This window comes from Proteus faecis (assembly GCF_030286765.1).
In the GTDB taxonomy this organism is placed as follows: domain Bacteria; phylum Pseudomonadota; class Gammaproteobacteria; order Enterobacterales; family Enterobacteriaceae; genus Proteus; species Proteus faecis.
Genome location: NZ_JASVWV010000001.1, coordinates 173,014 through 230,684 on the forward strand (window position 1 = coordinate 173,014; position 57,671 = coordinate 230,684).

Consider the following 57,671-nt stretch of genomic DNA (forward strand, 5'->3'; position numbering starts at 1 on the left):
TCCACAACATCATCAGGCATTGATGCACAATTTAATCCAAGAAATGGATACCTTAAACGGTTACTCAATAAATGACAGGCTTTTGCTAATAAATCCTTACCTGTGCCAGTTTCCCCCACTAACAACAATGGATCATCCATAATTGCCATTTTTTTTGCTCTAGCAATAACTTGCTTCATTTTGGGAGTAACTGCAATTATTTGATTAAAACCACTTTGATCATTAGCAACTAATTTAGGGTGATCATAAATAATAGTATGGTATTTCAATAAAACAAAAGCGCCAACACAATGATTATATTGATTATCATCAGTAAGTTTTATTGGGACTATTTCCATTTCAAAATCTTGTTTTTTCAGCGTAATTGGCACCATCTGAATAAAATGCTCTTTTTGCTCTAAAAAACGGTGGATATTAAAATTTGGAATCAATTGGTTAAACGTTTTCTCAGAATTATCATCTGGAGATATACCAAATAGTAACCTTGTTGCAGGATTTAATAATTTAACCTTACCTTTTGTATCTATAGAAAAAACAGGTACTGGTACAGATTCTAATAATGTCCAAATTGCACGATGCTCTTGCTCTGAAGGCATAAATGCAACTGTACGTACATCAATAACACCGTTTATTCTACGAATTTCTGCCATTAATGGTTGAAAAATATCAAAATCAATCTGTGAAAAATTCAGGTAAATCAAACCGATTGGAAATATTTCAATTCCACGTAAATCAATATTTTTTAATACCAGCAGATCTAATAATTCACGGGTTAACCCGATGCGATCTTTACAAGTGACCTCTAAACGCATTATGAACCTTCTTAATACTGAGTGACCCTGAACTAATTCTAGATATTATACATAAATATCAACGAAATAAAGAAGATTGTCAGTAAAGGTTGACACCATTAGCATTTATTTTTACACAATTAAACTAATAACTTGATTTTTAACCTAGATTATTTATGCCTTAAAAAAACCAAATAATGAAAAAGAAGAGGTTTTAATTATTTTTTTCAGTTCAAAATCTATAAGATATTCGATATCCTTCACCAAAGGAGTTAATTCCTGACTGATTACTTTTTTGATGGTTTTACATCCATTTTCAAAACAAAAAAGCAAAAACTCCAGTGCATTTATTGCCTTTTCTTTCTTATCTGATTCAGTCAAATATTCAAAAAATTGGGATATCTCTTTTATTTGAAATGGCTTAGATTGCTTTTGGTATTGTCTCTTCTTAATCTCACTCGTCGTTTCGCTAAGGATTGGAATTAAAATACTTAATTGACTATCAATATTTTCGATATTTAATGTAGATTTTAAATAAAGTTCACGTCTTTTTTTTGAAAGTTTCTTTATTACTGATATTTGTATTCCTTTCATTTTTTCACCTTATTGAAAATATTATTTATTTTCTCTATTTTTTAAAATAAAAATCATCACTATTTCTTGAATAGTAAATTAATTAAAAAGTAGATATATCAAATATACATGCTTATAATAATTACCTTTGAGTGATATTTAACGCCATTTATCACACTAAAATCAATACTATTTTCTGTCAAAAAAAGAATATTTTGATTATAATTACAAATATTTCACCAGGAATACACACATTAACCTTTATATACAATAAGTTATAGTGCCTTTTGTTTTATTACTAACTTACTCTTTTTAAGAAGTATATCAAAGTAGTTTTATTTTAAAATAATAACATCATTGGTAATAAAATTATAAAAATACTTTATAGCACTCAGTGCATTATTTTAATAATAATATCTTATTATCTTCGTCATTAGGGCTATTTTATATAAATAATACTTTATCAGGCTTTATATAAAAAACCGCAGAATAAACTCTGCGGTTTTTATTTGAAATAATTAAAAGATAATCATTTATTCTTTCTTCTTACTACCAATGGTATTTTTTAATTTTCCGATTAGCTCTTTTCTAAAATCACCTAATTTAGGCTTATTATCGTCTATCCAAGGCAAAGGACGACATAATTCCATTGCTTTTATTCCTAATCGCGCGGTTAATAACCCAGCACCAATACCTTGAGCTGCTCTTGTTGATAATCGTGCAGCAAGATCTTGTGAAAGCCAGTCCATTCCGACTTCTCTAACGAGTTCTGTCGCCCCAGCAAATGCAATATTGACGAGAACAAGTCGAAAGAGTTTTAAACGACTATAATAGCCTAATTCAATACCGTAAATTTCTGCAATACGATTAATTAAACGAATATTGCGCCAACCAATAAAGGCCATATCAACCATTGCCAGCGGACTGACTGCGATCATTAAGGTTGACTCTGCAGCAGAACGACTAATTTCAGCTCTTGCTTGTTTATCCAAAACAGGCTGAACAAGTTGGCTATAAAGTTCTAATACTTCTTTATCATTATGTGTGTCATGCAATGCACTTTGCCAACGAATTAATGCGGGATGTTGTGAACCAATACCCGCTTGTTTTGCAAGTTTTTCACAAAATGGTCGACCATTTCCCATCGCATGGCTATATAGTAATTCTTTGGCTTTATCTCTTTCATCTGCACGTTGGCGTAAACGATAAATACGGCGCCACTCTGTTATCACTGATCCAATACCAGCAACAACAATTAAGCCACCAGCACTAGCTGCCCCCAATGCAATCCAGTCAGAGTTTATCCATGAGTCATAAATCCATTGTCCAGTTTGGGCAATAACACTGATCCCTAAAAGGGTACTCGCAATCGTTAATAAACGTTTCCAGACACTTTTTTTAGGTTTTAAAATTGATTGAACATCACCTTCCAATTGTCCTTCATTCTCTTCATCCAACTGTGGATCAATCGGTAAAAACTGCTCATTTTCATTAAAGCCAATACCTTTTTTCAAGGTAACTTCTTCTTGAAGTATGGGCTCTTTAAAATCAATTCGCGATTTTAATGGCTCATTCATTTTAATTTATCCCCTAGCAAGAACTCCATTGCACTATCCATTCGAATATGAGGTACCGCACTATCTCTTGATATTTGTTGCGGTCTAAAAGATTCGAAACTAAACCCTTGTTTTTCCCAAAACTCTTTTTCAGGTAATCGCTTAGGAACCTCTCCAGGGAAATAGACTAATGGTGTGTTATCGCTTAAACGAAAGCCTTTTAAGGCTGGTATTTTTTCACCATGATGATCAACAATTCCACTTTCAGTTGCCGCAATAGAAGCAAGTCCCATGCAATCAATACTGATCCCTTCAAAAATAGCATTTTGTTTAGCATCTTGAATAAGCTGTTGAAGTAATGACACTAAATTTTCATGTTGATCAACCGTGATGTGATCAGCTTTTGTGGCTGCAAAAAGAAGCTTATCGATACAAGGTGAAAATAAGCGTCTAAGTAAGGTTCTTTTTCCATAATGAAAACTACGCATTAATTGTGTTAATGCTTGACGCATATCATTAAACACATCTGCACCTTGATTTAAAGGTTGTAAACAATCAACCAAAACAATTTGTCTATCAAACCCTTGGAAATGGTCACGATAAAAACCTTTTACTACATGCTGTCCATAATATTCATAGCGCTGTTTTAACATACCAATATTAGTACGTTTATCTGCGTTCTTTAATTTAACAATATCGTATTTTTGTAAATCAGCCCATGGGAAAAACTGCAAAACAGGCGCTCCAGCTAATTCACCGGGTAATACAAAACGTCCTGGCTGAATAAAATGAAGACCTTCATTTTTACATGCTAATAAATAGTCAGTGTAAGCAGAGGCAATATCAGCTAGTAATGTTTCATCAGCCTGTGCAAAAGGATCACATTTTTTAAGGAGTAATTGCCAATGTTGTTCTGGTAATGTTCTTTGGCGATTGACCTTATTCATTTGCTCTGACCATTCAAAATAGTCTTGCTCAAGCATAGGTAAATCTAATAGCCATTCGCCGGGGTAATCAACAATTTCTAAATAAAGAGAAGATGTTTCTTTTATAAAACGAGTTAAAGATTCATTAGAGCGATAACGTAGCTGCAAACGAATTTCGCTGACCCCTTTTGTAGGAACGGGCCAACTTGGCGGTGTATGATAAAGAGCGTCCATTCCTTCATCATAAGTAAAACGAGGAATATTTAAATTGTGTTGAGGAATACGTTTTACACCTAGTAATTGCTTATTTCGTGCTGCCGAAAATAACGGTAAACGCGCACCAGTATGCACATTAATAAGTTGATTAACTAAAGAGGTAATAAATGCTGTTTTACCGCTTCGACTTAATCCAGTGACGGCCAAACGAAGATGCCTATCAACACCACGATTAATAAAAGCTGTAAGTTCATTTTGTAGGCGTTTCATGTTTCTCCCAAGACATTTGACGCGATAGCTTATTCAAACCTACTTTGATAATAGGTTCAGCTATCAATAGAACCAGCCAACGTAACGGTTTGCTACTTACTCGTTTTAATATACCGCCGGTGATTGCTGCTGGCCCAAATAAAGTAAATAACATTAACCCAAATGTTACCCCTTTTTTGGCTAATTGGGCGAGTTTATTTGTTTTTAAAGAAACGAATACTTGATTGGAATTCACAATACACTCCTCAATCAGACATTTTACTCTCTCAATACAAATGTTGAAAAAGATATACGGGTTGAAAGAAAGACGCTCCTAAATGGAGCGTCTTATCAGATTAAATGACAAAAAATATTACAAATCTCGAAAGCGTTTATTTAACTGATAAGTAGAAGAGGTAATATAACGTTCCATTTGTTGTAAACGTTTTTCACCTTGCATCAATTGATTATCTACTCCGCTTAATATCTCTTTTAAGCTCTCTTGCTGATCTTCATCTTTCTGGTAATTAGCTGGAGCTGGCTCCATAAACAAACTTAAGACAAAATAAGCAACTATAGTTAAACCAAAAAAGCCAGCAAACAGCGCAATCACAGCAATAACCCTGATAAGCAAAACAGGAATATTAAAATAATGGGCTAGGCCTGCGCATACGCCACGGATCACGCCCTCTTGTGGCAAGCGATACAATTGTTTGCTCTGCATCGTCATTGTGATTGCCTCCAGTTAGGATGTTCTGCATCAAGTATTTGTTCTAATGCCTTAATGCGCTCCTGCATTTGCTGAGCTTTATCCACCAGCGCGCTCAGTCGCTGCATTTCTTGATGGGTTAACTGAACATTACCTCCACCTTTTTGACTGTTATAGTGCAACCACAACCAAATAGGGAGAATAAATAAAACGAAAATTGTCAGTGGTATTCCCAGAAATATATAGCCCATTACATATCCTTTATAAGATGGTTATTACGCTTGCTGTTACTCTTTGTTGATATTGATTTTAGCTTTTAATGCCGCTAATTGCGCGCTAATTTCATCATCAGCTTTTAATTCAGCAAACTGTTGGTCTAATGATTTCTCTTTACCTAACCCGTAACTTTGAGCTTCACCTTCCATATGATCAATACGGCGTTCAAACTGTTCAAAACGCGCCATTGCTGCATCCATTTTTCCACTATCCAATTGACGACGAACTTGGCGAGATGAGTTTGCAGCTTGATGACGCACAACTAAAGACTGCTGTTTTGCGCGTGTTTCAGTTAACTTATTTTCTAACTCGCTAATTTCGCCTTTTAAACGCGTTAGCGTTTCATCAATAATAATCAATTCGTGTTTCAATGTATCATTTACTGACGCTACACGTTGTTTTTCGATTAATGCTGCACGAGCTAAATCTTCTTTTTCCTTAATAAGAGCCAACTCTGCTTTATCCTGCCAATCTTTCATCTGTTTTTCAGCTTGTTCGATACGGCGCTCTAATCCTTTCTTTTCAGCTAAAGTGCGTGCAGAAGTTGTACGGATTTCAACTAACATATCTTCCATTTCTTGGATCATTAGGCGGATCATTTTTTCAGGATCTTCCGCTTTATCTAATAAAGAAGCGATGTTGGCATTAATAATGTCAGCAAAACGTGAAAATATACCCATGATGTTATCCTTAATAGCTATGCTAATTAGTAACGTGAAATTATCTCAATAATGGCGCACTGTCGTAACGCCCGCATAATCTAATTAATACAATTTGCGTGCCAACTTTTAAAATTCACTTAACTCATTAATAATAGGCGACTTATATTATTCGCCTATTTTTCGAACACCTGATAAACTGGTAAAAAATACCTTTAAATGGTGAGTTTGACCAATGAATGAGAATTTAGAGACAATAATCGGCGTTGATAACCAATTTATTGATGTATTGGAACAAACCTCAGCACTTGCTCAATTAAAAAAGCCTGTATTAATTATTGGTGAACGAGGTACAGGTAAAGAGTTAATTGCTCATCGATTACACTACCTTGCTCCCTGGTGGCAAGGGCCTTTTATTTCGATCAACTGTTCTGCGCTCAATGATAATTTACTTGATTCTGAGCTTTTTGGTCATGAAGCGGGCGCTTTTACTGGCGCTAAAAATCGTCATCAAGGGCGTTTTGAACGTGCAGATGGAGGTTCTCTTTTCCTTGATGAACTGGCGACTGCGCCCATGCTTGTGCAAGAAAAACTTCTACGTGTCATTGAGTACGGTCATTTAGAACGCGTTGGAGGCAGTCAATCTCTGCATGTTGATGTTAGGCTTATTTGCGCAACAAACGCAGATTTACCCGCAATGGCAGAAGAAGGTAAGTTTCGTGCCGATTTACTGGATAGATTAGCGTTTGATGTGATTAGGCTTCCACCATTAAGAGAGCGACGCGCAGATATTATGTTGCTTGCTGAAAATTTCGCTATCTCAATGTGCCAAGAATTAGGTTTGCCTTTTTTCCCTGGTTTTAGTCATAGTGCGTGCCAAGTGCTTTTAGATTACTCATGGCCAGGTAATATTCGTGAACTCAAAAACGTTGTGGAACGCTCAGTTTATCGTCATGGAACCAGTGACAACACACTCAATAATATTATTATTGACCCCTTCGCTGGTTTTCAGACATCAAAAACCCCTGCATTAAAGGCATCGTCTAAAGAAAATTTTTCACTACCTGCATTACCGTTGGATTTACGCCAATGGCAAAACGATGTAGAAAAAAAATTAGTGAATAATGCATTAAAAGAGAGCTTATATAACCAAAAAGAGGCCGCAGAAAAGTTATCACTAAGCTATGATCAATTTAGAGGGCTAATTAAAAAACATCAAATAGCGACTTAATGTATTGATAAATATAATTTTTAAAATATTAAGAAGAGAGTTATAGACAATAGGCAAAAAAAAAGCCAGCACCCGAGCTGGCTAGTAAAAAAATACTGGAAGCAATGTGAGCAATGTCGTGCCTTCCGCGGAAAACCTCTTACCGCTGAAGGACAATACGGATGATAATATTTATCATTAGCATTTGTAAAGCACTTTGTTGAGAATTTTTCTCACTTTGTTTTTTTGACTATTTGGGGATAGAAAGTTTTTTAAGTTACAATGGCAAAATCGTTTCTCTAAAAGACATTATTTATGCGCCCTATTTTATTTATTGGTACTTTGTTACTCACGGTTACAAGCGCAACTTGTATCGCGGATGTAGCACCAAAAACACAAGCACCATCTATAACGCTTGAACCAACTCCAATTAATCAAAATGGTTTTGTTTACTGTGTTGATGGCAGTGTAAATACTTTCAATCCACAGTTATCAAGTAGTGGATTAATTATTGATCCCCTAGCTGCACAGCTTTATGACCGTCTTTTAGATGTTGACCCTTACACTTATCGTCTGATCCCTGAAATCGCAGCTCGCTGGGAAACATTAGATAACGGTGCAACATACCGCTTTTATTTACGTAAAAATGTCTCTTTTCAACAAACATCTTGGTTTACACCAACACGTAAACTTACCGCTGATGATGTTATTTTTAGTTTTGAAAGGATGATTAATCCACAAAATCCTTTCAATCAAATTAATGGTGGAAAATATCCCTATTTTGACAGTTTAAGTTTTGCCAATAATATCCAATCGATAAAAAAACTCGGCCAATACACAGTAGAATTTAGCTTGAAAGAACCTGATGCCTCTTTTTTATGGCATCTAGCAACACATTACGCCCCTATTCTTTCTGCTGAATACGCTCAAAATTTAGAAAAAACAGGCGATCAAACACAACTTGATTGGAAACCAGTAGGAACAGGCCCTTTCTTTCTAGATGAATATCAGCCAGGACAATTTGTTCGTTTATTTAGAAATAATGATTACTGGAAAGGGCAACCAAAGATGCAACAGGTTGTTATTGATATGGGTGCAGGTGGTACCGGTCGTATATCTAAATTACTCACTGGTGAATGTGATGTTTTAGCCTACCCTGCCGCAAGCCAATTAAAAGTGTTACGTGACGATCCACGATTAAGATTAACATTACGTTCCGGTATGAATATCGCTTATTTAGCCTTTAACACCAGTAAACCACCATTAAATGATCTTAAAGTTCGTCAAGCTATTGCTTATGCCATTAACAATGAACGTTTAATGGAATCTATTTATTATGGTACAGCCGAAACGGCAGCTTCCGTGCTTCCTCGTGCATCTTGGGCTTATGATAACCGAGCAAAAATCACAGAATACAATCCTGAAAAATCGAAACACATTCTTAAAGAATTAGGCCTTGATGGGTTGAAATTAAATCTTTGGGTGCCTAGCGCCTCACAATCTTATAATCCAAGTCCATTAAAAATGGCAGAACTTATTCAAGCAGACTTAGCACAAGTGGGTATTCAAATGAATATTCGTCCTATCGAAGGGCGATATCAAGAGACAAGCATGATGGATCGCACTCATGATATGACCTTATCTGGTTGGTCAACTGACAGTAACGATCCTGATAGTTTTTTCCGCCCTCTCTTTAGTTGTGCAGCCATTAGTTCACAAACTAACTTAAGTCATTGGTGCTTACCTAACTTTGATGATATTTTAAAAAAAGCGCTTTATAGTCAGCAACTTGCTTCAAGAATGGATTATTATCATAAAGCGCAAGATATACTTGCTCAAGAGTTACCTGTGTTACCTTTGGCAAACTCTTTACGTATGCAAGCATATCGTTATGATATTAAAGGATTAGTGTTGAGTACCTTTGGTAATGCGTCTTTTGCTGGTGTTTATCGAGAGGCAGAAGTAGACGAACAAAATCACAAGAAAGAGGCTGTAAAATAATCCATGATTATTTATTCAATACGTCGATTACTTTTATTACTTGTGACACTGTTCTTTTTGTCGCTAGTAAGCTTTAGCCTAAGTTATTACACACCAAATGCGCCATTAAGTGGTGCATCACTCACCGATGCCTACTTTTTTTATGCCCATAATATGATCCATTTTGATTTTGGTATTTCCTCTATCAATGGTGAACCTATCAAATCGCAATTGGTAGAAGCACTTCCAGCAACCATGGAGCTTTGTATCTTAGCGTTTCTCTTTGCCCTTATTGTAGGTATTCCCGCTGGTATTATTGCGGGAGTTTGGCGTAATAAATCCGCCGATATTATTATCAGTAATTTCGCACTCTTAGGTTTCTCTGTGCCTGTATTTGGGCTTGCATTGCTGTTAACTCTTTTTTTCTCACTAAAATTGGGTTGGCTACCTGTTTCAGGCCGTATTGATTTGCTTTATAACTTACAACCTATTACAGGCATTGCATTAGTGGATGCATGGCTTTCTGATTCTCCTTATCGCCAGCAAATGATCATTAACGTATTACAGCATTTGATTTTACCCATAATAACTCTGGCGATTGCACCAACAACCGAAGTTATTCGATTAATGCGAAATAGTACGGAAGAAATCATGTCAGAGAACTACGTGAAAGCGGCTGCAACTCGAGGCCTCTCACGTTTTACAATTATTCGTCGCCATATTCTTCATAATGCTTTACCCCCTATCATTCCTAAATTAGGCTTACAGTTCTCCACCATGCTGACACTAACGATGGTGACAGAAATCGTGTTTAACTGGCCTGGGCTTGGTCGTTGGTTAGTTACAGCAATCCGCCAACAAGATTACTCTGCTATTTCAGCTGGTGTCATGTTAGTGGGTTCAATGGTCATTATTGTTAACGTCTTATCAGATATTGTGGGCGCAATGAGTAACCCAATGAAACACAAGGTGGGATATGCCTTTAGATAGCCAATTTTATAAAGAGAAAAAAACGCCCACACCCGCAGCGGTAATTTGGCAATGTTTTTCTAAAGACGTTATCTCAATGGTCGGCTTTTATGGCGTCCTTTTTCTCTTAGTGCTCAGTATAATAGGTCCTTATATTGCGCCTTATGCACTCGACCAACAATTTTTCGGTCATCAGCTGACTCCTCCATCTTGGTATCAAAACGGCAATGTCTCCTATTTCTTTGGTACAGATGATTTAGGGCGTGATGTGTTTAGCCGAATTTTAATTGGTACAAGCATGACCTTTGGTGGTGCATTTATTGTCACTTTTGCAGCGACATTAATGGGATTAATTATTGGCTGTTTTGCAGGTATGACCCACGGCTTAAAATCCGCCATTCTCAATCATATATTAGACACGCTGTTATCAATTCCATCCTTACTACTTGCTATTATTGTTGTGGCTTTCGTAGGAACAAGCCTTGGTCACGCGATGATAGCAATTTGGCTAGCACTATTACCTCGTTTAGTCAGAATGATTTACTCTGCTGTTAATGATGAATTAAACAAAGAGTATGTTATTGCTTCTCGACTTGATGGCGCATCGAACATCTCTATTTTATGGTACACCGTACTGCCTAATATTACGCCTGTATTAGTTTCTGAATTAACACGCGCTTTCTCAATTGCTATTCTTGATATTACAGCATTAGGTTTTCTCAATTTAGGAGCCCAACTTCCTTCACCAGAATGGGGAGCTATGTTAGGTGATTCTTTAGAGTTAATTTATGTTGCCCCTTGGACAGTCTTAATTCCGGGCGCCACTATTATGATAAGTGTTTTACTGGTAAACCTGTTAGGTGATGGTTTACAGCGTGCAATAAATGAGGGAGTGGAATAATGCCTTTATTAGATATACGCAATTTAACCATTGAATTTATGACACCTGATGGCCCAGTAAAAGCGGTAGATCGTGTTTCTATAACCTTAAATGAAGGTGAAGTGAGAGGCCTTGTTGGTGAATCAGGATCAGGTAAAAGCTTAATTGCAAAAGCGATTTGTGGCGTAACAAAAGATAATATCAGTGTGACAGCCGATCGTTTCCGTTTTGATGATATCGACTTACTTAAATTATCACCCAAAGCACGACGCCGTGTTATTGGTCATAATGTCTCAATGATTTTCCAAGAGCCACAATCTTGTCTTGATCCTGCTACAAAAATTGAGCAACAGCTTATACAGGCAATTCCCCGCTGGACTTTTAAAGGTCATTGGTGGCAGCGCTTTCATTGGCGAAAACGTCGCGCAATTGAACTATTGCATCGTGTAGGTATTAAAGATCATAAAGACATTATGCGCAGTTACCCATATGAATTAACTGAAGGTGAATGCCAAAAGGTGATGATTGCTATTGCTATTGCAAATCAGCCTCGATTACTGATTGCGGATGAACCTACTAACGCTATGGAGCCTGCAACACAAACCCAAATCTTTCGTTTGCTGACTCGACTCAATCAAAATAACAATATGACCATTTTGTTGATTAGTCATGATTTGCAATGGATGAGTAAATTAGCAAATAAAATTACGGTTATGTATTGTGGACAAACTGTCGAAACCGCATCCCCTGACGAGTTATTAGTGACACCTTATCATCCTTATACTCAAGCTTTAATCCGCTCTATTCCCGATTTTACCAACTCATTAGCACATAAAAGCCGTTTAAATACATTACCTGGCGCAATTCCCTCTCTTGAGCATTTACCTGTAGGTTGCCGGTTAGGGCCTCGCTGCCCTTATGCACAACGACAATGTATTGAGGCACCTCGGTTACGTTTATTTAAAAACCACGCCGTGGCTTGTCATTTTCCGTTAAATGTGGAGCCAACTGATGTTCGATAAACTGCTTGAGGTAAAAAATCTATCAAAAACATTTCGCTATCGTACTGGATTATTTCGGCGCCAGCAGTTAGAAGCGGTAAAACCAGTGAGTTTTACGCTAGAACCCAAGCAAACTTTAGCTATTATTGGCGCCAATGGTTCAGGAAAATCTACACTAGCAAGAATGTTATCAGGAGTAACTGAGCCTACAGGTGGCGATATTTTTATTGATGGGCATCAACTGACTTTTGGTGATTATTCTTATCGTAGTCAGCGAATTAGAATGATATTTCAAGATCCCACTAACTCATTAAACCCACGCCAGCGTATCGGTCAAACATTAGAGATCCCTTTACGCCTGAATACGGAGTTGAGCGCTATTGAGCGTGAGAAACGAATTTATCAAACATTACGTCAAGTGGGTCTTTTACCTGAACATGCAAATTATTATCCTCATATGTTTGCATCAGGCCAGCGCCAACGAATTGCGCTTGCACGAGCATTAATTTTACAACCTCAAGTGATTATTGCTGATGAGGCAATAGCTTCGCTGGATATGTCTTTACGATCACAAATTATAAACTTGATGCTAGAACTGCAAGAAACACATGATATTGCCTACATTTATGTGACACAAAATTTAGGTATGACAAAACATATTAGCGATAAAGTCATTGTGATGGATAATGGTGAAGTCGTTGAACGTGGTAATACAGCAGAAGTCCTTGCATCACCATTACATGAAGTCACTCGAAGATTGGTAGCAAGTCACTTTGGTGAAGCCTTAACAGCAGAAGCTTGGCGCCAAGATTTGACTTAAATGTAAACAATATAAGCATAATGTTGATTGCACATTATTTCGCCCTTTTCCCTTAACTCCTCGGAGGTGCTAGGGAAATTAAACAAATTTACAAATGTCGTGGTAGAATCAGCCACGTTTATTAACAATAAGCGTGATAACCTAACAGATAAATAAAACTGTGAATGATGTTATTATCGCGATTTACGAAAAAACAAGGATACAGCTATGGGCTTTATGACCGGCAAACGCATTCTTATTACTGGTGTTGCGAGTAAATTATCAATTGCTTATGGTATTGCCAAAGCTATGCGTGACCAAGGTGCAGAACTTGCATTTACTTACCAAAATGAAAAACTGAAACCACGCGTTGAAGAATTTGCAGCATCATTAGACTCAAATATCGTATTAGAGTGTGATGTGTCAAAAGATGAAAGCATCGATACTATGTACGCAGAACTTGCAAAAGTTTGGCCAAAGTATGATGGCTTTGTTCACTCTATCGGTTTTGCTCCTGCTGACCAATTAGATGGCGATTACGTTAATGCAGTAACTCGTGAAGGTTTTAAAATTGCTCACGACATCAGCGCATACAGCTTCGTTGCCATGGCAAAAGCAAGCCGTGAAATGCTAAATCCAAATTCAGCTCTATTAACTCTGACTTATTTAGGCGCTGAACGTGCAATCCCTAACTATAACGTTATGGGTCTGGCGAAAGCCTCTTTAGAAGCTAACGTTCGTTATATGGCAAATGCTATGGGTCCTGAAGGTATTCGTGTTAACGGTATCTCTGCTGGTCCAATCCGTACATTAGCGGCATCTGGTATCAAAGATTTCCGTAAAATGTTAAGCCATTGCGAGTCTGTAACCCCTCTGCGTCGCACTGTAACAACCGAAGATGTTGGTAATACAGCAGCATTCCTATGCTCTGACTTATCTGGTGGTATTACAGGTGAAATCGTTCATGTAGATGGTGGTTTCAGCATCGCTGCAATGAATGAATTAGAACTAAAATAATTCTATTTCAAAAAATAAAAGCCAGTCTTACTGTTAAGACCGGCTTTTATATATCATTACTACTATTTTTACTCTTAACGCTATTAACTATCGCGTTTTTATCTAGCATTTCTCTTTTTTCTTCTATTTTGAATATTATAGCTCGTTAGATCAATTTCATTTTTTTAGTTTATTCCTATAATCCTTTTTTTATATTAGCGATAAAATAATCACATATTAATAAAAGGATTTAATGTATGAAGAAATTTAGATTTCTGTTTTATATTTTTGCCCTTATTGGTGCGATTATTTTTATTGTAGCTTTATTTGTTATTAAGTCTGAATTAAATTTAGTAAGAAATGGAGTCGAAACAATAGGGGTTGTTATTGATCAAAGTATCAGTAAATCTTCTAATGGTAGCTATTTGTATCACCCTATAATTCAGTTCGATACAGAAGATAATAGAAAAATAGTGTTTCGCTCTCCAGAAGGTAGTAGTCAATCCCGATTTTATCTTGGTGAAAAGATTAATGTTATTTATCTTCCCAGTGATCCCCAAAGAGCAACAATAAACAACTTTTTAGGCTTATATGGTGCGGGTACTATATTAAGTATTTTTGGATTAGTATTTGCATCAACAGGGCTTATCCCTTTATATTTCATCAGAAGAAGATCCACAAGAGATCAACGACTAAAACGCGATGGAATGCCTATTAATGTAAAAATATCTGAAATTATTATTAATAATAATATTCGTTTTAATCACCGTTCTCCCTATCAAATTATTGCTGATTATCATGATACATTAAACAATCGATTAATTCGTTATAAAAGTAATTATATCTTCTTCGATCCTACGCCCTATATTAATAGAGAACTTGTTACAGTCTATATTGATAAAAGAAACCCGAAAATTTATTACCTTGATATTTCATTTTTACCTTCATTTGAAGAGTCGTAATAAAATACGCCTTATATATTATAAATATAAGACTCATTTACTTTCGAGTGTTTTCATCAATTAATCGTTTTGTTCACAAATTTACAAAAGCCTGTTTTATTAGCACCATTTGAGTTTGCTAATTTCTTAGAACCTCTTATCATCTTATATTAGTGAAGATATTCTAATATCTGTAAGTTAATTCACCACCTCATTGATAGGGAGCTATTCAATATGAAATTGTACTACACGCCCGGTAGTTGCTCGCTTTCCCCTCATATCGTTTTACGTGAGACCGGTTTAGATTTCTCAATAGAGCGAATCGACTTACGTGCTAAGAAAACAGAATCGGGAAAAGATTTTCTAACCATCAATCCAAAAGGCCAAGTTCCTGTTCTTCAATTAGATAATGGTGATATTTTGACTGAAGGCGTTGCAATTGTTCAATACCTTGCTGACTTAAAACCTGATAGAAATTTAATTGCATCGCCAAAATCGCTAGAACGTTATCATCAAATTGAATGGTTAAACTTTCTTGCAAGTGAAGTGCATAAAGGCTATGGCCCTCTATTTTCACCAGATACACCTGAAAGCTATGTACCTATTGTTAAAACTAAATTAAAAAGCAAATTCGCTTATATTAATGATGTATTGAGCAAACAAAAATGTGCATGTGGTGATCATTTTACGGTTATTGATGCCTATTTATTTACATTAAGCCAATGGGCACCGCATGTTGGTTTAGATTTAACAGATTTAACACACCTACAAAACTACCTAAAACGCATTGCACAACGACCTAATGTACATAGTGCACTGGTCACTGAAGGGTTAATTAAAGAGTAAATTAAAACTCAATAAAAAAGCGGATATCACATTAATATCCGCTTTTTCTTCTCTTAAAGTCGATTAATTTAATCTAGTTGTGTTGCGCAGAATCTGTGTGTTGGATGCACCATTTGATCTTGAGCTGCAACGAGTTGCAGTTCGTACTCATTCATCTCTTTTGTTTTTAGCATCACTTCATAAACTGCTGAGGCAACGTGCTCTAATGCGGTTTGTAATTCAACACCTTTGAGTAAATCCACCAGCATTAAACCACTTGTTAAATCACCCACCCCCACGGGTTGACGTTCACCAAAATCAACTAGTGGACGACTAACATGCCAACTATGTTCTGCGGTTACTAACAGCATTTCAAAACGATCATGTCGATATCCAGCACGTGATAAATGTTTTACTAATACAACCTTAGGACCTTGTTTACATAATTCACGAGCGGCATTTACGCACTCATCAACATTATGAAGGGCTTTACCACCACTTAATGTTTCAAGCTCTAATAAATTAGGTGCAATGATATCACTAATAGGTAATGCTTCTTCACATAGCACACCAGAAACAGCAGGAGGAACAATACATCCTTTTTCAGGATGCCCCATTACAGGATCACAAAAATACCATGCGTTAGGATTCGCTTGTTTTACTTTTTTAACGATATCAACAATACGCAAACCCTGCTCAGCCGATCCTAAATAACCACTTAGTACTGCATCACATTGTGAAAGTTTACCGATTGTGGCAATACCATCAACAATCTCCGTAATATGTTCTGCTGACATGACACAGCCAGTCCATTTTTCTGGATATTGAGTGTGATTTGAAAACTGCACTGTATTTAGAGGCCAAACATTCACCCCCATACGACGCATTGGAAACTCAGAGGCACTGTTACCGGCATGACCAAAAACAACATGTGACTGAATAGAGAGTATATTTTTCATGACATAAACCGATTATTGTGAATACACACAACACCCAAGCTTTATCATCATAGGCGAGGTATATACATTTATTTATTGTTATTAAGAAAAAGGGCAACTCACCGGCTGCCCTTTACTGTCAATTATTTCCAGATAACGAGGCAGTAATGTTTTTTACCACGACGTAAAATGGAGTAATGACCAAATAAGAAATCTTTTTCTTCAAAGATGTATTCAGGATTATCTTGTTTTTCGCCATTAATTGAAACTGCGTTAGAGCCAATCATTGTACGAGCCTGACCGCGAGAAGGAACTAATTCTGCGTTAACCAGCGCTTGTTGCAAATCACTGCCTTTTTCTAACTCAATTGTTGGCATACCATCTTGTGCTAATTGTTCAAGGTCAGCTTGTGTTAAGTCTGCAATTGCACCAGAGAATAAGCTTTCTGTAATACGTTTAGCGGCGATTAAACCTTCTTCACCATGAACCAAACCAGTAACAAGTTCTGCCAATACACGTTGAGCACGAGGCGCTTGACCGCTATTTTTATCTTCTTCTTCAAGTGCATTAATTTCTTCGATGCTCATAAATGTGAAGAATTTTAAGAAGCGATAAACGTCAGCATCTGCTGTATTGATCCAGAACTGGTAGAATTTGTATGGGCTTGTTTTCTTAGGATCTAACCAAACCGCACCACCTTCTGTCTTACCGAATTTAGTACCATCAGATTTAGTAATTAATGGTACAGTCATACCAAATACTTGTTTCTGGTTGAAACGACGGGTTAAATCGATACCTGAAGTAATATTACCCCACTGATCAGAGCCACCGATTTGCAATTCAACACCTAAATGCGTATTTAATGACGCAAAGTCATAAGCTTGTAATAGGTTATAGGCGAATTCAGTAAAAGAGATACCCACATCGTCACGGTTTAAACGTTGTTTAACCGCTTCTTTGTTGATCATTTGGTTCACAGAGAAGTGTTTACCGATATCACGCAGGAATGTCAGCACATCCATTTGACCGAACCAGTCATAGTTGTTTGCTAATTCCGCACTGTTTTCACCACTGTTGAAATCTAAAAAAGGTGACACTTGTTTACGAATTTTTTCTACCCATTCGTGAACAGTATCTTGGGTATTCAGTTTGCGCTCGGTGGCTTTAAAACTAGGATCACCAATTAGACCCGTTGCACCACCCACCAACGCCACAGGCTTATGCCCGGCTAGTTGGAATCGTTTTAAACACAGCAAAGGAACCAAATGCCCCAAATGCAGGCTATCAGCGGTAGGATCGAAGCCACAATAGAGAGCGATAGGACCTTGCTCCAAACGCTCTACTAAAGCTGCCTCATCCGTGACCTGAGCGATTAGCCCACGCTCCTGCAATTGTGTGATTAGGTTCTTGCTAGACATCAATGACTCCATCGGTTTATTGTTTTTTGTCTATTTAAAATATAAGTGAAACACGAGTGGTATAGCATAAAGCGCCACTACATTAAGTACCAGTAGAAAAAGACTTTTTGAGGTAAATTTATTAACACGCTATTAAGGTGCTAACCGCTCAATGTCCCATCCTTGTGGTGATTTTTGATAGATAAAGCGATCGTGTAGCCGATTTTCTCGTCCTTGCCAAAATTCAACAGAATCAAATATCACACGATATCCCCCCCAGAAACTCGGTAATGGCACTTCCCCATTTTGGAATTTCTGCTTTAATTCTAGAAACTTACTTTCTAACACGCCTCTTGCGGAAATGCGGGAAGACTGTCGAGAAGCCCACGCTGCAATTTGACTATCTTTAGGGCGACTATGGAAATATTTAATAACTTCAATAGGAGATAGTTTTTCGGCTTTCCCTAAAAAACAAACTTGTCTTTCTAATGGATACCAAGGGAATAATAAACTGACGCGTTGATTGTGCTCTAAATGACTCGCTTTGCGACTGCCTAAATTGGTATAAAAGACTAAGCCATGTTCATCGAAATGTTTTAATAACACAATGCGTTGGTAAGGTTGACCATTTTCATCAACAGTTGCAACACACATTGCAGTAGGATCACTCAAACGCGCTTCACAAGCCTGCTTTAACCATTTTTCAAACAAAACTAATGGCTGTTCAGTTAATTCATGACGTCGTAGCCCACCGTTCATATATTCGCGGCGTAAATCAGCAACATCAATAAAATCAAGTTGTGTCATTTTTCACTCTCTCTTTTGAGAAACTACATTCAGCATATCACGCTTAACGAGGATTTGTAGGGTAAATCGCCCCTAAAACGGTTTCTCTCGATGCCCCTGTTACAGAAGGTAAATTCCCTGATTCATTTGCAATAGTGCGCGCTGCTAACCAAGCAAATGCCAGTGCCTCCATATCATCACCACTTAAACCATATTTATCCGTTGTTGTGACTTCTGTGCCGGGTAATAATGAAGCTAAACGATGCATAATTTGCCCATTTCGCGCCCCCCCACCACAAACGAGTAAACGTTCACATCCACCGTTTAATTGTATCTGTTGCACAATACTTATCGCGGTTAATTCAACTAGCGTTGCTTGTACATCTTCAGGAAAAACATTAGGTACTCTTTCTAAATGGTAATTTAACCATTGTGTATTGAAATATTCTCGCCCTGTACTTTTAGGTGCTGAACGCGAAAAGTAAGGATCCGAAAGCATATCTTTTAATAAAGTTGGGTTTACAGTGCCAGTCGCAGCCCATTTGCCATTATCATCATATGGTGTTTGATTGTGGATCCAATTCCAGCTATCTAATAGCATATTTCCTGGTCCCGTATCGTAGCCTTTAACTGCAATACCGGGTAATAACAATGAGATATTGGCAATACCACCAATATTTAAAATAATACGTTTTTCAACAGGATGTCCTAATACAGCAAGATGAAAAGCCGGTACTAAAGGTGCGCCTTGTCCGCCGTAAGCGATATCTCTACGACGAAAATCACCGACTGTCGTAATTCCTGTTAGTGTAGCAACACGGTTATTGTCACCAATTTGCATAGTAAATGGCATATCACTTTCTGGCTCATGCCAAACAGTTTGCCCATGACACCCTATCGCCGTAATATCACTCGCGCTAAGTTTCGCTTTTGCAAGTAACTCTATGATCGCTTGCGCATAAAGCTCACCTAATTGAGCATCTAATAAGCCGATTTCATGCAAGGTAGTCGGTTGCCCTTGGCAAACAGCTAAAATTCGTTGGCGTAGATTTTGTGGATAAGGCAGAAAATGATTTTCTTGTTGTGCAACAAACTTATTATTGATTGCAGCTAATACAACATCAACACCATCTAAGCTTGTGCCAGACATCACGCCAATGTACCGCCCTGCTATCATGTTCTTTTCCTTATAATCAAGATGATGCAAATTTTTAACATATAATGTTATATTCTCTTTTTTCAGAAATCTCTTCTGTTTTTACTATCGGCCTTTACTATATAGTAAGCTATATATTATTAAAATCAGTCTCGACATACGCAAAAAACAAGCTATAACTGATAATAGATAACATTGGTATAATCTGAGCAATTTACCTCAGGTTTTCTTTAGGAGTGACTATGTTTAAGCATTTACTTATTGGCCTTTTCACAATGACTGTACTTACTGGTTGTGTGAATACAAATTCACTATCCGGTGACACTTATACTGCAAGCCAAGCCAAACAAGCTCAAAATATTACTTATGGTACAGTGGTTTCTGTACGTGCAGTGAATATTCAAGCGGGTAGCGATGAAAATATTTTAGGTGCTATCGGTGGTGCCGTTCTTGGCGGTATGTTAGGTAACACTGTTGGCGGAGGAACAGGTCGTAACTTAGCAACAGCCGCTGGTGCAATTGCAGGTGGTATGGCAGGACAACAAGCACAAGGTGCTTTAAATACGACTAAAGGTGTTCAAATTGAAGTTCGTTTAGATAGTGGTAAAACCGTCGCTATCGTTCAAAAAGCAGATAATACCGTGTATCGTCAAGGTCAACGTGTTGCAGTTATCGGTAACGGAAATAACTTAACTGTTTCTCCTCGCTAATTAGCAACAAAAAACAGGCAACATTAAAGTTGCCTGTTTTATTTTATGATCCAATAATAAGTAATCTAAAGAGAGAACGAATATATAATCTAGTTCCTATAATTAGGAATATATAATGATTTTTGTTATATACTCGTCAAACTTCAGTATTATTGATATCGTTTACTCGCACTAGTTACATATTTTGCTCCTAGTGACTCATTCACTTGTTATCTAGCTGAATATTGGATTATTGAGAGTATAGTTATCATCATATAATTAATATTATTTAAATAGAATATATATTAAACTTGAAATTGTTAGTCATGTAACCTATTTATATTTTTTTCTAGTTTTTGGATTGTACTTATTAGTCTTTCTATTTCCTCTAGTTGAATACCACCTAATATTTCTCGTCTCGTTTTTTCTATAACAGCATAAACCTCATTAATAAAAGGCTCAGATTCTTTTGTTAATTTTATACGTTTTGCTCTACGATCATTTGCACATGTATGCCGACATATCAGTTTTTTCTCTTCCAGTTGATCTAAGGTTCTTACTAAAGATGGTTGTTCGATTCCTATTGCTTTTGCCAATTGGATTTGTGACTGCTCTGGAGGTAATTGGCTGATATTGTACAAAGTAACCCAATGGGTTTGAGTTAATTTTAATGGTTTGAGACGATGATCAATTAAAGCACGCCATAATCGAACTAAACGCGCTAAATCAGCTCCTAATGTTGATTCCACTTATCTCTCCTTAATTAGCATTTTCAGTCAACTTATTACAAAGTTTAGATATTCATTTTTAATACAGTATTTACCTATTCTTTTTAATTAAAACATTACCTTTAATAACTAATGTAGTTATATATCCTATTTATTAGATAAGTAATTATTTTCCAGACATAATTAAACCATTTCTTTCTAGCCACGAAAGTTCATAAAGAATAACCTTGTTATAAAAACTAATCTATATTTTTTTACATAATAATAATTATTATTTTACAGACAACATCCGAAACAAAAAAAACACATTGATAATCAGCCAATTAAAAGTAGTGTGGTCTGGTAATAAGTTAAAATTGCAACCTTACATTAATAAAGAAAAAATAATAAACCACATGACTACAATAAATAACAATAATGAATTAAAAAGATAGTTAATTATTATTTTAATATTAAAAAATAAATAGAACATTTAAAATAAATTGAGTTGTTTATTTTCTTTTTCAATTGCAGAACCCACTTTTTTTAATGACCTTAAATAACGTTGCTGACAAAGCCGTAATATATTTCTTTTCTGTTGTTGATTCATTGTTGACCAATTAAACCGCTCTTGACGGCTGCGATAGCAGCCAACACAATATCCTTGCATATTCATTTCACAACGCCCAATACAAGGGCTAGGAATATCAAAAAATTCTAATTGTTCCTGCATTTGATTTTCCCTCCCTATTGTTTGTTACAATAGAGTATAGTTAATAGAGATATTAACTGCACAACATAGTTTATTGAACTGTTAAAGGCGTAGTAAAATTGAACTTTAGGGCTTTAACGCGTTATAGTACCCCGCCATCAGTTTATCTGTAGGGTTTAATCATTAAAAAACACAAGAGGTTTATATGCGAGTACTTCATACCATGATCCGTGTGGGCGACTTACAACGTTCTATCGACTTTTATACCAAGGTTTTAGGTATGCAACTTCTACGCACTAGCGAGAATGAGGAATATAAATACTCGTTAGCTTTTGTTGGTTATGGTGATGAAAGCACTGGTGCAGTTATCGAATTAACCTATAACTGGGGTGTAAATAGCTACGAAATGGGAACCGCTTTTGGGCATGTGGCATTAGGTGTAGATGATGTTGCCGCAACCTGTGAAGCCATTCGCCAAGCTGGCGGTAATGTTACCCGTGATGCAGGCCCAGTAAAAGGTGGCTCAACAATTATTGCTTTTGTTGAAGATCCTGATGGATATAAAATCGAGCTCATCGAAAATAAAAGTGCAAGTCACGCTCTAGGTAACTAATTTTATTAAAACCAGAAAGATACAGATGTTATCTTTCTGGCCTTACTGATTATCAATTTCCGATATTTTATTTTTATCGGATAAGTACAACTTAATGCCTGATATAAATAATCCCAATAAGCTTTGTAACCGTTTTCGGGGTTACTACCCTGTAGTTATTGATGTTGAAACAGGTGGATTTAATGCGAAAACAGATGGTTTGCTTGAAATCGCCGCTATTACATTAAAAATGGATGAACAAGGTTGGCTAAAACCTGATAACACATTACATTTTCATGTTGAACCTTTTGAAGGGGCTAACTTAGAGCCGGCAGCCTTAGAATTTACAGGTATTGATCCAACCAACCCTTTACGTGGCGCAGTCAGTGAATATGAAGCTTTTCATGCCATTTTTAAAATGGTGCGTAAAGGAATGAAGGATGCAGATTGTAATCGCGCCATTATTGTGGCTCATAATGCAAATTTTGATCACAGCTTTGTAATGGCAGCAGCTGAACGTGCTGGATTAAAACGTAACCCTTTTCACCCTTTTGCCACTTTTGATACTGCGGCTTTAAGTGGATTAGTATTAGGACAGACAATTTTAGCTAAAGCCTGTATCACTGCTGGTATTCCCTTTGATAGCAAATTAGCACATGGTGCGTTATATGATACTAATCGCACATCATTACTTTTTTGTGAATTAGTTAACCGCTGGAAAAAGCTTGGTGGATGGCCATTGCCTACACCTTGAAACCATAATTTTGCTGATACATATATGAATAATAGAAAAAGCCAGTTCACACTAATGAACTGGCTTTTTCTTGAAGAACTGATTATTTTTATACGTTTCAATAGCGAAACGATAAAAAATTAATTACTGTGCTTCTTCTTCACCACGATATTTATCAGCAGTCTCTTTTAGTAACTTCTGTAATTCACCGCGCTGATACATTTCTAAAATAATGTCACATCCACCGACTAATTCACCATCTACCCATAATTGTGGGAAGGTTGGCCAGTGTGCATACTTTGGTAATTCTGCACGAATATCTGGGTTTTGCAGGATATCAACATACGCAAAACGCTCACCACAAGCAGAGATAGCTTGAACTGCCTGAGCAGAAAAACCACAACTTGGTAATTTTGGTGAACCTTTCATGTATAAAATAATTGGGTTTTCGTTGATCTGGCGTTCAATTTTTTCAATAGTCGTCATTTGTAAGTCCTTACAGCCTTTTATATTCGATATGCTTTATAGGGGAAAACATGAAAGAAGAATACCACTTTATATTAGAAACCTCTATATAAGTTTAGTTATCGATATAAAACAATAAGTTGGTATTAAACTATGAAATTACTGATAAAAAAACACGCATGATACATAAAAAATAAATCAATACGTTACAGATGGTTATGACTGTGCTTCATCTTACCGCCGACATAATCACTAACTATCCTTTATATTAAAGAAGAAAAAAAGCAACTTTTACATCAAAACCAATACATTAGATTTCATAATTTATACATTAAGATAAAACGCTACCTTCTTAAAAGGATATAATGTATATAGATAGGTTTGTTATAAAACCTGATGAGTATTAACTATTATGGACATGATTTTGCTATTTCTTTTAGTAGGATGTATCACTGGCTTTTTTGCTGGGCTACTTGGCATAGGAGGCGGTGCAATCATTGTTCCGGTAGTAATGTATGTTGTGAGTCAACAAGCTATTCCAATAGATATGGTGATGAAAATTGCCTTATCTACCTCCTTCTCTGTCATTATATTTTCTACAGCATCTTCAGCGTATTCTCATAACAAACACAAAGCCATTTTATGGCAGCAATTTCCTCTATTATCTATCGGCACTATCATCGGTATGCTTGTTGGGACATTTCTGGTACAAAAAATGTCAAATACGATATTACAAATCGTGTTCTGTATTTTCATGGTATATACCATCTATGGATTATTAACTAAAAAGAAAGAAGCGGAACGTATTGAAAACGTGAAAGATCCTACTGTTTCAAAACCAGCGTTAACAAGTGGCGGCTCTTTGATTGGCTTTATATCCAGTTTTATTGGTATTGCAGGTGGTACGATCACCATTCCTCTTTTAAGTCATTGGGGATTTAATACCCGTAAATGCATTGCGACATCATCAATGATCGGCGTTATTATTGCCTCTATCGGGACTATAATGGGTATTATTTATGGGTGGGGTCAAACAAATATTAATGACTATTACTTAGGCTTTATCTATTTACCTGCCTTTATCGGAATAAGTATTACCAGCATTCTCTTCGCACCTATCGGTGTGAAAGTCGCTTATCGACTTCCTATCCCAAGAGTTCGCCAAATATTTGCATTATTTCTATTCTTAGTCGTGGTGAAAATGATATATACGCTTATTATGGAATAATAACTTGTTAATGAAATAAGCTTTTTGAGGATAATTTCTAGGAATTACAAACAAGGCCTATGCTAATTAAAATAAAGGTAATTCCTAGTTAAACCAACTCTTTTCAAAGGAGAAATCATAATTACAACATAATAACAGCCTAACATAACTATAAATATTTTATTTTAGTTACAATTTTTAGCTTTAAAAACCATGTCTTGTTGCCAATCCAGAACTGCCCCCCATTTTATTTGCCAGTCTAATAACCACATAACAGAATGAAATTTGTACTTTTTACTTCTCTCATTATAAATGCCATTTTGCTACTTTACGTGTAGGCAAGAGGGATATACTCTTATGAGTATAATTAATCTATATAGCTTATAATTATAGATAAAAGATATTTAGCTGTTATTTCAGCAGATTTTTGTTAAAATAATTAGCAAAATAGTAACAACTTAGTTATTCATTTGCCTCATTCTATCGATTCAAATAATTTTGATGGAATGATTTCAGGCACAAAACCCGAAATAGATAGTTTAAAGGAGTACGCAATGTCTTTCGAATTACCAAAATTACCTTATGCGTTAGATGCTCTTGAACCACACATCTCTAAAGAAACTTTAGAATATCACTACGGCAAACACCACCAAACCTATGTAACTAATTTAAATAACCTAGTTAAAGGTACTGATTTAGAAAGTAAATCTTTAGAAGAAATCATCAAGTCTACTGATGGTGGTGTTTTCAATAACGCTGCACAAGTATGGAACCACACTTTCTACTGGAACTGCTTAGCACCAAATGCAGGTGGCGCACCAACAGGTAAAATTGCTGAAGCTATCAACAAAGCATTTGGCTCTTTTGAAGAATTCAAAAAGCAATTTAATGATGCTGCAGCAAAAAACTTCGGTTCAGGTTGGACTTGGTTAGTTAAAAAAGCTGACGGTTCAGTTGCGATTGTTAACACATCAAATGCTGCAACACCTGTTTCAGGCACAGACAAACCTCTGTTAACTGTAGACGTATGGGAACATGCTTACTATATCGACTACCGCAATGCACGCGTTAAATATTTAGAAGAGTTCTGGGCATTGGTTAACTGGTCATTTGTTGAAGCTAACCTTGCTTAATTTAGTGTGATAATCAAAGGTGAATGAGTAAAATTCATTTTTGATGACATAATAACAAAGGGCCTTGAGCCCTTTGTTATATTCAGTATTCGATAATCTATTACTTAAATTAATCGAGTACTTATTAAAACATGATTAGAAAAGCAGAGTAGAAAAAATAACAATCATAACCAGCGCTGCTATTGCTGTACTCAAACCAAATTTCAGATCCGTATCCATCTATTCTCCCTCAAAATGATTATAATACACATAATTAACCATAACCTTGTCATGGTTAATTATTATTACATATCAGAATTTGTTAAAATAGCGACTAGTGCACAATTTATAACATTGATTAATACTTTCACTTTTGAGCTAGATCATACAAAATTCACAGCTAATCGCTAAATTATTGCCAGTGTTTGCCCTATGTATGACTATACTGGCAGTTAAACCATAAAATTAGATAAAAGAGACCAATGAAGGTCAGGAGTTTTCCACACCATGGCAACAATAAAAGACGTGGCAAAACGCGCAGGCGTATCAACCACGACTGTTTCTCATGTGATCAACAAAACCCGTTTTGTTGCTGAGAACACACGAGCAGCAGTTTGGGCCGCTATAAAAGAATTAAATTATTCGCCAAGTGCCGTTGCGCGTAGCTTAAAAGTCAATCACACAAAATCTATAGGCCTGTTAGCCACGTCCAGTGAAGCTCCTTACTTTGCTGAAGTGATTGAAGCAGTTGAAAATAGTTGTTATAGCAAAGGCTATACCCTGATTTTATGTAACTCACATAACAATCTTGATAAGCAAAAAGCGTATTTAGCCATGCTGGCACAAAAACGTGTTGATGGATTATTAGTCATGTGTTCTGAATATCCCGATCACCTTCTGACTCTTTTAGAAGGCTATCGTAATATTCCAATGGTTGTCATGGATTGGGGCAAAGCGCGTGGTGACTTTACAGATACCATTATCGATAACGCTTTACATGGTGGTTATATCGCAGGTCGTTACCTTATTGAGCGAGGTCATCGTGATATTGGTATTATCCCTGGTCCATTAGAACGGAATACAGGTGGTGGTCGCTTACAAGGTTTCTTAAAAGCCATGGAAGAAGCAAAAATCACAGTAAAAGATGAATGGATTGTACAAGGTGACTTTGAACCAGAATCTGGTTATAAAGCTATGTACCAAATGCTAAATCAAAAACATCGCCCTACTGCTGTTTTTTGTGGTGGTGATGTCATGGCAATGGGCGCAATTTGCGCTGCAGATGAACTTGGTCTGCGTGTTCCTTTAGATATTTCCATTGTGGGTTACGACAATATTCGTAATGCACGTTATTTTACACCAGCGCTAACAACCGTCCATCAGCCAAAAGAGCGTTTAGGTCAAATGGCATTATCAATGTTGCTTGATCGCATCGTCAATAAACGCGAAGACGCCCAAACAATCGAAGTTCATCCGCGATTAGTTGAGCGCCGTTCAGTTGCCGATGGTCCTTTTATCGACTACCGCCGTTAATTCTTATTTATCCAGTTATCTGATTTCTAGCGAAGCCATTCCTCATTTAAGGTTTGGCTATCTCCAAGATAATCTAACAACCATGTCAAAGCAGGCGATTCACTTTTATCGACCCACGTCAGGCAGCATGGGCTGTCTGGCAATGGCTGTGCCAGCTGTAAAGTAACCAGTGTACCTTGTTCAATTAAAGGTTCAGCACGGTGCCAAGGTACCATTCCTACGCATAATCCAGCTAATAAGCATTCAAGCCCCATATCCCATGTCGGTACAACCATTCTACGTTGATTATTTAGCGCCCATGTGTCACGCTTTGGTAAACTGCGTGATGTATCTTCTAAGCATAAACTTGGATAAGGTCGCATTTCATCATCCGTTAGTGGATGTTGTGCTTTCGCTAAAGGGTGATCAACATGACAAACACAACGCCAAGGCATAAATCCCATATCTCGAAAACTATAACGTTCACCAATGGGTGAAGCTCTTGTTGCACCAATAGCTAAATCGACACGACCATTAACTAAAGAATCCCATACGCCATTAAACACTTCAGGGTAGACATACAGTTCAATATCCGGAAAATGACGGTAGAAATCGAGAATAAGTTGTTGTGTTCTTTCAGGTTTAACAATGCCATCAACGGCTATACTGAATTGACCACGCCATCCATTAGAAACTTGTTGGCAAAGATGCCGAGTGTCATTCATTTTTTTGATAACAGATCGTGCTTCTTTGATGAAAATTTTACCTGCATCGGTTAATTCTACATCACGGTGACGACGCTCAAACAGAGGAACAGCAAGCCATTCCTCTAGTTGCCTAACAGTATAACTAACGGCGGATGGCACTCTGTGCAATTCTTGAGCAGCCGAGCTAAAACTTCCTGTTCTTGCGACTGCATCAACAACTTCTAAAGAGTATTCTGACCACATAGAGTTTATTCCTTTGAAAATTTTTCACAGCATTAACCAAATATTCCCGTTTCACAAGTAAAATAGGTCTTAGTTACAATACATAAAATGTTCTACATTACATAGCATAGAAAATAAAATGAATTCTAAAACTTCCACACAATCAAAAACACCTATGAGCTTTATGGTGTACCTAGCAGGTTTGAGTATGCTAGGTTACTTAGCTATTGATATGTACTTACCTGCGTTTGGTATGATGCAACGTGAACTCTCTATCAGCGAAGGTGCTATTAGTAATAGCTTAAGTATCTTTTTATTTGGCTTTGCTGTTGCTCAATTACTTTGGGGACCACTTTCAGACAAAATCGGTCGAAAACCTATTCTTCTAGTTGGTTTAAGTCTTTTCTCTTTAGGCTGTCTTGGTATGCTGTGGGTCGAAAGTGCAACTGGCTTACTTGCTATGCGCTTCCTACAAGCTTTCGGCGTCTGCTCTGCAGCTGTTATTTGGCAAGCTCTTGTCATCGACCGTTTTGATGAATCTCGCGCTCAGCGCGTTTTTGCGTTAATTATGCCACTGGTTGCATTATCACCAGCACTTGCGCCTTTAATCGGTGCATCATTATTAAACCACGGTGGCTGGCGTATGATTTTTATGCTGTTAATGGTAGTAACATTAGTTCTGATGTTACCGACGTTAATGCTAAAAAACATTAAACAAAAATCCGTCACAGATGCAAACCAATCTTCTGCTTCATTTATGACTTTATTAAAATCCCCGCTCTACACTGGTAACGTATTAGTTTACGCGTCTTGTAGTGCAGGTTTCTTTGCTTGGTTAGCTGGCTCCCCCATCATTCTTGAAAAGATGGGCTACTCTCCGCAGGATATCGGTTTAAGTTATATTCCACAGACTATTGCATTTATGGTGGGTGGTTATGGTTGTCGCATTTTACTGTCAAAAATGACAGGTAAAACGCTACTACCACTGTTATTAATTGGTTATGCTGTCAGTATGACTGCGTTATACCTTGTTGCTAAATTTACTGAACCGACATTAACAACTATTTTAATTCCGTTCTGTATTATGGCTGCAATGAATGGCGCATCGTATCCAATTGCAGTATCTAATGCTTTGTCTGCTTATCCTGAAATTAGCGGTAAAGCAGCTGCATTACAAAATGCACTTCAACTTGGCCTTTGTAGTTTAGCTAGCTTTATTGTATCTGCATTTATCAGCCAGCATCCCCTGATTAACACTACTGCAATTATGGCGTTAACAGCGATCCCAATGGCAGTTGGCTACTTTATTCAGCGTAATAAATCTGTTACCAAACACACAGTTCAAGCAACTGAATAATCCCCCCTCTATTTTAAGAGAATTCTCAAAACGGCTATTTTATAAAAAATGGCCGATTTATTTTATAGAGAAAAATAATTCACATATCTATACTTATCTAAACGCTTAACAGCGCTTTATCTATTTTCCTTTCGGATTTTGAGGCATTAAACAAATTATTAGCTGATTATGTGAGATTAGTTGTCTTATTAATTCTATCCGTTCAATTCATATTGAACACAATACTATTTTAATAATATCTATCTACGCACATTCTTTCTTAGTTTATGTCTCTAAACCCGCTTAGTTTACGCCGGAGAGTTTATGAGTACATCTTGTGTAGAAGAAGGCCGAAAGACCTCCAATGATCCTTATAAAAGGATTGCTATCGAACTATTAACCCATGCTGATATTCGCGTTAATGGTTCAGAACCTTATGATATTCAGGTTCATAATCAAAATTTTTATAAAAGAGTATTACAGCAAGGTTCGCTTGGACTCGGTGAAAGCTATATGGATGGCTGGTGGGATTGTGAACGACTGGATATATTTTTTCATAAAGTTTTACGTGCAGGCCTTGAAAACAAGCTTCCCAAAAATCTACATGATATTTTCAGAATTGCGACAGCACGCCTTTTCAATTTACAAACACAAAAACGAGCATGGATGGTAGGTAAAGAACATTACGATCTCGGTAATGATTTATTTATCGCCATGCTTGATCCTAATATGCAATATTCCTGTGGATACTGGAAACAGGCCGATAATCTTGCCCAAGCCCAAGAACATAAATTAGATTTAATTTGCCGAAAATTAGATCTAAAACCAGGAATGACCTTACTAGATATTGGCTGTGGTTGGGGAGGACTTTCTGCTTATGCGGCAAAACATTTTGGTGTTTCTGTCACTGGGGTTACCATTTCTATTGAACAGCAGAAATTGGCACAAGAACGATGCCAAGGACTTGATGTTAATATTATTTTAGAAGACTACCGCGATTTACATGAACAATTTGATCGTATCGTTTCAGTCGGTATGTTTGAGCATGTAGGACCTAAAAACTATGAAACCTATTTTGATGTAGCTCGCCGTAACTTAAAGGAAGAAGGCCTATTTTTATTACACACTATCGGCTCTAACCAAGATAAAGTGAATGTAGATAGTTGGATTAGTAAATATATATTTCCTAATGGTTGTTTACCCTCAATTCAAAAAATTGCAAATGCGATAGATGGTAAGTTCGTCATGGAAGATTGGCACAATTTCGGTGCTGATTACGATAAAACCTTAATGGCATGGTATCAACGATTTTTAGCCTGCTGGCCAGACATTGAGTCAAATTATACACCGCGTTTTAAACGCATGTTTAGCTATTATCTAAATGCGTGTGCAGGTGCATTTAGAGCTAGAGATATTCAATTATGGCAAATCATGTTAAGCCCTAAAGGACATATTGGTGGCTTACAAATTCCACGTTGATTTTTCTTAAAAAGAAAAAGCCAGTTTATTGATTAAACTGGCTTTTTTAGTGCCATTTTTAGCGCAACACATTAATAGTTAATTATGTGTTTCATTCCTTATTTTCATTTTGTTCGGTTGCCACTAATAAAGCTTTCTGCTGTGCCATAACTCGCTCTACCGTATCGACAATTGCCTGAGTTTGCGGATCAAGTTCAATATTGACCTTGTCACCAAGACGTTTACAACCTAATGTTGTTCTATCACGCGTTTCAGGAATTAAATGTACACAAAAACGGTTATTAACCACATCGCCAACAGTTAAGCTGATCCCATCAATACCGATAAAACCTTTGTGTAAAATATATTTCATTAATGCTTTATCAAAAATACGGAACCAGATTTGTAAGTTATTCTCTGACGTAATAATTTTGGCGACTTCAGCCGTTGTCACAATATGACCAGACATCACATGCCCACCAATTTCATCACCATATTTAGCCGCTCGCTCAATATTTACTTCAGAGCCGACTTTTAATTCACCAAGGTTAGTTAAACGTAATGTCTCTTTCACTAAATCAAAGCTAATATGTGTACCTTCAATTTTAGTAACCGTTAAACAGCAACCATTATTTGCAACAGAAGCACCTGTTTCTAAATTGCTGACTAACTCGTTGGGTAATTCAATGATATGGGTACGAAAATCGCCTTTATCTTCGATAGCAATAACCCGCCCTTTTCCCTGAACAATACCTGTAAACATCTTACATCTCCTTGGGTCGATAAACTGGTAAACTCAATTTAGGTTTTATGCTATTCAGGATAACATAGCTCGGATTAATCCAAAGGAACAATTACCGTATTTATTCCTTATTGATTATTACCGTTCAATATAGCGTAAAAACCCCTAATAAATTATCAAAATTCTGTGTTTAAAAAGCCTAACTTCTTTCGTTGCTAATTAAACTTTTATCATTAGAATAAGCGGTCTTGAGGATCTCTTTACGTCATTTTAACAACGCGACGTTTGTTCTCTCCCTTTCTCGTTTTCTTATAATAAATAAAGGTGTATGCGTGCAGAAGTATATAAAAGAAGCGCGTAGCTTACTTGCTCTCGGTATCCCCGTTATCATCGCGCAATTTTCCCAAACAGCAATGGGAGTGGTTGATACTGTCATGGCGGGTGCTGTAAATGCCACAGAGATGTCGGCAGTCGCAGTAGGTACGTCTATTTGGTTACCAACGATTTTATTAGGTCAAGGCATATTAATGGCTTTAACACCAATCGTTGCACAATTAAATGGTTCAGGACAACGAAAACACATTGCTAATCGTACACAGCAAGGTTTTTGGCTCGCCACTTTCTTATCAATCATGGTAATTGCTATTCTTTATAACTGTCGTTTTATTATTGAAGCGCAACATGATATCGAGCCCGAATTAGCCGAAAAGGCCATTGGATTTATACATGCCATTATGTGGGGTGCCCCTGGTTGCCTCTATTATCAGGTACTGAGAAGTCAATGTGAGGGATTATCGAAAACAAAACCTGGCATGATCATTGGTTTTATTGGATTATTGATTAATATCCCTGTTAACTATGCCTTTATTTACGGTAAGTTTGGTGCACCACAATTAGGGGGGATTGGTTGCGGTGTTGCAACAGCCTCTGTATTCTGGGCGATGTTCTTAATGATGCGTTATTACGTACGTCGAGCACCGACACAACGTGACGTTATGCCAAAGAAACGTTTAGTAAGCCCTGATTTCCACACGATAAAACGTATTACAATTTTAGGCTTACCCGTTGGCCTAGCCTTATTCTTTGAAGTAACACTATTTGCCGTTGTTGCATTATTAGTTTCACCTTTAGGTGTTACTGCAGTTGCAAGTCACCAGATAGCACTTAACTTTAGCTCCCTGATGTTTATGTTCCCGCTTTCATTGGGAATAGCAGCAACAATCCGTGTTGGTCATAACTTAGGTCAACGATCTACAGAACAAGCCCGTACTTCAGCGATTACAGCACTTGCTGTTGGGTTAATGTTGGCAAGTTGTACCGCAATTTTCTCTATCATCTTTAGAGAAAAAATTGCGTTAATGTATAACGATAATATTGAAGTGGTAACATTAGCGTCTCATCTTATGTTATTCGCTGCGCTTTATCAGTTATCAGACTCTGTGCAAGTCATTGGTTCTGGTGTATTACGTGGCTATAAAGATACCCGTTCTATCTTTTTCATTACTTTTATTGCCTACTGGGTAATTGGATTGCCTTCTGGTTATATATTAGGACGTACTAATTACTTTGTTGAAGCAATGGGGCCAGCTGGTTTCTGGATTGGCTTTATTCTAGGTTTAACTGCCTCAGCAATTATGATGGGTTCCCGTATTTGGTGGATCCAGCGTCAATCTGATGAAGTGGTGTTATTACGCTCAGAGCGTTAAAGAAAAACGGTTATTTAGGCAAAGGAACGACACAAATATCAACAAATAGCTTTAAATACGAGCAGTTGAATATAATTTTGTGTTTTTCCTCTTGCCAGAATCGAATCATCTCGTTAATATTCGTCCCCGTTGTCACCTAATAGATAATGCGTCCATAGCTCAGTTGGTTAGAGCACCACCTTGACATGGTGGGGGTCGGTGGTTCGAGTCCACTTGGACGCACCATTTATTTTTCGACAACATCTCAATACAGTGCGTCCATAGCTCAGTTGGTTAGAGCACCACCTTGACATGGTGGGGGTCGGTGGTTCGAGTCCACTTGGACGCACCATTTCTCTATATTCTTATTTTTACTTATCTTACTACCCTACAAAACCATTAATTTAGCTTGCAATATTTTATTGCGCAACAAAATGCTTAAAAAACAAGCAGTCAGCACTGTATTTTGATTATATCACTGAAATTTACCTTTTTTCGATTTTCTTCATAGAAATTAACCTCTATAATACGAAACATAAATTTGTTGAAAGGTTTCAGCGTGTTGATTTACGGGCATCTTTAGAAAACAGAACAAATGAATCATGATAGACTATAATGTAAGATGTCTGCCAACCTTTGATACAAAATAGTGACAAGATTTTTATGATGTTGCTGAATCATTAACATGTTGCGCAACTTATCTATTAGAGGTGAGTTTGTACATCCTGTTTTGCAACGCTGATACTGTTAATAGAAAACAGCGACATTAATCCTTATTCATCCATTACAATACAACCATTAAATAGACTGCCATGAAAAAGACAAAAATTGTTTGCACCATCGGGCCAAAAACCGAATCTGAAGAAAAACTGAATCAATTACTAGACGCAGGCATGAACGTAATGCGTCTAAACTTCTCTCACGGTGACTATGAAGAGCATGGCAACCGTATTAAAAACCTGCGTAACATTTGCGCTAAAACTGGCAAAAAAGCCGCTATCTTATTAGATACTAAAGGACCAGAAATCCGTACCATCAAATTAGAAGGTGGTAATGATGTGACTTTAGTTGCTGGTCAAACTTTCACTTTTACTACAGACAAAACTGTTGTTGGTAACAAAGACCGCGTTGCCGTCACTTATGAAGGTTTCGCTAAAGATTTAACTGTTGGTAACACCGTTTTAGTTGATGATGGTCTTATCGGCATGAAAGTAACTGCTGTAACTGATACAGAAGTTGTTTGTGAAGTTTTAAATAACGGTGATCTAGGTGAAAACAAAGGTGTTAACTTACCTGGCGTTTCTATCGGTTTACCTGCATTAGCTGAAAAAGATAAACAAGACCTCATCTTTGGTTGCGAACAAGGCGTTGATTTTGTTGCTGCATCATTTATTCGTAAGCGTTCTGACGTTGAAGAGATGCGTGCTCACTTAAAAGCACATGGTGGCGAAAACATTATGATCATCTCAAAAATTGAAAACCAAGAAGGTTTAAACAATTTTGATGAAATCTTAGAAGCCTCTGACGGTATCATGGTTGCTCGTGGTGACTTAGGTGTTGAGATCCCTGTTGAAGAAGTTATCTTCGCACAAAAAATGATGATCGAAAAATGTAACGCTGCGCGTAAAGTGGTTATCACTGCGACGCAAATGTTAGATTCCATGATCAAAAATCCACGCCCTACTCGTGCTGAAGCTGGTGACGTTGCAAATGCTATCTTAGATGGTACTGATGCTGTTATGTTGTCAGGTGAAAGTGCGAAAGGTAAATACCCGGTAGAAGCTGTGACTATCATGGCAACTATTTGTGATCGTACAGACCGTATCATGCAATCTCGTCTTGATTACAAACAAACAGCGGCGAAATTACGCGTAACTGAAGCAGTGTGTCGCGGTGCCGTAGAAATGGCTGAAAACTTAGATGCACCTCTAATTGTTGTTGCAACTTTCGGTGGTAAATCAGCTCGTTCTATCCGTAAATATTTCCCAACCGCACCAATTTTAGCATTAACAAACAACGAAGAAACAGCTCGTCAGTTACTACTAGTTAAAGGTGTAACAACGCAATTAGTTAACGAAATCGCTTCTACTGACGACTTCTACCGTATTGGTAAAGAAGCAGCATTAGCAAGTGGTTTAGCTCATGCTGGTGAGCGTGTTGTTATGGTTACTGGTGCCCTAGTTGATAGCGGTACAACAAATACTTCATCTGTTCACGTTCTGTAATTTAATAGTACGTCAATAGCTCAAACGCCACGGTTATCGTGGCGTTTTTTCTTCTCTTCCTATATTTTCTTCTATTCTGCTAATTTTTCCTCTCTTATTGTCCTCATTTCTTCTATGCTTTTAATAAACTATTTTATTAATGTAAGTGAAATAAGGATGTAAAATGTCTGATAACACAATAAATACCCATGCTTTTGCTTGTACTACCCTTGCTATTAAAGATAAGAAAAATCGCATTTATCATGGTAGAACAATGGAGTTTTCAGTCGATAAACCTGCCTCAATATTTGCATATTATCCTAAAGCTCATACCTTCCAACAAAATGCCCCCGATGGTACCCCCGGGTTAAAATATGCCGTTAAATATCCTTTTATCGCCATTACAGCGCCAATTAATTTAGAAGGAACAAAAGATGTACTTGAAGGAGTCAATACAGAAGGACTCTCTTTTAGCTTGAACATGCTTCCTGATTCAAAACTCGATGACATTAGCCCTGAAAACTACGCAACTTCAGTGCCTATAGCAGCAATTGGTGAATGGGCTTTAGCACAATACGCAACCGTTGAAGAATTAAAACAAAACATACCTAAAACGGCATTTTGGTCACAAAAGTTATTTCTATTACACAATTTACCCAGCCCTTTCCATTATGCTTTTTATGATAAGACGGGAGCCTGCATTGTTGTTGAAGTTTCAGAAGGGAAATTGCATATTTATGATAATCCAACTTATTGCATGACCAATGGTCCATTATTTCCATGGCATCTGACCAACTTAAATAATTATACTCATCTTTCTAATATTAATATTTCCACCAGCACACTGGGACATATTAAGGTAAAACAACCGGATAGTGGAATTGCGTTAGCAACATTGCCAAGCTCAGATACTTCTGTTGATAGATTTATTCGTGCTGTCTATTACACAACTTATTATCACCAAGTTTTTGATCAGGACACACAACTTGTTGAACTGGCTCATATTATGAACCGCTTTGATCGCCCTAAAAATTCTACAATCGATCCTTTACTGGGTCATAACACATTAAAAGCTCTTCATACCAGTGAGTTTTCAGTATGGACAACACTCACTGATTTAGAACGAGGAATACTCTTCTTTAGAGGGTATAATGATCTTAATTTCCAAAAATTTACACTTGAATCGTTTAAAAATGAGGTAGAACCTATTTTCATAAAAGTAAATTTAGGTGGCGCTTTATAGCGATAAAGATAAGTAACAATAAAACAATACAGATAAAATGTTTTTCTATCAGACTATTATGAATAAAAATCTTTTGTGAAATAACACGCATTTTTTGTACTGAAAATTTGCGTTTTAGGTGTTATTTTTCCTATTGTTCAACTAATGGGTTCAGTAGAATGCGGTAAATAAATCCAGCATTTTCCTATATATGTGCCATACTTATTAATGGTTTCATATAAATGCTACTTGTTCCTTTACACAAACTAATAATAGAGGTTGTAACTATGAAAGCGAAACTTGTACTAGGTGCGGTAATTCTGGCTTCAGGCTTATTAGCAGGTTGTTCTTCTAGTAATAATGCACAATTAGATCAAATCTCTTCTGATGTAAGCCGCCTGAATACTCAAGTTCAACAATTAAGTAGTGATGTACAATCTGCTCGTGCTGAAGCTAAATCAGCTTACGACGAAGCAGCTCGTGCAAATCAGCGTTTAGATAACCAAGTGACTACTTATAAAAAGTAATTTGACTCACTGATAAGCTGGAAACAGTTTTAGACCAGTACTAATAGCAAAGCCTCAATCATTGTAATTGAGGCTTTATTTTTAATAATTTAAGCTATAAATTAATATACTCTAAATTCTGCTATCTTCTCCTATTTCCTATAACTTAGAATTAATTTTATCGCTCGCATTTCCTTTTAATAATTCAATTTCTTCTTGATATCTTTTATTTATATCTTTAAGTAACGTAATCATGTCATGTTTTTTCATCATTGGATTATTATTTTGAATGATAAATTTATTATTAATAACTTCAGATATCTGTAATTTTAATAAAGAGCCATAACCAAAATTAGTATTACTCTTAATATCTTCATCTACCTGTTGATCAACTTGATAAAGCGTCGCTAGCATTATATTGACTGATTTATCGGGGTGCCCCTCTGTAATGGACAAAAAATTATCCGCTTGATTTAATAGTTCATTTTTGATAAGACAGACTAATTTAGCCACTTCATTAGTCAATATTTTATGGGTTAACTTAGCGCTAATACGACCTATATTATTTAATTTTTTTGCGTCTAATATTTCATACTCATCATCTTTTATTTTTGTTGAGATCCGCAGAATTAACTCACCACATATTTTATTAATATTCTGTTGTCTTTTTGCTTCACTTCCAACAAAAAACGTTTCTGTACTATTTTTTATTGAAGCGACTATATTTGCCAATTGACTAAATTTATTTCCAATACTAGAAGTAATACGTTCAAAAACACCACTAGTAGCATTTCTTGTAGTAGCATCTCTTGTGTAAGTTTTCATATCCATAACTCAGTTATTTTATAAAAAGATGTTATTGATATTAAAGAGTAAAATGTCAATTTAATATTAAAAATACACCTTTTATTAGGTTAAGCTGTTTTATATAAACTATTATTTATAAAAAAACAGATGGCTTAAGCATCTGTTTTTTATATCTATTAAGCAGTAAAAATATTAATTCGCAGTTACATCAACAGGTAAACCTGAGCGACGAATTATTTCAGCATCGACTTTATCTTTATCAACCTTGCCACTTTCATACCATTGATTAAATTGCTTAGTAAAAGTTAATGGCATCGTTTGCGGATCGTCATCCTCATTACGTGATAGTGGTTGATGAACTTCAATAAATTGTCTACCGTCTGCAGTTTCAGTAAATTTAATCGGTTTATTGATAACCTGAACTCGACTTCCTTTAGGCACTACATTAAATAATGTCTCAATATCATTTGGTCTTAAACGGATACAACCAGAACTCACTCTTAAGCCAATACCAAAATCAGCATTAGTACCATGAATAAGGTATTCACCTCGACTATGTGCCAATCTTAAGGCATATGCTCCCATTGGATTTTCAGGACCAGCAGGAACAACAGCCGGTAGCGTGATCCCTTTAGCCGCATAGTTTTTGCGAATATTCGCCGTCGGTGTCCAAGTTGGATCTTTAATTAATTGGGAAATCGATGTCACCATTTCAGGTGTTTCTCGCCCTAATTGACCAATACCAATAGGGTAAACATCAACTGTACCTCCTTCTTTGGGGTAATAATACAGGCGCAATTCTGCAAGATTGATTACAATACCTTTTCGTACTGTGTCAGGCAAAATCATCTGTAATGGAATAGTTAATGTTTTACCCGCATCAGGTAAAAGAGGATCAATACCAGGATTGGCTTCCATCATATTGAGCAATCCCACTTGGTATTCGGACGCAATAGCTTCTAGTGAGCGTTTATCATCGGGAACTATATATGAAAAATTTTCACCAATAATACGCTGGTCATCAGCAGGTAGTAGATATTCTGTCGCATAAGATAAGTGACTACTCATCCCTAACAGCGATACCCCCAAAAGAGTTAACCATTTTTTCATCGTTTATCCCGTGTGTTAGAAATAAAATAAACTGACTATTATGATGATAACATTATCATTGTTATGCTTTCATATAATAAGTCAGTTTAGAACATTAATGCGGGATCAGGTAACATTTATGCTACAGCGTATTCTGAAAAACGCTTGACTAGTGTCGTAACCATCGCATGTAAACCCTGCGTACGAGAAGGTGTTAAGTGATTTTCTAGTGCTAATGATGAAAAATAATGTTTTACATCTGTCGCTAAAGCTTGCTCAATTGTTTTACCTTGAAATAAGATAATGACTAAAGCAACAAGCCCTTTCACAATGCCTGCATCACTATCGCCAGCCAATAGCAGTTGTTTATTCTCATCAAGAGAAACCGCAATCCATACTTGGCTTTGGCAACCTTCAATAAAGTTAGCTGAAATGCGCTGTTCATCTGTTAGCGACGGAAGACGCTCACCTAATTCTATCATATAAAGATAACGCTGTTCCCAATCTTGGCAACGAGAAAAATTGCGTAATAGTTTTGCTTCATCTGGCAAATTGGCAACTGCCATGAATAACCTCTTTTTTAATCATTAACCTAATAACATTTCAACACGTAATAGCGCATTAACCAATGCATCGATATCATTTTTATTGGTATATAAGCCAAGAGATGCACGACACATTGCAGGAACTTGGTAATAATCCATAATTGGCATCGCACAATGATGCCCTGTACGAATAGCAATACCATAATTATCAAGAAATGCGCCAACATCATAAGCGTGATGTTTACCTAAATTAAACGCTATCACACCTTGTCGAGAATCATTGCCATAAAGCGTTAAAGATTTTACTTTTTGCAACTGTTCTTGGGCATACTTCATTATATGATTTTCATACTCAGCAATATTATTCATGCCTAATTGTGAAAGATAATCTAATGCAGCACCTAAGCCAATCATTCCCATTATATTCGGTGTTCCTGCCTCAAAGCGCCAAGGTGCATCAACATAGGTAATATCACCATTAATGTGAACATGCTTTATCATCGCGCCACCGCCTTCCCAAGGCGGTAATTCATTCAGTATCTCTTTTTTACCATACAACAAGCCAATACCAGTAGGTCCATAAAGTTTATGGCCGCTACAAACAAAAAAGTCACAATCAAGTTGTGAAACATTAATTGTTTGATGCATTGCACTTTGAGCACCATCAACCAATATATGTAACTCCCCTCCTTGCTCAATAGCATATTGGCGAGCATCACGAATAATTTGAGCAATAGGATTCACTGTGCCCAATACATTTGATTGATGCGTAAGGCTGAGTAATTTAGTTCTTTTGTCGATTAAGCGAGGTAATTGAGCTAAATCGAGTGTACCATCTTGTAATAGCGGTAATACACGAACATTAAAACCATACTGTTTTGCCAACATATACCAAGGAACAATATTTGCATGATGTTCCATTTCCGTAATGATGATATTGTCACCGTCATTTAAAAATCGTTGGCTATAAACATTTGCGAGTAAGTTGATCCCTTCCGTTGTTCCCTTAACAAAAATAATCTCTTCTTCGCTATGGGCTCCTAAAAAATGACTGGCTTTTTTACGGACATTTTCAACTAATGTTGTCGCATTTGCACTTAACGTATGAATGCCGCGGTGAACCGCGGCATATTGTGTTAAGGCAAATTGCTTTTCATGTTCAATGACGCAAGCCGGTTTCTGAGCACTTGCGGCACTATCGAGATAAATCAATGGTTTTCCTTTTACTTGTTGTAAAAGAATTGGAAAATCATCTCGCGCTTTTTCAATGGAATGCGTCATAATGCCTTATTTTATACCTCTAATAAGCGCTGATTAATTCTGTCTAATACCTGCGCCTTGATCACACTATTTTCTAGCGATTCAGTTAATTCTGCCGCAAATGCATGGATGATCATTTTACGGGCGTCATTTAAAGCAATACCGCGTGAACGCAAATAAAATAGTTGTTCATCATCAATTCGCCCTACAGTGGCACCATGACTACATTTCACATCATCAGCATAGATCTCAAGCTGTGGTTTAGTATCGATTTGCGCTTTCTCACCCAGCAACAGATTGTTATTAGTCATTTGACCATCTGTTTTTAATGCCTGAGGTGTCACGGTGATCATCCCGTTAAATACGGCTTTCCCTGCATCCATCGCAATACTTTTATGCAGTTGACGACTCTGGCAATTTTTTTCACCATGAACCAACCATGTACGGGTATCCGCTATTTCGCCTGCTTTAGGTAATACAACGCTATTCATCGAAAGCGCTGTATTTTCACCTTTTAGTGCCGAGCTCGTGTGATGACGACTAAGTTTAGCACCTAATAAAAATGCATAACTATTGACTCTAGCATCACGACCTATCATCAGATCGTTATGAGCAAAATGCTGACTTACACCATTCTCAAAACTTAATTTGATATGGTTAAACGAGGCATTATCACCAATCGTTGCGGTTAATCTTGCCCCTGTAAAATGACGATTTTCGTTGTTACTGCTGATATAGTGCTCTATCACTTGCATCTGAGTATTCGCACCAACATCAAGGTGAAAACGATAATTTGCACTATTTACCTCAGTGCCTTGCTCCCCTTGAGTAATATTGAGGATATAAAGTGGTTTATCCGCAATAACATCTGATTTCAGGGTAATAAGCAAAGGATGTGGCGCTAAACTTTCCACTAAATGCAAGAAAATTTCACCATTTACTGCTTTGGGTAATTCACTTTGGTTATCAAGTAAAGTGACTTGATAAGGGCCAAAGTCTCTGCTGCTTTCTATCGGTGAAAATGTGCCATTCACCATAACAATACGGTAGCAATCAAAAGATAATGCGTGTTTGGCCATTAAACTTTGCACATCAAAAGGTGGCAACTGTTGATAGTGCTGGCTTAACGTCTCTTCTAATGGCGTATAATGCCAATCTTCATGGCGGTAAACAGGGAAACCGACTTTCTCGACTTGCAACCAATGATTACGAGCATTGAGATTATCGTCACCTTTACGTTGATGATATAACGCTGAAAACATCTTTAGTGCTTGTTGATTACGCAGTTCAACTTGGCGCTGTTTTTCACGCTTTTCATTGAGGGTCAATAAGCCAGCCATAACCTTGTTCCTCCAATTTTTGCGCCAATGAAAAATCACCTGATTTAATGATTTTTCCCTGATAAAGCACATGTACAAAATCAGGTTTAATATAATCAAGAATACGTTGGTAGTGTGTTACAACAATAAAAGCACGTTTGCCATCACGCAAACTGTTAACACCATTAGAAACGATTTTTAATGCATCGATATCAAGGCCTGAATCCGTTTCATCTAAAATACATAATTCAGGCTCTAATGCAGCCATTTGCAAAATATCGTTACGTTTTTTCTCACCACCAGAAAATCCCACATTAACTGAACGTGTTAACAAATCTTGTGGCATATCCAATAATTTGATTTTATCTTCAATAAAATCTTCAAAATCAAAGCGATCTAGTGGCGCTTGACCACGATATTCTCTCACCGCATTCACTGAAGATTGTAAGAAAAATTGGTTGCTAACACCGGGTATTTCAACAGGATATTGAAACGCCATAAAAATACCTTCACCTGCGCGCTCTTCCGGTTCTAACTCTAATAAATCTTTATTTTTAAAGGTAATTGAACCTTCATCAACTTCATATTCATCACGCCCAGCAAGTGTTGCCGATAAGGTACTTTTACCCGAACCATTTGGCCCCATAATTGCGTGAACTTCACCTGCACGAACTTGCAAATCTAATCCTTTAAGGATCTCATTGCCTTCAACACTGACATGTAAATCTTTAATCTCTAACATAATATATGCCTTCGGTATTTTTATACTCAGAATTTGGTTAATAATCGTTAACCGACGCTATGCTCTAAGCTGATTGCTAATAATTTTTGTGCTTCCACAGCAAATTCCAGCGGTAATTCTGAGAACACATCTTTACAAAATCCGTTTACAATCATTGAGATTGCATCATCTTCACTTAACCCGCGTTGACGGCAATAGAACAACTGGTCCTCACCAATACGTGACGTTGTCGCTTCGTGTTCAAGCTGTGCTGAGTTATTCATTACCTCAACGTAAGGGAAAGTATGCGCACCACACTGCGTACCAATTAACATGGAATCACATTGGGTAAAGTTACGAGCATTTTGCGCACCAGGGAGTACTTTTACGAGTCCACGATAACTGTTTTGACTTTTACCCGCAGAAATACCTTTAGAGATAATGGTTGATTTGGTATTTTTGCCAATATGGATCATCTTAGTACCTGTATCTGCTTGTTGGTTGCCATTCGTTAAAGCAACCGAGAAAAATTCAGCAGTCGAATTATCTCCTTTTAAAATCACACTTGGATATTTCCAGGTGATCGCAGAACCTGTTTCTGATTGTGTCCATGACATTTTGGCATTTTCGCCTTCGCAGATAGCCCGTTTAGTCACAAAATTAAGAATACCGCCTTCACTATCGCCACCAGAGAACCAGTTCTGTACAGTCGAGTATTTTACTTCGGCATCTTTATGGATAATGACTTCAACCACAGCAGCATGAAGCTGATAACTATCACGAACAGGTGCTGAACAGCCTTCAATATAACTGACATAACTGCCTTCATCTGCAACCAGAATAGTTCGTTCAAATTGACCTGTTTGAGCCGCATTAATACGAAAATAAGTTGATAATTCCATTGGGCAACGAACCCCTTTGGGAATATAGACAAAAGTACCATCAGATGCGACCGCAGCGTTTAGTGCAGCAAAGTAGTTATCATGGCTTGATACAACGGTGCCTAAATATTGGCGCACTAAATCAGGATATTCTTGAATAGCTTCGCTAAATGAACAAAAAATAATGCCATGCTCAGCGAGCTCTTCGCGATATGTTGTAGAAACAGAAACCGAGTCAAAAATGGCATCAACAGCAACGGCTTGCCCTTCTCTTACAGGCACACCAAGTTGGTTAAAGGCATCTTCAACTTCTTGAGTTAAATAATCTTGCGAGGCTTGTCTATCACTCACTACCGCCTCATTTGTGCCACCAGCGCAACTACCATTGGCACAACATGAACTGCAAGATGGCGCTGAATAATAGCTATAATCTTGATAATTAAGTGATGGATAATCTGCTTTTAACCAATGAGGCTCTTCCATTTCTAACCAATGGCGATAAGCATCTAAACGAAATTCCAGCATCCACTCTGGTTCATTTCTTTTTGCCGATATTGCACGTACAACCGCTTCATTTAATCCTTTTTCTAAGGTATCGGTTGAGATATCAGTATAAAAACCTTCTTTATAGTGATGATCGCTTAACCATCCCTGAACTTCATCACCAATTTCAACATTGCTCTGAGACATAATCTAACTTCACTATGTTATACCCCGAAGCTCTCACCACATCCGCAGACGTTTTGAGCTTTAGGATTATTAAATTTAAACATTTGATTAAGTCCTTCACGAACATAATCAACAACCAACCCATCGATAAATGGCATTGCTTTTAATGAAACAAAAAGTTTTGCTCCATTATGTTCATAAACAAGATCATCATCATTTGGGGCAGTAGCGAGTTCAATAACATAACCATACCCCGTACAACCAGAGGGTTTAATACTTAAGAAAAGCCCTTGTTTTTCAGGATTTTTCTCAATTAAATGGCAAATATGCTTTGCCGCACTATCCGTTAATACAATGCCTTGCCAAGCTGTGTCATTAAGAGAAAAAGTTTCAACGTTGTTTGTCATTTCTGACCTCATTTCGAAAGGAGATTGATATCTTTCCTGACACTAATGGTAATGATAACCCTTATCACTTCAACCATGTCTTTTGAAAGGATATTCTATATATGTGTATTTTTTGTTCTATTTTTGCGGTTTTTATGTTAAGAAATAATGTTAACACTATGTAATATAACACTTTTCTGTTTTTTGATTACAAAAAATAAAACTTTTAATTTTTCTTATATTTCGCACAATACGCATATAAGTTGCAATATAAATACACTTTATATGTTATCACTGAAATTTAGAGAAAAAAGCATAAAAATGTATTTTCACATACAGCTTACTAGCTCCATTTACATTTATTTTTATGCTTATAATAAGGGACAAGATAGCACCACTTATGTGGTGACCTCTTATTGGATTGTGTGCTCTTCGAACTTATTTACTAATAGTGATGGTTTGGATATATTTATTTGTACATTCAAGGGTTTGACTATTTTTTTGCTTGTTTGATTGGCTATTGAAGTTACTAATCAATTGCAGTTGCCATACTCGATTCGTTTTAATATCAGCTGCTAAAACCCCTTCATAACTCACATTTTCTTTTGCATATTTTCCTTCAAAAAAGACATGTCGACTTTCCACGCTTGGGATAGTCAATGTTTTTATTGATGTGGATATTTCATTCATGCCATCTATTATCGCAATATTATCAACGATGCCTTGTGCTCCTGCATCCACATCGTAACTCATTGTATCGTTCATTTTAAAATAAACCAAACGAACCTCTGCCAAATCACAAATAGGTTCTGATTTATAAACCATCATTTCTGTTGTGACATCCTGAACATTATCTGGTAATGATTTAAAATAATTTTCAGTATCTTCTCTGCTCATTGTAAATGAAGTGGGATAAGCTATATTAAAACCAGAAACAGTTTGTACTGGAATATTACTTATATCGTTACTCGTTTTAGAGGTAGAATTATTATCACATCCACTGATTAATAAACCTGCAATTAATAATACTGTAGTGTTGAATTTAGAAATAGTTAACATTATTGTTCGTCTTATCTTTTATTATGAAGATAATGATTATCATTAAAAATAAAATCTAAATAAAGAAATAATTTTATTTTCTCTCTCTATTTTTATTCTTTTTGATATTATCTATAAATGTAAAAAAACGCACAAAGCGAGTATTTCACTTTGTGCATATGTCTTTTATTCCTTAAGAAATAACAGATGTTGTTAATCTGGAAATACACACTTGACGACCTTCATCATCAAATATTTCTATTGACCAGACTTGGTGTGAACGTCCTAAATGAATAGGTTTGCATACACCTCTTACCTTACCTTCTCTCGCTGAACGAATATGATTCGCATTGATTTCTAGCCCAACAATCTTTTGTTCACCTTCAGTACAAAGATAACCCGCAACAGAACCTAATGTTTCAGCTAAAACAACAGAAGCACCACCATGTAAAAGTCCTAAAGGCTGCTTAGTACGATGGTCAACAGGCATTGTTCCTTCAAGATAATCATCTCCAAGACATGTTAATTCAATGCCCAAATGGCTCATCATATTATTTTGTCCGATATGATTAAGATGCTCAATTGTCGTTTCACGTTTCCATATCATGGCATAATCTCCAAAAGTGCCTGTAGTGGGTGTTTTAACTCAATATTATCAATACGTTTCACCTGACTACGACAAGAATAACCAGTACTTAAACAACGCATTGTTGGTAATGTTTTTAATGCATTACCCCATGAGAGTTGATAAATTCCCAACGAGTTTTCGTAATTATTTAGTTCATGTCCATAAGTACCTGCCATTCCACAACATCCAGTGCTCACAAATTCGAGTTGCTGCCCATAACGTTGGAAAATAGCCTGCCACTGTTTCATACTTTGTGGTAGCGCCGTCACTTCTGTACAATGCCCGAAAAGATACCATTTTTCGGCATCATCACGAACAGCTATTGGCTCAGATACCAATTGACTTAACCATTCATGAACAAGTTGAACATTGAAATCCCCACGCTTATCACCCAGTATTTCACGATATTCATCGCGATAACAAAGTACTAATGCAGGATCAACTCCCACCATAGGGATGCCTAATTTTGCAACACGATTAAGCATGATTGACGTTTTTTGCGCCGTTTTACTAAATTGCTGTAAAAAACCTTTAATATGTTGCGCTTTACCATTAGGTGAAAATGGCAACAAGACAGGTTTAAACCCAATCTTTTCAATTAGCTTGATAAAATCGGCAACCACTTTTGCATCGTAATAACTGGTGAAAGGATCTTGTACCACCAGCACATGATGACTACGTTGCTTTTCTGATAAATGTTCTAAATCTTCTAGCGTCATATCTAACGCGTTGTGCCCAGCCAATTGCTGTCTCAATGTAGGTGATGACAGCAAAGGTAAATCGACCATCCCTATCGTGTGCTTACTTAATGTTTGCACCAGCGGTTGTTTCATAAAAAAATTAAAGAATCTAGGTGCTTTCGCCATAATCGGCGTTGTTAATTCAACATTAGCGACAATATGATCTTTTAACGGACGTAAATAACGCTGGTGATAAAGCTCAGTAAACTTAGAACGAAACGATGGTACATCAATTTTAATCGGACATTGTGTTGAACAAGCTTTACAAGCCAAACAACCATTCATAGCCTCTTTAACTTCATGAGAAAAGTCATATTCACCACGTTTGGCTTTCCAAGTATTACGTGTTTTCTCAATTAAACCTCTTAAGCTAGGTTTATTATTTTCAAGGCTAGATCTAAGTTGTTTTGGGCTAACGCCTTGCTCTGTTAATAAGCGCAGCCACTCTCTTACGAGTGCAGCTCGTCCTTTAGGAGAATGAATGCGTTGTCCGCTAATTTTCATTGAAGGACACATTGGGCTTTTGGCATCAAAGTTAAAGCAAAGTCCATTACCATTACAATCTAATGCACCTTTGAAATCTTGACGCACAGATAAAGGAATTGTGCGGTCAAAGGTACCTCGTTTGATCGCATCAACTTGCTTCATCGGCTCATCGACCGCTAAAGGTGGACATATTTTCCCAGGATTTAATCTATTTCGAGGATCGAACACCGTTTTGATTTGACGCAGCTCATGATAGAGTGTTTCTCCGAAAAATTCGGGGCTATATTGCGCTCTAAAGCCTTTTCCATGCTCACCCCAGAGTAACCCACCATATTTGGCTGTTAACGTGACAATGTCATCTGAGATAGATTTCATCAATAGTTCTTGTTGTGGATCGCACATATCAAGAGCAGGTCTTACGTGTAATACACCAGCATCAACATGGCCAAACATGCCATAATTGAGCTGATGGCTGTCAAGCAATGCTCTAAATTCTGTAATATAATCAGCAAGATGCTCTGGTGGTACACAGGTATCTTCGACAAAAGGAATTGGCTTTGCTTGCCCTTTAGCGTTACCTAATAAACCAACCGCTTTTTTGCGCATGGCATAAATACGGTTAATATCCGCCAAATCTTCGCAGACTTGATAACCGATCACACCACCCTGACCCTCTTTCATTAATGAATCTAAGCGCTGGCATAATGATGCAACTTGTGAAGTGATAAGATTTTTATCATCACCCGCAAATTCAACAATATTAAGGCCTTGCATATCTTTATCAGGTATGTCAGTAATCAACTCTTTAACGGAGTGCCAAACAATATCTTCACGAGCGAGATTTAATACTTTGGAATCAACAGTTTCAACAGACAGTGCATTTGCTTTAACTAAAAAAGGCGCATTACGTAATGCTGAGTCAAAAGAGTCGTATTTCACGTTGACTAAGCTACGCTGTTTAGGAATTGGTGTGATATCAAGTGTCGCTTCAGTAATAAAAGCTAACGTTCCTTCAGAGCCGGTTAAAATTCTCGTTAAATCAAATCGTTTCATGTCATCACTAAAGACATGACGCAAATCATACCCGGTTAAAAAGCGATTTAATTTCGGGAATTTTTCAAGAATAAGCTTTCGTTGCTCTTTGCAACGGGATAAAACGGTACGATAAACTTTACCGATTGCAGAACTCTCTTGGGCAATATTTTCTGCTAGTGCGGTATCCATAGCTCGTGTTTCAAGCAGTTCACCACCTAACAAAACCGCCCTAACACCAAGAACGTGATCAGAGGTTTTACCATAAACCATCGAACCTTGCCCTGATGCATCGGTATTAATCATTCCACCTAATGTAGCGCGGTTACTGGTAGAAAGTTCTGGTGCAAAAAAGAAGCCGTAAGGTTTTAAAAAGAGATTAAGTTCATCTTTTATCACTCCTGCTTCCACTTTCACCCAACGTTCTTCTGGATTTATCTCAATGATGCGTTTCATATAGCGAGATAAATCGACAACGATACCATCTGTTAAAGCCTGCCCATTGGTACCTGTTCCTCCTCCTCTTGGAGTCAGGGAGAGCGAATGAAATCGAGGTTCATCAACTAAGCGAGCAATAATAGTTACATCAGCTGTTGAGCGAGGAAAAACAACCGCCTGAGGTAATAACTGGTAAATACTATTATCTGTTGCCATAGTGAGTCTATCAGCATAACTACTGGAGATATCACCGGTGAAACCGTTTTTTCGAAGAGTATCAAGAAATTCTGTTGTGAGTTCACTGACTTGCGGTGCTTGCGATATACGTGGGATCATTTGTTATAGCTCTTTAATCTAATAGTCCACATTGCTTAATTTTAGATGTTGAAATGTATACTAAGAGGTACTTTGCCTCATTTTGTACTTTCAGACCGATACCTGTTCACCTTATCATACAATTCTGGCAAATTGAGTAGTGATATAAACAACGTGATATTTGCAATGTTTATTCATCTGCTTCTAGCATTTTTATTCGTGTAGGGATTTAAAACCATGGAAAAACCGCAGATCCATACAGATATACCCAAAATTTTATTCACTGTTCTTTTTATTTCTTTTTTTATTATCGCCAGTTTTTGGATCCTAAATCCCTTTATTGTGGGTTTCATTTGGGCTGGAATGATTGTTGTAGCAACGTGGCCTTTACTTCTTATTCTTGAAAAGCGAGTAAAGTATCGTTGGCTATCAACCATGATCATGATGATTTTGATATTACTGATCTTCGTTATTCCTATTATCTTATTAATTAGTAGCGTCATTGATAATAGTGCCCCTTTAATTGAATTAGCAAAATCACCTTCGAATATTCAACCACCTCAATTATTATGGCTTAACGATATCCCTATGATAGGTAGCACGCTTTATGATACATGGCACTCTATTCTTGTCACTGGGGGCAATGCGTTAATCTCAAAAATTCAGCCTTATGTCGGACAAGCTGCAAACTGGTTTTTTGCACAAGCCTTAAATATTGGTCGATTTGCCCTACATTTGGGTGTGATGTTGTTATTTTCAGGCTTACTGTTTTTACAAGGTGAAAATGTCGTATCTTGGTTGCGCCATTTTGCTATTCGCTTAGCGGGTCAACGTGGTGATGCGGCAATCTTACTTGCATCCATGTCTATTCGCGCAGTCGCATTAGGTGTGGTTTTAACCGCCTTAATTCAAGCTATTGTCGGTGGTATCGGTCTTGCTGTATCTGGTGTGCCTTATGCTACGGTATTAACCGTGATTATGTTTATTTGCTGCCTTGCTCAAATAGGTCCTTTATTAGTATTGATCCCTTCAGTTTTATGGTTATTTTGGACGGGTGATACAACATGGGGCATTGTCATGGTGATTTGGGGTGGCGCTGTTGCAACAATGGATGGTGTATTACGACCTTATTTAATCAAAATGGGAGCTGATTTACCTATGGTATTAATTCTCACGGGTGTTATTGGAGGAATTTTAACATTAGGTATGATTGGATTATTTATTGGCCCTGTTGTTCTTGCTGTTGCTCATAGCTTATTAAATGCATGGATTAATGAAGTACCAAAACCTAATCCTGATTTAACAGAAACAGTAGAATTTATGAATAAAAACTTTATTGAAAAAGAATAAATAATAATGGAGCATGTAAGTGTAGCTACTTACATGCTCTAAAATAACAGAGCAAAGTTTAATAAAGATTATCAATTTAGGAATAAACCATTATATTTTTATATTAAAACTTACATTCTGAAACAAATTACATTTTTTTAAACCTGTTTGTTACCAGCAAGTTATATTCACTTTTAAATAAACCAATAATCTTTTTATTGAGATAATTCTTAGAGCATAATTAACGCATTTCTCTTAATATAAATATCAACGAAACAAATGTTTCATCAAATTAATAATTTCGCCGTACATATTAATAAATTAATTGGCGGAATTAAAGAATATAAAATATTGCTGTGTGTAGTCTTTGCCTGTCAGCCCATGATAGGCTTTTTTTTTACCTATTATTTATATAATTGTATAAAAAAAGCTCACATTATATTGTGAGCTTTTTATTTATAGCGATGATATTAATTCTATTGCGCTAATTTTACCCAAGTTTTAATTACAGTATCTGGGTTTAAAGATAAACTATCAATTCCTTCTTCCATTAACCATTGTGCGAAATCTTCATGATCAGAAGGTCCTTGACCACAGATACCCACATATTTTCCATTACGTTTTGCAGCTTGGATTGCCATTGATAATAGTGCTTTCACTGCATCATTGCGTTCATCAAACAGTGAAGAAACCACACCTGAATCACGGTCAAGACCTAATGTTAATTGGGTCATATCGTTAGAGCCGATAGAGAAACCATCAAAGTGTTCTAAGAATTTATCCGCTAATAAGGCATTTGATGGAATTTCACACATCATAATGACTTTTAAGCCGTTCTCACCACGTTTTAAACCATTTGCCGCTAATTCGTCAATCACCTCTTCAGCTTGGCGGACAGTACGCACAAATGGGATCATGACTTCAACATTATCTAAGCCCATATTATTACGAACACGTTTTACCGCTTCACATTCAAGCGCGAAGCAACGACGGAAATCATCAGAAACATAACGACCCGCACCACGGAATCCTAACATTGGGTTCTCTTCATCTGGCTCATAACGATCGCCCCCCACTAAGTTGGCATATTCGTTAGATTTAAAGTCAGATAAACGAACAATAACGCGTTTAGGCCAGAATGCGGCGGCTAATGTTGCAATCCCTTCTGTTAATTTACTGATGTAATACTCAACAGGAGACTCATAACCTGCCATCATTTCATTGATTTCGGCTTTCAGTGCTTCAGTTTGGTCGTCATACTCTAATAATGCACGAGGATGCACACCAATCATGCGGTTAATAATAAATTCCAAACGCGCAAGACCAACACCATCATTTGGTAAACCTGCAAAATCAAATGCACGATCAGGATTGCCGACGTTCATCATGATTTTGAGCCCTAATTCAGGCATATTATCGATTGCGGAGCTCTGAATAGAAAAATCAAGTTTGCCATCGTAAACAAATCCTGTGTCACCTTCAGCACAAGAAACGGTTACAACTTGTCCTTCAGTAATACATTCTGTTGCATCACCACAACCAACAACAGCTGGAATACCTAACTCACGAGCAATAATTGCAGCATGACATGTTCTACCACCACGGTTAGTCACAATCGCGGAGGCTTTTTTCATGATAGGTTCCCAATCTGGGTCTGTCATGTCAGTAACCAGCACATCACCCGCTTCAATTCTATCCATCTCACTTAAGTTATGAATAACTTTAACGGCACCTGTACCAATACGATGACCAATAGCACGGCCTTCAATAATAACAGAGCCACTTTCATTTAATTGATAGCGTTCCATAACTTGTTGGTTAGAACGAACTGTTTCTGGGCGAGCCTGAACAATGTATAAACGACCATTATGGCCATCTTTAGCCCATTCGATATCCATTGGACGACCATAGTGACGTTCAATCAATACAGCTTGTTTAGCCAACTCTTGAACTTCATGATCAGTCAAAGAGAAACGATTGCGCAGTGACTCTGGTGTATCTTCAATACGAACTTGTTTACCATGTTCAACACTGTCTGCATAAACCATTTGGATCTTTTTAGAACCAAGATTACGACGAACAATAGAAGGTAAACCTTTTGCTAAAGTTGGCTTGTGTACATAGAACTCATCTGGGTTAACTGCACCCTGTACAACCATTTCACCTAAACCATAAGCTGATGTAATAAAGACAACTTGATCAAAGCCTGATTCAGTATCGATAGTAAACATCACACCCGAAGAAGCAAGATCAGAACGCACCATACGTTGAACACCCGCAGATAACGCAACACCTCGGTGATCATAACCTTGGTGAACACGATAAGAGATTGCACGGTCGTTAAACAACGAAGCAAACACATGTTTGATTGCAACAAGTATGGCATCAATACCTTGAACGTTTAAAAACGTCTCTTGTTGGCCTGCAAAAGAAGCATCAGGCATATCTTCTGCAGTTGCAGATGAACGAACGGCAAATGAAGCTTCAGATTCACCTTCACTTAATGTGAGATAAGCGTCACGAATATCTTTTTCAAACTGAGGCGTAAAAGGTGTATCAATTACCCACTGGCGAATTTGATTACCTGCTTGAGCCAGTTGATTAACATCATCAACATCAACACTATCAAGTAATTCATAAATACGCTGATTGATACCGCTCTGTTCCAGAAAATCATTAAACGCTTGCGCTGTGGTAGCAAACCCATTAGGAACAGAAACACCCAGTTCCGCTAGGTTTGTGATCATTTCACCGAGGGAAGCATTTTTCCCACCAACACGATCAACGTCATTCATACCCAATTGGTTATACCAAAGCACATTGCACGGGGTGAGGCTATTGCTGGACATTGAGAACAATCCTTTTTTAAACAATTATGAGAGAGAGAAAAAAAGAAAAACCCGCTGTCAAAATGACAACGTAAATAAGCGTATCACAATGTGATGCTGAATATAGAAAGGTGAATCGATCAACCAGAAAACTTTATTTTTTTATCCTTTATAATCACTAAAAATGCTTTAGATAATATTGTTTGATTTGCTAATTCAGCTAAAAAAAGGTGCGCGTTATGATATTAAGCTTAAATTCTATTAATTGTGATAATAATGAACCTATTGATAGAACAGTCTTTTTTATCTCGGATGGTACAGCGATTACTGCCGAAGTATTAGGTCATGCGGTACTTTCTCAATTTCCATTAAAAATGAAAAGTTATACATTACCTTTTGTTTCTACGGTGGAAAGAGCTGAAGAAATAAAACAGAAAATCTCTGAAATTTATAAAAAGAGTGGCGCTAAACCTCTTGTTTTTTATTCGATTATCAGTCCTGAAGTTAAACAGATAATAAATAGCAGTGAGGGTTTTTGTCAGGATATTGTGCAATCTCTCGTAATACCACTTGAAAAAGAAATGGGGATCAACGCATCACCAAAATTAAATAAAACCCATGGATTAACTGAAAAAAATCTTAGTAAATACGATGCTCGTATTGCTGCCATCGAATACACCCTTTCCCATGATGATGGCATATCATTACGTAATCTTGACCAAGCTCAAGTGATCTTAATTGGTGTTTCTCGTTGTGGAAAAACTCCCACCAGCCTCTATTTAGCAATGCAATTCGGTATTCAAGCTGCCAACTACCCATTTACTGCGGATGATATGGATTTCTTAAAATTACCTAAAGAATTAAAAGAGTATCAGAATAAATTATTTGGATTAACCATTGCGCCAGAACGGCTTGCAGCTATTCGTGGTGAACGTCGTGAAAATAGCCGTTATGCTTCAATTCGCCAATGTAGAATTGAATTAGCAGAAGTAGAAGCGCTTTTTAGAAAAAACAATATCCCTTATCTCAATACAACCAATTATTCGGTTGAAGAAATTTCAACCAAGGTGATTGATTCTATGGGATTAGCAAGAAGAATGTTCTAACGCATTTTCGTCATTTTTTTATTGGTTTTTCACTGAGAAGACTGTGAAATTAGCTGAATTTCGTTTATTGTGATCTTAATCACTGGGTAGACTTACCCTGTATATTTATTGAGATAAATTATGTTAAAGACAGACGAACTACGGACTAAGGCTTTAGACAGTCTGGTAACGCCAGAAACCTTAGCAAAAGAGTTCCCCATTTCTGATGAGATAATCCAAAATATCACATCAGCACGTAAACGAATTGAAGCGATCCTCACCGGTGAAGACCAGCGATTATTAGTGATTGTAGGGCCTTGCTCTATTCATGATCCTAAAGCTGCTAAAGAGTACGCAACTAAGCTTAATCAGTTAAAAGACTGTTATCAAGACTGCCTAGAAATCGTCATGAGAACCTACTTTGAAAAGCCACGTACGGTCATTGGCTGGAAAGGTTTAATCTCTGATCCTTACCTTGATAACTCTTGCAATGTCAACGAAGGTATTCGCCTTGCAAGAAAACTATTAATTGAAATAAATGCATTAGGTTTGCCCACTGCAACTGAATTTCTCGATATGGTCACAGGCCAATATATTGCAGATTTAATTAGTTGGGGTGCCATTGGTGCCAGAACAACAGAAAGCCAAGTTCATCGTGAAATGGCATCCGCACTCTCTTGCCCTGTCGGCTTTAAAAATGGCACTGATGGTAATACCCGTATCGCAATTGATGCTATTCGCGCTTCTCGAGTGGGTCATACGTTCTTATCACCAGATAAAAATGGTCGTATGACGATTTACCAAACCAGTGGTAATCCTTATGGTCATATCATTCTACGTGGCGGCAAAAAACCGAATTATCACGCAAGTGATATTGCTGATGCAGTGGATGCACTAAAACAAGTAGATTTACCAGAACATCTTATTATCGATTTTAGCCATGGTAACTGTGAAAAAATTCATCGTCGCCAATTAGAAGTAGCCAGAAATGTTGCTCAACAAATTAAAGATGGCTCACAAGCGATTGTTGGCGTGATGGCTGAAAGCTTTTTACAAGAAGGCTCACAAAAAGTCGTGCAAAATAAACCTCTTAATTATGGACAATCGATCACTGATCCTTGTTTAAGTTGGAATGATACAGAACAACTTATTGAATTATTAGCACAAGCCGTTGAGAGTCGATTTAAATAACCACATTATGCTAAAGGGGGTATTTCTATCCCCTTTTTATTTTGCTCCCACTCTATTTTGATAAAGATATAACCTCACCTTTATTCCACTGTTCTAATTCTCATCGCATCACGCTTTATTATTCACAATATGACTTAATTTTACGTCTTTACGTTAAAAAAAGCTTGTCTAAATATTCTAGTTAACGATAATGATTATCATAATGATAACGCTTATTACTCTTAGTATGTTATGAATAAAAAAGCTCATAATTTAAATAGTTCTTCAATCCATCAGAACTCTCACTCTTCAATAATTCAATCCATTAATAGTATTGAATTATTGGGTAAAGATGGCGTGGTTTACATTCAACACAACGGAGAGTTGTATCAACTACGTCAGACAAAAGCAGGAAAATTAATCCTGACTAAATAATCATTTTCGACAATAACTTGCAAGCCACCTATTACCTCAGCTAGGCAGCCAGCTAAATAACTCCATATACAAGGATTTTTTATGGACATTTATGGTATGTGTATGCTGAAAAAATATTTCAAATATTCTGGTATAACAACAGCACTTTATTTGTTGTGCCCCTCTATCGCCTCTGCACAATCAGACAATACAGAGACGGACGCTCTCACGGTTGTCGGTCATTACATTGATAAAACAACTCATGATTTTCATTCCATTCTTGATAATTCAACACCTCAAGCACAAATCGCATCAACAACTGGTGAAATGCTAAATAAAGTCGCTGGTGCAACCATATCAGGAACAGGTGTTACGAATGGCGCGAATATCCTTATGCGTGGTTATGATCAAAAAGGCGTTAAGATCTTAGTCGATGGTATCGAGCAACCTTTAGAAAATACTATCAACAATTTAGGTGGGATTTTTCTCGATCCTTCATTAGTTAAACGTATTGATATAAAACATGGTTCATCCCCTGTATTACATGGCAATGGTGCTATGGGTGGCGTTGTTTCATTTCAAACACTTGATCCTCATAGCTTACTAAAGAGAGATGAAAAACTCAGCGCCAAATTATTTACCTCACTTTCATCCGCAGATAGACACTTCACTTATGGGGGGATTATTGCGGGACGCCACGATCTTATTGAAGGTTTATTTGCTTACAGTCAACGTCAACGCGGCCCTATTCGCTTAGCGAATGGTGATAAGCTCGAAAACCACGAACACATTAATAACTTTTTTGCTAAAGCTTATCTTTATCCAACAGAAAATCAGACCTTTATTT

General features: G+C 37.0%; 56 protein-coding genes and 2 tRNA genes (2 of these 58 only partly in view). 28 read left to right on the forward strand and 30 right to left on the reverse strand.

Features of this window, described 5'->3' with window-relative positions; all coding sequences use genetic code 11:
* The 8 genes from tyrR to pspA form a co-directional block, all read right to left on the reverse strand.
* Positions 1 to 812, reverse strand: partial view of a transcriptional regulator TyrR gene (tyrR, locus tag QSH13_RS00775; RefSeq protein ID WP_109397328.1) — the 5' portion only. The gene continues 748 nt to the left of window position 1, outside the view; the window shows 812 of its 1,560 coding nt (coding positions 1-812); its start codon is at positions 810 to 812; its stop codon lies beyond the left edge, outside the window.
* Between the two features lie 153 nt (positions 813 to 965).
* On the reverse strand, positions 966 to 1,385 hold the full coding sequence (locus tag QSH13_RS00780) for a hypothetical protein (RefSeq protein WP_228407287.1): 420 nt from the start codon (positions 1,383 to 1,385) through the stop codon (positions 966 to 968).
* A gap of 512 nt (positions 1,386 to 1,897) precedes the next feature.
* Entirely contained in the window at positions 1,898 to 2,941 is a 1,044-nt protein-coding gene (locus tag QSH13_RS00785; RefSeq protein WP_196543948.1) for a YcjF family protein, read from the reverse strand.
* Positions 2,938 to 4,332 carry a YcjX family GTP-binding protein gene (locus QSH13_RS00790; RefSeq protein ID WP_286038690.1) on the reverse strand — a complete coding sequence of 465 codons (1,395 nt, stop codon included), beginning with the start codon at positions 4,330 to 4,332 and terminating at the stop codon, positions 2,938 to 2,940. Before QSH13_RS00790 ends, QSH13_RS00785 begins: the two co-directional genes overlap by 4 nt.
* Entirely contained in the window at positions 4,313 to 4,567 is a 255-nt protein-coding gene (locus tag QSH13_RS00795) for a phage shock protein PspD (RefSeq protein ID WP_228407286.1), read from the reverse strand. The genes QSH13_RS00790 and QSH13_RS00795 overlap by 20 nt, the downstream gene beginning before the upstream one ends.
* Positions 4,568 to 4,684: 117 nt before the next feature.
* Positions 4,685 to 5,041 carry an envelope stress response membrane protein PspC gene (gene pspC / locus QSH13_RS00800; RefSeq protein WP_109397324.1) on the reverse strand — a complete coding sequence of 119 codons (357 nt, stop codon included), beginning with the start codon at positions 5,039 to 5,041 and terminating at the stop codon, positions 4,685 to 4,687.
* Positions 5,038 to 5,271, reverse strand: a complete 234-nt coding sequence (gene pspB, locus QSH13_RS00805) for an envelope stress response membrane protein PspB (RefSeq protein ID WP_109397323.1) — start codon at positions 5,269 to 5,271, stop codon at positions 5,038 to 5,040. The genes pspC and pspB overlap by 4 nt, the downstream gene beginning before the upstream one ends.
* A gap of 36 nt (positions 5,272 to 5,307) precedes the next feature.
* Positions 5,308 to 5,976, reverse strand: coding sequence for a phage shock protein PspA (gene pspA / locus QSH13_RS00810; RefSeq protein WP_072062534.1), 669 nt, complete (start codon positions 5,974 to 5,976; stop codon positions 5,308 to 5,310).
* Between the two features lie 214 nt (positions 5,977 to 6,190).
* Here pspA and pspF point away from each other — a divergent pair, with 214 nt between their 5' ends.
* The 9 genes from pspF to gstA all read left to right on the forward strand — a co-directional run bounded on the left by pspF (position 6,191) and on the right by gstA (position 15,577).
* Positions 6,191 to 7,186, forward strand: a complete 996-nt coding sequence (gene pspF / locus QSH13_RS00815) for a phage shock protein operon transcriptional activator (RefSeq protein WP_109397322.1) — start codon at positions 6,191 to 6,193, stop codon at positions 7,184 to 7,186.
* Between the two features lie 294 nt (positions 7,187 to 7,480).
* Positions 7,481 to 9,166: an ABC transporter substrate-binding protein SapA gene (gene sapA / locus QSH13_RS00820; protein WP_109397321.1), complete on the forward strand. Its 1,686-nt coding sequence runs from the start codon at positions 7,481 to 7,483 to the stop codon at positions 9,164 to 9,166.
* A gap of 3 nt (positions 9,167 to 9,169) precedes the next feature.
* Complete coding sequence (gene sapB, locus QSH13_RS00825; protein ID WP_109397320.1) at positions 9,170 to 10,135, forward strand: putrescine export ABC transporter permease SapB; 966 nt, start codon at positions 9,170 to 9,172, stop codon at positions 10,133 to 10,135.
* Positions 10,122 to 11,015, forward strand: coding sequence for a putrescine export ABC transporter permease SapC (gene sapC / locus QSH13_RS00830; RefSeq protein WP_023582324.1), 894 nt, complete (start codon positions 10,122 to 10,124; stop codon positions 11,013 to 11,015). The genes sapB and sapC overlap by 14 nt, the downstream gene beginning before the upstream one ends.
* Positions 11,015 to 12,016 carry a putrescine export ABC transporter ATP-binding protein SapD gene (sapD, locus tag QSH13_RS00835; RefSeq protein WP_185900807.1) on the forward strand — a complete coding sequence of 334 codons (1,002 nt, stop codon included), beginning with the start codon at positions 11,015 to 11,017 and terminating at the stop codon, positions 12,014 to 12,016. The genes sapC and sapD overlap by 1 nt, the downstream gene beginning before the upstream one ends.
* A complete protein-coding gene (gene sapF, locus QSH13_RS00840) occupies positions 12,006 to 12,815 on the forward strand; it encodes a putrescine export ABC transporter ATP-binding protein SapF (protein WP_109397318.1) in 810 nt (269 codons plus the stop codon). Before sapD ends, sapF begins: the two co-directional genes overlap by 11 nt.
* 207 nt (positions 12,816 to 13,022) lie before the next feature.
* The gene (gene fabI / locus QSH13_RS00845; protein WP_006537026.1) at positions 13,023 to 13,811 is read left to right on the forward strand and encodes an enoyl-ACP reductase FabI; all 789 of its coding nucleotides are present in this window, start codon (positions 13,023 to 13,025) and stop codon (positions 13,809 to 13,811) included.
* Between the two features lie 236 nt (positions 13,812 to 14,047).
* Positions 14,048 to 14,752, forward strand: a complete 705-nt coding sequence (locus QSH13_RS00850) for a DUF3592 domain-containing protein (protein WP_109397317.1) — start codon at positions 14,048 to 14,050, stop codon at positions 14,750 to 14,752.
* 213 nt (positions 14,753 to 14,965) lie between these two features.
* Entirely contained in the window at positions 14,966 to 15,577 is a 612-nt protein-coding gene (gstA, locus tag QSH13_RS00855) for a glutathione transferase GstA (RefSeq protein ID WP_109397316.1), read from the forward strand.
* 68 nt (positions 15,578 to 15,645) lie between these two features.
* Here gstA and pdxY read toward each other — a convergent pair whose 3' ends face one another.
* The 4 genes from pdxY to anmK form a co-directional block, all read right to left on the reverse strand.
* Positions 15,646 to 16,515, reverse strand: coding sequence for a pyridoxal kinase PdxY (gene pdxY, locus QSH13_RS00860; RefSeq protein WP_109397315.1), 870 nt, complete (start codon positions 16,513 to 16,515; stop codon positions 15,646 to 15,648).
* 122 nt (positions 16,516 to 16,637) lie between these two features.
* On the reverse strand, positions 16,638 to 17,912 hold the full coding sequence (gene tyrS / locus QSH13_RS00865) for a tyrosine--tRNA ligase (RefSeq protein ID WP_109397314.1): 1,275 nt from the start codon (positions 17,910 to 17,912) through the stop codon (positions 16,638 to 16,640).
* Between the two features lie 132 nt (positions 17,913 to 18,044).
* A complete protein-coding gene (gene pdxH, locus QSH13_RS00870) occupies positions 18,045 to 18,698 on the reverse strand; it encodes a pyridoxamine 5'-phosphate oxidase (protein ID WP_109397313.1) in 654 nt (217 codons plus the stop codon).
* Between the two features lie 43 nt (positions 18,699 to 18,741).
* Entirely contained in the window at positions 18,742 to 19,854 is a 1,113-nt protein-coding gene (anmK, locus tag QSH13_RS00875; RefSeq protein WP_109406346.1) for an anhydro-N-acetylmuramic acid kinase, read from the reverse strand.
* Positions 19,855 to 20,075: 221 nt separating this feature from the next.
* Between anmK and QSH13_RS00880 the strand changes: the two genes are divergently transcribed.
* A complete protein-coding gene (locus QSH13_RS00880) occupies positions 20,076 to 20,543 on the forward strand; it encodes an outer membrane lipoprotein (RefSeq protein WP_109397311.1) in 468 nt (155 codons plus the stop codon).
* A gap of 299 nt (positions 20,544 to 20,842) precedes the next feature.
* On the opposite strand, the gene slyA is transcribed toward QSH13_RS00880, so the two are convergent.
* Together slyA and QSH13_RS00890 are read right to left on the reverse strand one after the other, a co-directional pair.
* Complete coding sequence (slyA, locus tag QSH13_RS00885; protein WP_109397310.1) at positions 20,843 to 21,271, reverse strand: transcriptional regulator SlyA; 429 nt, start codon at positions 21,269 to 21,271, stop codon at positions 20,843 to 20,845.
* Between the two features lie 451 nt (positions 21,272 to 21,722).
* Positions 21,723 to 21,962, reverse strand: coding sequence for a DUF1289 domain-containing protein (locus QSH13_RS00890; RefSeq protein ID WP_109397309.1), 240 nt, complete (start codon positions 21,960 to 21,962; stop codon positions 21,723 to 21,725).
* Positions 21,963 to 22,146: 184 nt separating this feature from the next.
* On the opposite strand from QSH13_RS00890, the gene gloA reads away from it, so the two are divergent.
* Positions 22,147 to 22,554 (forward strand): lactoylglutathione lyase, encoded by a 408-nt coding sequence (gloA, locus tag QSH13_RS00895; RefSeq protein ID WP_036937247.1) that lies wholly within the window; start codon positions 22,147 to 22,149, stop codon positions 22,552 to 22,554.
* Positions 22,555 to 22,648: 94 nt separating this feature from the next.
* On the forward strand, positions 22,649 to 23,287 hold the full coding sequence (rnt, locus tag QSH13_RS00900) for a ribonuclease T (RefSeq protein ID WP_075673239.1): 639 nt from the start codon (positions 22,649 to 22,651) through the stop codon (positions 23,285 to 23,287).
* Positions 23,288 to 23,410: 123 nt separating this feature from the next.
* Here rnt and QSH13_RS00905 read toward each other — a convergent pair whose 3' ends face one another.
* Positions 23,411 to 23,752 (reverse strand): Grx4 family monothiol glutaredoxin, encoded by a 342-nt coding sequence (locus QSH13_RS00905; RefSeq protein ID WP_006537039.1) that lies wholly within the window; start codon positions 23,750 to 23,752, stop codon positions 23,411 to 23,413.
* A gap of 391 nt (positions 23,753 to 24,143) precedes the next feature.
* On the opposite strand from QSH13_RS00905, the gene QSH13_RS00910 reads away from it, so the two are divergent.
* Positions 24,144 to 24,959, forward strand: a complete 816-nt coding sequence (locus QSH13_RS00910; protein WP_109397308.1) for a sulfite exporter TauE/SafE family protein — start codon at positions 24,144 to 24,146, stop codon at positions 24,957 to 24,959.
* Between the two features lie 533 nt (positions 24,960 to 25,492).
* Positions 25,493 to 26,071: a superoxide dismutase [Fe] gene (sodB, locus tag QSH13_RS00915; protein ID WP_109397307.1), complete on the forward strand. Its 579-nt coding sequence runs from the start codon at positions 25,493 to 25,495 to the stop codon at positions 26,069 to 26,071.
* Positions 26,072 to 26,206: 135 nt separating this feature from the next.
* Here sodB and cydH read toward each other — a convergent pair whose 3' ends face one another.
* Complete coding sequence (cydH, locus tag QSH13_RS18510) at positions 26,207 to 26,290, reverse strand: cytochrome bd-I oxidase subunit CydH (protein WP_109397306.1); 84 nt, start codon at positions 26,288 to 26,290, stop codon at positions 26,207 to 26,209.
* Positions 26,291 to 26,557: 267 nt separating this feature from the next.
* On the opposite strand from cydH, the gene purR reads away from it, so the two are divergent.
* The gene (gene purR / locus QSH13_RS00920; protein WP_286038691.1) at positions 26,558 to 27,583 is read left to right on the forward strand and encodes an HTH-type transcriptional repressor PurR; all 1,026 of its coding nucleotides are present in this window, start codon (positions 26,558 to 26,560) and stop codon (positions 27,581 to 27,583) included.
* Positions 27,584 to 27,609: 26 nt separating this feature from the next.
* Here purR and punR read toward each other — a convergent pair whose 3' ends face one another.
* A complete protein-coding gene (punR, locus tag QSH13_RS00925; RefSeq protein ID WP_109397305.1) occupies positions 27,610 to 28,512 on the reverse strand; it encodes a DNA-binding transcriptional activator PunR in 903 nt (300 codons plus the stop codon).
* Positions 28,513 to 28,630: 118 nt separating this feature from the next.
* On the opposite strand from punR, the gene punC reads away from it, so the two are divergent.
* Together punC and cfa are read left to right on the forward strand one after the other, a co-directional pair.
* Positions 28,631 to 29,848: a purine nucleoside transporter PunC gene (punC, locus tag QSH13_RS00930; protein WP_196543951.1), complete on the forward strand. Its 1,218-nt coding sequence runs from the start codon at positions 28,631 to 28,633 to the stop codon at positions 29,846 to 29,848.
* A 303-nt stretch (positions 29,849 to 30,151) separates the two neighbouring features.
* Entirely contained in the window at positions 30,152 to 31,306 is a 1,155-nt protein-coding gene (cfa, locus tag QSH13_RS00935; protein ID WP_109397303.1) for a cyclopropane fatty acyl phospholipid synthase, read from the forward strand.
* Between the two features lie 91 nt (positions 31,307 to 31,397).
* Here the strand turns inward: cfa and QSH13_RS00940 are convergent, their stop codons facing one another.
* Complete coding sequence (locus QSH13_RS00940) at positions 31,398 to 32,048, reverse strand: riboflavin synthase subunit alpha (RefSeq protein ID WP_109397302.1); 651 nt, start codon at positions 32,046 to 32,048, stop codon at positions 31,398 to 31,400.
* Between the two features lie 311 nt (positions 32,049 to 32,359).
* Between QSH13_RS00940 and QSH13_RS00945 the strand changes: the two genes are divergently transcribed.
* From QSH13_RS00945 to QSH13_RS00970, 6 genes are all read left to right on the forward strand, one after another.
* Positions 32,360 to 33,733, forward strand: coding sequence for an MATE family efflux transporter (locus QSH13_RS00945; protein WP_109397301.1), 1,374 nt, complete (start codon positions 32,360 to 32,362; stop codon positions 33,731 to 33,733).
* Positions 33,734 to 33,881: 148 nt separating this feature from the next.
* Positions 33,882 to 33,958, forward strand: a tRNA-Val gene (locus QSH13_RS00950).
* Positions 33,959 to 33,987: 29 nt separating this feature from the next.
* Positions 33,988 to 34,064 (forward strand) — tRNA-Val (locus QSH13_RS00955).
* A 460-nt stretch (positions 34,065 to 34,524) separates the two neighbouring features.
* A complete protein-coding gene (pykF, locus tag QSH13_RS00960; protein WP_109397300.1) occupies positions 34,525 to 35,937 on the forward strand; it encodes a pyruvate kinase PykF in 1,413 nt (470 codons plus the stop codon).
* Positions 35,938 to 36,100: 163 nt separating this feature from the next.
* Entirely contained in the window at positions 36,101 to 37,159 is a 1,059-nt protein-coding gene (locus tag QSH13_RS00965; RefSeq protein ID WP_109406348.1) for a linear amide C-N hydrolase, read from the forward strand.
* Positions 37,160 to 37,425: 266 nt separating this feature from the next.
* The gene (locus QSH13_RS00970) at positions 37,426 to 37,665 is read left to right on the forward strand and encodes an Lpp/OprI family alanine-zipper lipoprotein (protein WP_069369313.1); all 240 of its coding nucleotides are present in this window, start codon (positions 37,426 to 37,428) and stop codon (positions 37,663 to 37,665) included.
* Positions 37,666 to 37,803: 138 nt separating this feature from the next.
* On the opposite strand, the gene QSH13_RS00975 is transcribed toward QSH13_RS00970, so the two are convergent.
* The 11 genes from QSH13_RS00975 to ydiJ all read right to left on the reverse strand — a co-directional run bounded on the left by QSH13_RS00975 (position 37,804) and on the right by ydiJ (position 50,019).
* A complete protein-coding gene (locus QSH13_RS00975; protein WP_286038692.1) occupies positions 37,804 to 38,469 on the reverse strand; it encodes a hypothetical protein in 666 nt (221 codons plus the stop codon).
* Between the two features lie 174 nt (positions 38,470 to 38,643).
* Positions 38,644 to 39,561 (reverse strand): L,D-transpeptidase family protein, encoded by a 918-nt coding sequence (locus tag QSH13_RS00980; protein ID WP_109406350.1) that lies wholly within the window; start codon positions 39,559 to 39,561, stop codon positions 38,644 to 38,646.
* A 116-nt stretch (positions 39,562 to 39,677) separates the two neighbouring features.
* Positions 39,678 to 40,106 carry a cysteine desulfuration protein SufE gene (sufE, locus tag QSH13_RS00985; protein WP_286038693.1) on the reverse strand — a complete coding sequence of 143 codons (429 nt, stop codon included), beginning with the start codon at positions 40,104 to 40,106 and terminating at the stop codon, positions 39,678 to 39,680.
* A gap of 21 nt (positions 40,107 to 40,127) precedes the next feature.
* Positions 40,128 to 41,366 (reverse strand): cysteine desulfurase SufS, encoded by a 1,239-nt coding sequence (gene sufS / locus QSH13_RS00990; protein ID WP_286038694.1) that lies wholly within the window; start codon positions 41,364 to 41,366, stop codon positions 40,128 to 40,130.
* Positions 41,367 to 41,377: 11 nt separating this feature from the next.
* Complete coding sequence (sufD, locus tag QSH13_RS00995) at positions 41,378 to 42,685, reverse strand: Fe-S cluster assembly protein SufD (protein WP_286038695.1); 1,308 nt, start codon at positions 42,683 to 42,685, stop codon at positions 41,378 to 41,380.
* A complete protein-coding gene (gene sufC / locus QSH13_RS01000; RefSeq protein WP_109397293.1) occupies positions 42,660 to 43,406 on the reverse strand; it encodes a Fe-S cluster assembly ATPase SufC in 747 nt (248 codons plus the stop codon). Before sufC ends, sufD begins: the two co-directional genes overlap by 26 nt.
* 47 nt (positions 43,407 to 43,453) lie before the next feature.
* Positions 43,454 to 44,956, reverse strand: coding sequence for a Fe-S cluster assembly protein SufB (gene sufB / locus QSH13_RS01005; RefSeq protein WP_286038696.1), 1,503 nt, complete (start codon positions 44,954 to 44,956; stop codon positions 43,454 to 43,456).
* A gap of 17 nt (positions 44,957 to 44,973) precedes the next feature.
* Positions 44,974 to 45,342 (reverse strand): Fe-S cluster assembly scaffold SufA, encoded by a 369-nt coding sequence (gene sufA / locus QSH13_RS01010; protein ID WP_286038697.1) that lies wholly within the window; start codon positions 45,340 to 45,342, stop codon positions 44,974 to 44,976.
* 417 nt (positions 45,343 to 45,759) lie between these two features.
* Complete coding sequence (locus tag QSH13_RS01015; protein ID WP_286038698.1) at positions 45,760 to 46,380, reverse strand: hypothetical protein; 621 nt, start codon at positions 46,378 to 46,380, stop codon at positions 45,760 to 45,762.
* Positions 46,381 to 46,552: 172 nt separating this feature from the next.
* Positions 46,553 to 46,966: a 1,4-dihydroxy-2-naphthoyl-CoA hydrolase gene (menI, locus tag QSH13_RS01020; RefSeq protein ID WP_006537067.1), complete on the reverse strand. Its 414-nt coding sequence runs from the start codon at positions 46,964 to 46,966 to the stop codon at positions 46,553 to 46,555.
* Positions 46,963 to 50,019, reverse strand: a complete 3,057-nt coding sequence (gene ydiJ, locus QSH13_RS01025; RefSeq protein ID WP_109397289.1) for a D-2-hydroxyglutarate dehydrogenase YdiJ — start codon at positions 50,017 to 50,019, stop codon at positions 46,963 to 46,965. Before ydiJ ends, menI begins: the two co-directional genes overlap by 4 nt.
* 216 nt (positions 50,020 to 50,235) lie before the next feature.
* Here ydiJ and ydiK point away from each other — a divergent pair, with 216 nt between their 5' ends.
* Positions 50,236 to 51,348: an AI-2E family transporter YdiK gene (gene ydiK / locus QSH13_RS01030; RefSeq protein ID WP_109397288.1), complete on the forward strand. Its 1,113-nt coding sequence runs from the start codon at positions 50,236 to 50,238 to the stop codon at positions 51,346 to 51,348.
* Positions 51,349 to 51,803: 455 nt separating this feature from the next.
* On the opposite strand, the gene ppsA is transcribed toward ydiK, so the two are convergent.
* Entirely contained in the window at positions 51,804 to 54,176 is a 2,373-nt protein-coding gene (ppsA, locus tag QSH13_RS01035; protein WP_109406357.1) for a phosphoenolpyruvate synthase, read from the reverse strand.
* 218 nt (positions 54,177 to 54,394) lie between these two features.
* Here ppsA and ppsR point away from each other — a divergent pair, with 218 nt between their 5' ends.
* The 4 genes from ppsR to QSH13_RS01055 all read left to right on the forward strand — a co-directional run.
* A complete protein-coding gene (gene ppsR / locus QSH13_RS01040; RefSeq protein ID WP_109397286.1) occupies positions 54,395 to 55,261 on the forward strand; it encodes a posphoenolpyruvate synthetase regulatory kinase/phosphorylase PpsR in 867 nt (288 codons plus the stop codon).
* A 120-nt stretch (positions 55,262 to 55,381) separates the two neighbouring features.
* A complete protein-coding gene (locus QSH13_RS01045; RefSeq protein ID WP_196543958.1) occupies positions 55,382 to 56,431 on the forward strand; it encodes a 3-deoxy-7-phosphoheptulonate synthase in 1,050 nt (349 codons plus the stop codon).
* Positions 56,432 to 56,662: 231 nt separating this feature from the next.
* Entirely contained in the window at positions 56,663 to 56,845 is a 183-nt protein-coding gene (gene hemP / locus QSH13_RS01050) for a hemin uptake protein HemP (protein WP_109397284.1), read from the forward strand.
* 81 nt (positions 56,846 to 56,926) lie between these two features.
* On the forward strand, positions 56,927 to 57,671 hold the start of the coding sequence (locus QSH13_RS01055) for a TonB-dependent receptor domain-containing protein (protein ID WP_286038699.1). 1,442 nt of this gene lie beyond the right edge of the window; the window shows 745 of its 2,187 coding nt (coding positions 1-745); the start codon lies at positions 56,927 to 56,929; its stop codon lies beyond the right edge, outside the window.

Coding starts and splice junctions, on each gene's coding strand:
- QSH13_RS00780 (WP_228407287.1), bottom strand. CDS start 1,385: ATGAAAGGAATACAAATATCAGTAATAAAGAAACTTTCAAAAAAAAGA.
- QSH13_RS00785 (WP_196543948.1), bottom strand. CDS start 2,941: ATGAATGAGCCATTAAAATCGCGAATTGATTTTAAAGAGCCCATACTT.
- QSH13_RS00790 (WP_286038690.1), bottom strand. CDS start 4,332: ATGAAACGCCTACAAAATGAACTTACAGCTTTTATTAATCGTGGTGTT.
- pspC (WP_109397324.1), bottom strand. CDS start 5,041: ATGACGATGCAGAGCAAACAATTGTATCGCTTGCCACAAGAGGGCGTG.
- pspB (WP_109397323.1), bottom strand. CDS start 5,271: ATGGGCTATATATTTCTGGGAATACCACTGACAATTTTCGTTTTATTT.
- pspA (WP_072062534.1), bottom strand. CDS start 5,976: ATGGGTATATTTTCACGTTTTGCTGACATTATTAATGCCAACATCGCT.
- pspF (WP_109397322.1), top strand. CDS start 6,191: ATGAATGAGAATTTAGAGACAATAATCGGCGTTGATAACCAATTTATT.
- sapA (WP_109397321.1), top strand. CDS start 7,481: ATGCGCCCTATTTTATTTATTGGTACTTTGTTACTCACGGTTACAAGC.
- sapB (WP_109397320.1), top strand. CDS start 9,170: ATGATTATTTATTCAATACGTCGATTACTTTTATTACTTGTGACACTG.
- sapC (WP_023582324.1), top strand. CDS start 10,122: ATGCCTTTAGATAGCCAATTTTATAAAGAGAAAAAAACGCCCACACCC.
- sapD (WP_185900807.1), top strand. CDS start 11,015: ATGCCTTTATTAGATATACGCAATTTAACCATTGAATTTATGACACCT.
- sapF (WP_109397318.1), top strand. CDS start 12,006: ATGTTCGATAAACTGCTTGAGGTAAAAAATCTATCAAAAACATTTCGC.
- fabI (WP_006537026.1), top strand. CDS start 13,023: ATGGGCTTTATGACCGGCAAACGCATTCTTATTACTGGTGTTGCGAGT.
- QSH13_RS00850 (WP_109397317.1), top strand. CDS start 14,048: ATGAAGAAATTTAGATTTCTGTTTTATATTTTTGCCCTTATTGGTGCG.
- gstA (WP_109397316.1), top strand. CDS start 14,966: ATGAAATTGTACTACACGCCCGGTAGTTGCTCGCTTTCCCCTCATATC.
- pdxY (WP_109397315.1), bottom strand. CDS start 16,515: ATGAAAAATATACTCTCTATTCAGTCACATGTTGTTTTTGGTCATGCC.
- tyrS (WP_109397314.1), bottom strand. CDS start 17,912: ATGTCTAGCAAGAACCTAATCACACAATTGCAGGAGCGTGGGCTAATC.
- pdxH (WP_109397313.1), bottom strand. CDS start 18,698: ATGACACAACTTGATTTTATTGATGTTGCTGATTTACGCCGCGAATAT.
- anmK (WP_109406346.1), bottom strand. CDS start 19,854: ATGATAGCAGGGCGGTACATTGGCGTGATGTCTGGCACAAGCTTAGAT.
- QSH13_RS00880 (WP_109397311.1), top strand. CDS start 20,076: ATGTTTAAGCATTTACTTATTGGCCTTTTCACAATGACTGTACTTACT.
- QSH13_RS00890 (WP_109397309.1), bottom strand. CDS start 21,962: ATGCAGGAACAATTAGAATTTTTTGATATTCCTAGCCCTTGTATTGGG.
- gloA (WP_036937247.1), top strand. CDS start 22,147: ATGCGAGTACTTCATACCATGATCCGTGTGGGCGACTTACAACGTTCT.
- rnt (WP_075673239.1), top strand. CDS start 22,649: ATGCCTGATATAAATAATCCCAATAAGCTTTGTAACCGTTTTCGGGGT.
- QSH13_RS00905 (WP_006537039.1), bottom strand. CDS start 23,752: ATGACGACTATTGAAAAAATTGAACGCCAGATCAACGAAAACCCAATT.
- QSH13_RS00910 (WP_109397308.1), top strand. CDS start 24,144: ATGGACATGATTTTGCTATTTCTTTTAGTAGGATGTATCACTGGCTTT.
- sodB (WP_109397307.1), top strand. CDS start 25,493: ATGTCTTTCGAATTACCAAAATTACCTTATGCGTTAGATGCTCTTGAA.
- cydH (WP_109397306.1), bottom strand. CDS start 26,290: ATGGATACGGATCTGAAATTTGGTTTGAGTACAGCAATAGCAGCGCTG.
- purR (WP_286038691.1), top strand. CDS start 26,558: ATGGCAACAATAAAAGACGTGGCAAAACGCGCAGGCGTATCAACCACG.
- punR (WP_109397305.1), bottom strand. CDS start 28,512: ATGTGGTCAGAATACTCTTTAGAAGTTGTTGATGCAGTCGCAAGAACA.
- punC (WP_196543951.1), top strand. CDS start 28,631: ATGAATTCTAAAACTTCCACACAATCAAAAACACCTATGAGCTTTATG.
- cfa (WP_109397303.1), top strand. CDS start 30,152: ATGAGTACATCTTGTGTAGAAGAAGGCCGAAAGACCTCCAATGATCCT.
- QSH13_RS00940 (WP_109397302.1), bottom strand. CDS start 32,048: ATGTTTACAGGTATTGTTCAGGGAAAAGGGCGGGTTATTGCTATCGAA.
- pykF (WP_109397300.1), top strand. CDS start 34,525: ATGAAAAAGACAAAAATTGTTTGCACCATCGGGCCAAAAACCGAATCT.
- QSH13_RS00965 (WP_109406348.1), top strand. CDS start 36,101: ATGTCTGATAACACAATAAATACCCATGCTTTTGCTTGTACTACCCTT.
- QSH13_RS00970 (WP_069369313.1), top strand. CDS start 37,426: ATGAAAGCGAAACTTGTACTAGGTGCGGTAATTCTGGCTTCAGGCTTA.
- QSH13_RS00975 (WP_286038692.1), bottom strand. CDS start 38,469: ATGAAAACTTACACAAGAGATGCTACTACAAGAAATGCTACTAGTGGT.
- QSH13_RS00980 (WP_109406350.1), bottom strand. CDS start 39,561: ATGAAAAAATGGTTAACTCTTTTGGGGGTATCGCTGTTAGGGATGAGT.
- sufE (WP_286038693.1), bottom strand. CDS start 40,106: ATGGCAGTTGCCAATTTGCCAGATGAAGCAAAACTATTACGCAATTTT.
- sufS (WP_286038694.1), bottom strand. CDS start 41,366: ATGACGCATTCCATTGAAAAAGCGCGAGATGATTTTCCAATTCTTTTA.
- sufD (WP_286038695.1), bottom strand. CDS start 42,685: ATGGCTGGCTTATTGACCCTCAATGAAAAGCGTGAAAAACAGCGCCAA.
- sufC (WP_109397293.1), bottom strand. CDS start 43,406: ATGTTAGAGATTAAAGATTTACATGTCAGTGTTGAAGGCAATGAGATC.
- sufB (WP_286038696.1), bottom strand. CDS start 44,956: ATGTCTCAGAGCAATGTTGAAATTGGTGATGAAGTTCAGGGATGGTTA.
- sufA (WP_286038697.1), bottom strand. CDS start 45,342: ATGACAAACAACGTTGAAACTTTTTCTCTTAATGACACAGCTTGGCAA.
- QSH13_RS01015 (WP_286038698.1), bottom strand. CDS start 46,380: ATGTTAACTATTTCTAAATTCAACACTACAGTATTATTAATTGCAGGT.
- menI (WP_006537067.1), bottom strand. CDS start 46,966: ATGATATGGAAACGTGAAACGACAATTGAGCATCTTAATCATATCGGA.
- ydiJ (WP_109397289.1), bottom strand. CDS start 50,019: ATGATCCCACGTATATCGCAAGCACCGCAAGTCAGTGAACTCACAACA.
- ydiK (WP_109397288.1), top strand. CDS start 50,236: ATGGAAAAACCGCAGATCCATACAGATATACCCAAAATTTTATTCACT.
- ppsA (WP_109406357.1), bottom strand. CDS start 54,176: ATGTCCAGCAATAGCCTCACCCCGTGCAATGTGCTTTGGTATAACCAA.
- ppsR (WP_109397286.1), top strand. CDS start 54,395: ATGATATTAAGCTTAAATTCTATTAATTGTGATAATAATGAACCTATT.
- QSH13_RS01045 (WP_196543958.1), top strand. CDS start 55,382: ATGTTAAAGACAGACGAACTACGGACTAAGGCTTTAGACAGTCTGGTA.
- hemP (WP_109397284.1), top strand. CDS start 56,663: ATGAATAAAAAAGCTCATAATTTAAATAGTTCTTCAATCCATCAGAAC.